Below are 57,244 nucleotides of genomic sequence, written 5' to 3' on the forward strand. Positions count from 1 at the left end.
GGCCGGCGCCCTGTGGGCCACCCGGCGCCGCCGGGCCGCGCACGCCCGCCGGGGCTGAGCCCCGGCCCCTCGCGGTGCGGGAGCGCAACCCCGGGCGCCATCCCGGGTGCCACCCCGGCGCCCCGGGTGCCGCTCCCGCCACCCGGGGCGCCGCCCTGGCACTCCCGCACCGTGACCGTGCCACCACGGAGGGTTGGTTCACATCCGCGTTACACGAGAGGAACAACCGGGAAACGGCGGCTTGCGACGCTACGCGGGCACCCACCACCCAGCAATGCGAGGTACACCGCCGTGGCAATCAAGGCCGAGTACATCTGGATCGACGGCACCAAGCCGACCGCGAAGCTCCGTTCCAAGACTCGGGTCCTGCCCAACGCGGACAAGATCCCGACCTGGGGTTTCGACGGCTCCTCGACCAACCAGGCGGAGGGCCACGCCTCGGACCGCGTGCTGGACCCGGTGAAGGTCGTGCCGGACCCGATCCGCGGCGGTGACAACATCCTCGTCCTGTGCGAGGTGCTGGAGACCGACGGCACCCCGCACAAGTCCAACACCCGCGCCCTGCTGCGCGAGGTCGACGAGAAGTACGCGGCTCAGGAGTCGATCTTCGGCATCGAGCAGGAGTACACCTTCTTCAAGGGCTCCCGCCCGCTCGGCTTCCCGGAGGGCGGCTTCCCGGCCCCGCAGGGCGGTTACTACTGCGGCATCGGCGCCGAGGAGGTCTTCGGCCGCGAGATCGTCGAGCTGCACCTGGACCGCTGCATCGACGCCGGCCTGGCGATCTGCGGCATCAACGCCGAGGTCATGCCCGGCCAGTGGGAGTTCCAGATCGGCCCGGTCTCCTCGCTGACCGTCTCGGACGACCTGTGGATCGCCCGCTACCTGCTGTACCGCACCGCCGAGGAGTTCGGCATCGACGCCACCCTGGACGCCAAGCCGGTCAGGGGCGACTGGAACGGCGCGGGCGCGCACACCAACTTCTCCACCAAGGCGATGCGCGAGGGCTACGACGCCATCATCACCGCCTGCGAGTCGCTCGGCGCCTCCCAGGACAAGGTGCTGGAGCACGTCAACCAGTACGGCGACGACATCCAGTCCCGCCTGACCGGCAAGCACGAGACCGCCCCGTGGAACGTCTACAGCTACGGCGTCTCCAACCGCGGCGCCTCGGTCCGCATCCCGTGGCAGGTCGAGGTGGAGCAGAAGGGCTACATCGAGGACCGTCGCCCGAACGCCAACGTCGACCCCTACGTCGTCACCCGCCTCATGATCAACACCTGCTGCGAGGCCCTGGAGAAGGCCGGCCAGGTCTGATCCGCCCCCGCCGCGCACCGGCCGCCGGTCCTCCCGTACGCGGGAGGGCCGGCGGCCGTCGTCGTCGGGCATAATCGCTCGCATGACCGCTTCCGCCCGCCGTGTCCTCGTGCGACGTCTGCACGTGGACCTGGTGCGGGTGTGTGCGGCCGCGTGTTGCCGGTGAGTGTCTCCGTCCTCATCCCGCAGGCAACCCGGCGTAGGAGTGTGTCCGATCATGTCGCTCGTGTTCCACTGGTTCCTTCCCACCAACGGTGACAGCCGGCAGATCGTCGGGGGTGGGCACGGGTCCACGCCGGGGGCGGCGGGGACGGACCGGCCGCCGAGCCTCGGGTACCTGGGGCAGGTCGCCCGCAGCGCGGAGCAGTTGGGGTTCGAGGGGGTGCTGACGCCGACCGGCGCGTGGTGCGAGGACGCCTGGCTGACGACGGCGATGCTGACGCAGGTGACGGAGCGGCTGAAGTACCTGGTGGCGTTCCGGCCCGGGCAGATCAGCCCGACGCTGGCCGCGCAGATGGCCGCGACGTACCAACGGCAGTCCGGCGGGCGGCTGCTGCTGAACGTGGTGACCGGCGGGGAGTCCGCCGAGCAGCGCGCCTACGGGGACTTCCTGGACAAGGACGCCCGGTACGCGCGGACCGGGGAGTTCCTGGACATCGTCCGGCGGCTGTGGGCGGGCGAGACGGTCGACCACCACGGGCCCCATCTGCGGGTCGAGCGCGCCAGGTTGAACCGGCTGCCGGACCCGGTGCCGGCGGTGTACTTCGGCGGCTCGTCCCCGGCGGCCGGCGCGGTCGCGGCGCAGTCCGCGGACGTCTACCTGACCTGGGGCGAACCGCCCGCCCAGGTGCGGGAGAAGATCCGCTGGATCCGCGAACTCGCCGCCGCCCGCGGGCGGGTGGTGCGGTTCGGGATCCGGCTGCACGTGATCACCCGGGACACCGCCGCGCAGGCCTGGGCGGAGACCGAGCGGCTGCTCGCCGGAATGGACCCGGGGCGCGTGCGCCGGACCCAGCGGGCGCTCGCCGAGAGCGAGTCGGAGGGCCAGCGGCGGATGCTCGCGCTGCACGGCGGCTCGGCCGAGCGGCTGGAGGTGTACCCGGGGCTGTGGGCCGGGATCGGCCTGCTGCGCGGCGGCGCCGGGACGGCCCTGGTGGGCAGCCACCGGGAGGTCGCGGACCTGATCACCGAGTACCACGAGCTGGGGATCGACGAGTTCGTGCTGTCGGGCATGCCGCACCTGGAGGAGGCGTACTGGTTCGGCGAGGGCGTGCTGCCGCTGCTGGCCGCCCGCGACCTGTGGCACCGGCCGTGAACTCGCAAACCGCTGGTCAATCCGCCGGGGCAACCGGAGAATTCACGGCATGACGCTGCCCCTGCTCCTCCTCGACGTGGACGGACCGCTCAACCCCTACGCCGCGCCGAAGACCCGGCGGCCGGAGGGGTACGACACCCACCGCCTGCTCCCGACCTGGTGGGCGGACCGGCAGGCGCGCTACTCCCACGCGCGGGCGAAGCCGCTGCGGGTGTGGCTGAACCCGGCGCACGGGCCGGAACTGCTCGGCCTGCCGTACGAACTGGTGTGGGCCACCGGCTGGATGGGCGAGGCGAACACCCACATCGGCCCGAACCTCGGACTGCCCGAACTCCCCTACATCCAGTGGACGGACCTGTTCGGGGAGGACCCGGACGGCCTGCACTGGAAGACCCGGGACGTGGTCGCCTGGGCGGACGGCCGCCCGTTCGTCTGGGTGGACGACGAACTCGGCCCGCAGGACACCGCCTGGATAGCCGCCCACCACCCCGCCCCGGCCCTCACGTTCCACGTCAACCCCCGACTCGGCCTGCTGGCGGCCGACTTCGCGGCCCTGCGCGAATGGGCGGTCGCGGCATGAGGATCGGAACGGTCGAACGGCTGCGGCGCTACCCGGTGAAGTCGCTGCTGGGGGAGGAACTGGCGGCGGTCGGGGTGGACGGGCGCGGCCTGGAGCGGGACCGCGGACGCGCCCTGCTCGACCTAGACACCGGGAAGGTCGCCAGCGCCAAGAACCCGCGGCTGTGGGCGGGCCTGCTCGGTTACACGGCGGCGACCACGGCGGGCGGCGTGGTGATCACCGACCCGGACGGGCGGTGCGTGGACGAGGAGGAGCTGTCGGCGGCGCTCGGCCGCAAGGTCGCCCTGATCGCCGAGCGCCCGCCCGGGGCGACGATCGAGCGGGCCGTGCCGGAGGAGGTACTGGCGCACGGCATCGAGGTCGAAGTCGACGTCACCGTCAACGAGTTGGGCCGAGCCGCGCCGGACGGCGGCTTCTTCGACTTCGCCCCGCTGCACCTGGTCACCACCTCGACGCTGGCCGCGACCGGCGCCGAGGCGGAGCGCTACCGGCCGAACCTGGTGATCCGCACCGAGGGCGAGGGGTACGTCGAGAACGCCTGGGTGGGGCGGGAATTGGCGATCGGGCCGGCGCTGCGGCTGCGCGTCGTGGTGCCCACGCCGCGCTGCGCCGTCCCGACCCTGCGGCACGGGCCGCTGCCCCGGAGCACGTCTGCCCTGCGCGTCCCGGCCGAGCGGAACCGCCTGGTCCCGCTGGAGGGCATGCCCGCGCTGCCCTGCGCGGGGGTGTACGCGCAGGTGCTGGTGCCCGGCCGGGTCGCGGTGGGGGACGCGATCAGGCTGGGCTGAGGCGAGGGGCAGGGGGCAGGGGCAGAAGAGTCGGAGGCGGGGGTCAGGCTGGGCCGAGGACGGCGGCGAGGGCGTCCAGGAAGCGGTCGGTGGTGGCCTCGTCCCGGACGGCGATCCGCAGCCACTCCTCGCCCAGCCCCGGGAAGGTGTCCCCGCGCCGGACGGCGAAGCCGCGCCCGCGCAGCCGCTCCCGGACGGCCGCCGCCTCCGGCAGCCGTACCAGGACGAAGGACGCGGCCGACTCGCCGTACACCCGAAGAGTCGGGAAGGCGGCCAAGCCCTTCAGCAAGTACGTCCGCCACGAGGCCAGTTCGGCGGCGGCCGCCTCCGCCTCGGCCAGCGCGGCCGGGCTGCTGCACGCCTCGGCGGCGGCCAGCGCGGGGGTGGAGACCGGCCAGAGCGGCTGGGCGGCGCCGAGCGCGGCGATCAGCGGCGCGGGCCCGAGGACGTAGCCGATCCGCAGTCCGGCCAGGCCCCAGGTCTTGGTGAGGCTGCGCAGGACGACCACCTGGCCGGGCAGGTCCCGGACCGGGGCGAGGGACTCGCTTTCGCCGGGCACGGTGTCCATGAACGCCTCGTCGACCACCAGGGTGCGCCCGGGGCGGGCGAGTGCGGCGACGGCGTCGGCGGGGTGCAGGACGGAGGTCGGGTTGGTGGGGTTGCCGAGGACGACCAGGTCGGCCTCCTCCGGGACGGCCCCCAGCCGGAACCCGTCCTCGGGGGACAGCAGCACCCGGTGCACCTGCTGCCCGGCGCCTCGCAGAGCCGCCTCGGGCTCGGTGAACTGCGGATGAACGACGACGATGTGACGTGCCGTCAGGACCCGGGCCAGCAGGACGAAGGCCTCCGCCGCCCCCGAGGTGAGCAGCACCTCGTCGGCCGGCCGCCCGTGCCGGGCGGCCACCGCGGCGCGGGCGGCGCCCTGGTCGGGGTAGGCGGCGAGGTCGCCGAGGGTGGCCGCGAGCCGGTCGCGCAGCCAGGCCGGGGGTGTGCCGGTGCGGACGTTGACGGCGAGGTCGACCAGGCCGGACCCGTCGGCGCGCACCTCGGCGTCGCCGTGGTGGCGCAGGTCGGGTTCGGGGGCGGTCACGCGGGGTCTCCTTGCGGGTGGGCGGGCAAAGCGGGGGCGAGCGGGTGGAGGGGCAGTCCCGGGACGCGGTGGACGTCGTACGCGCCCGGCGGCACGTTCAGCGCCGCGCCGTCGCCGAGGGCGACCAGCGCGACGGCGTGCCCGTGCGCGGCCAGGTCGACGGCCGCGTCGACGGCGGCCCCGGCAGCCCCGGCGCCGTCGTCCGTCGCGATCCGCCTGGTCCCCGGCCGCAGCAGCTCGGCGACCGCCTCGACCGCGCCCGGCGCGCCCACGACCGCCGACGCGCGCCGCAGTTCCGCCAGCGCGCGCGGCACCAGCAGGTCGTGCGCGCCGGGCCCGAGCCCGACGACGGCGAGGCGTCCGCGCACCGCCGCCCGGGCGATCGCGACCGTCGCCGCGGCGGACTTCCGTTTGGTGGCGACGAGTTCGCCGCCGGGGGCGCTCGCCAGGGCGGCCGCCTCGGCGACGCTCGCGGTGCCGACGGCGGCGCCGACCCGGTCCGACGGGTTCGGCACCGCCACCGCGGCCAGGGCCGCCGCCGGGTGCTCGTCCACCGGCACCCCGCCGAGGCAGAACGCGGCCCAGCGCACCTCCGGGTGGTCCGCCTTGCCGGCCACCGTCGCCAGCCGGGCGACCGAGGCGCGGGCCAGGCCGTGTTCGGCCAGGGTGTCCGTGATCAGCCGCATCAGCTCGGAGTCCGTGGCGCCGCCGCCCGCGCCGACCCCGACGACCAGGGTGCGGGGGTGCACGAGGAGCACGTCCTCGTCGGGGTGGGTGCGGTCGGTGACCCGCAGGACGGGGGTGTCGGCGGGCGCGTCGGGGCGGGCGGAGGGCGGCAGCGCGGGCAGCGGGTGCGCCAGGTCGCTCTCCAGCCGGACCGGTCGGCCCTCGGCGAGCGCCCGCACGGCCGCCGAGCCGCGCGGCCCGCGGGTGGACGTCGACGCGTGCCCGGCCAGGTGTGCGAAGGGCGGGTCGGTGGCCGGGGGAGGGTTGCTGGTCAGGACGGCCCGGACGCCGAGCAGGCCGGCGAGTTCCTCGGCCAGTTCGTCGGCGCCGCTGTCGCGGCCGGTGAGCGGGACGGCGTAGCGCAGGTTCAGGTCCAGGCTGACCAGGCCGGGCCCGCCCGGGCGCAGGTGCGAGCCGTCGATCAGCAGCCGCACGGTGGTCGCGACCGGTGCGAGGCAGACCACCAGGTCGTCCCGGCCGAGGGCGTACTCCAGGGCTTCGGGCGGGCCGAAGCAGGCGCTGGCGACAGCGGTGTGGACGCGGGTGGTCCCGGGCCAGGCGGCGTGGATCTCGTCGGCCAGCAGTCGGCCCGTCCCGTTGAGGGCGACCAGTCCGATCACGTCCCGCTCCTTCACCCGAAAAGCCCAGCGGTCCCCGCGCACGAGCATCCGCGATTCCGCCACAAGGGCCCCCGTGATCCCACCACGCCCGGTCGGAACGGGTCAATCGGGGCGGTTGTGACGTGGACCGCCGACGGGCGGCAGCTGTTCGCCTGTTCTTCACTTGTCTTGTGCGGTACACGACACGGCGCGATCCTACTGTTCTCGGCGCTCCAACCAGGCAGCCCCGACGCACGGAGGACCCGATGGCCTTCGCACGACTCCGCACCCCCGGAACCACGTCCCCCCGCCGCCCCTTCCGCCGCCCGCTCCGCCGGCCCCTCACCGCCCTCGCCGCCGGGCTCGGCCTCGTCGGCGGCTCGCTCGGCCTGTGGGCCGCCGGCGGCAGCGCGGCCGCCGACACCGCCGGCGGGCTGCCCTCGCCCGACCACGTGATCGTCGTGATGATGGAGAACCACGCCTACTCGCAGGTCATCGGCAGCAGCTCCAGCGCGCCGTACATCAACAACACGCTGGTCGCCGGCGGTGCCACGCTCACCCAGTCCTTCGCGCTCACCCACCCCAGCCAGCCCAACTACTACATGCTGTTCTCCGGCAGCGCGCAGGGCGTCACCGACGACAGCTGCGTCGACGTCGGCGCCCTCCAGCAGCCCAACCTGGGCTCCGAACTGCTCGCCGCCGGCCAGACCTGGGCCAGCTACAACGAGGGCCTGCCCGCCCAGGGCGCCACCGACTGCCGCGTCGACAACTACGCGCAGAAGCACAACCCGTGGTTCGGCTTCGGCAACGTGCCCGCCTCCAGCGCCTACGGCATGGACGCCTTCCCGACCGACTACACCACCCTGCCCAAGGTCTCCTTCGTCATCCCGGACCTGTGCAACGACATGCACGACTGTTCCGTCGGCACCGGTGACACCTGGCTGCAGACCAACCTGGCCGCCTACGCCACCTGGGCCAAGAGCCACAACAGCCTGCTCGTGGTCACCTTCGACGAGGACAACCGCCTCGCCGGCAACCGCATCCCGACCGTCGTCTACGGCGCCCACGTCACCCCCGGCAGCAGCACCGGCACCACCTACAACCACTACAACGTGCTGCGCACCCTGGAGGACCTCGCCGGGCTGACCACCCACGCGGGCAACGCCGCCAACGCCACCGACATCACCGGCATCTGGAACTGACGCCCGTGTACGTCGCGGACTCCCGCAGCTCCAAGGCCCCCGCCGCCCCGGCCTCCGCAACGGAGCCGCCGGGGCGGCGGGGCGCCGCCCTGCGCGCCGTACCCGGCACGGTGCTCGCCCTCGGCGCCGTCAGCCTGGTCACCGACATCTCCTCCGAGATGGTCACCGCCGTCCTGCCGCTCTACCTGCTCACCGGCCTCGGCCTCTCCCCGCTCGGGTTCGGGCTGCTGGACGGCATCCAGAACGGGTTCAGCGCGCTCGTGCGCCTCGCCGGGGGCCACCTCGCCGACCGCCGCGGCCGTGACGGCGCCGCCCGCCACAAGGCCGTCGCGGCCGTCGGCTACGGCCTGTCCGCGCTCTGCAAACCGCTGCTGCTGCTCGTCCACACCGTGCCGCTGATCGGCGCCGTGATCGCCGTCGACCGCACCGGCAAGGGCCTGCGCACCGCGCCCCGGGACGCGATGATCTCGCTCTCCACCGAACCCGCCCACCGCGGACGGGCGTTCGGCGTGCACCGGGCGATGGACACCGCCGGCGCCCTGCTCGGCCCGCTCACCGCCTTCCTCGTGCTGCGCCTGGCGGGCGGGCCGATGCTCGCCGACGGGGGCGAACGGCACGGCTACGACGCCGTGTTCACGGTCAGCGCGTGCGTCGCCGCCCTCGGCGTGCTGATCCTGCTGCTGTTCGTGCCGAACCGGCCGTCGGCTGACGATCCGTCAACTGTGGTTCCCTCTCTGCGTGACAGTCTCACCCTGCTGCGGCTGCCCGGGCTGCGACGGCTCACGCTCTGCGCCGTCCTGCTCGGACTCACCACCGTCAGCGACTCCTTCCTGTACCTCCTCGTCCAGCGCCGGCTCGGCCTCTCCGTCGACCTGTTCCCGCTGCTGCCGCTGGGCACCGCCGCCGCCTTCCTGCTGCTCGCCGTCCCGCTCGGCGCCCTCGCCGACCGGATCGGCCGCCGCCGGCTCTTCCTCGGCGGACACGTGCTGCTGCTGCTCGCGTACGGGCTGCTGCTCTCGCCGGCCGGCGGCCCGGCGGTGGCCGTCTGCGTCCTCGTGCTGCACGGCGCCTTCTACGCGGCCACCGACGGCGTGCTCGCCGCCGCCGCGGCCGACGCCGTCCCGGCCGGGCAGCGCGGCGCCGGGCTCGCCCTGGTCGGGACCGGGCAGGCGCTCGCCCGGTTCGCCTGCTCGCTGCTGTTCGGCGCGCTGTGGAGCGCGGTCGGCGGCACCGGCGCGCTGGGCTGGTCGGCGGGGGCGCTGGCGCTCTGCGTGCTCGGCGCGGCCGCCGTCCTGCGTGAACCCGCCGCCACCACCACCGTCGAGGAGAGCCCGTGAACCGACTCCAGAACCGGACCAGGGTGGTCATCCTCCTGGTCGCCGTCCTGCTGCTCGGCGCCGTCGGCACCGGGGCCGTCCTCCACGCCGCCGACCGCACCGCCCGGCGCGACCAGGCCCAGCCCGGCGGCCCCGCCGTCACCGAGGGCGCCGTCACCCTGCAGAAGCCCTCCGAGGGGCGGAAGCTGATCTTCCGCAACATGGCCTGGGGCCCGCACCGCGACGAACTCACCGCCGTCCCCGCCGACCGCCCGGACGGTCCGCGCACCGCCTCCGGCGTCCAGTGCCTGCGCTTCTACGCCGCCGCCGGCACCGGCATCTGCCTCCAGGCCCAGCACGGCGCCCTGGAGGACACCTACCGCGCCGTCGTCCTCGACGACCACCTGCGCGAACGGCGCTCCTACCCGGCGGCCGGCATCCCCACCCGCTCCCGGGTCTCCCCGTCCGGGCACCTCGCCGCCTGGACGGTCTTCGTCAGCGGCGACTCCTACGCGGGCACCGACTTCTCCACCCGCACCTCCATCGTCGACGTCCGCGACTGGAACCTCCGGGACAACCTGGAGACCTTCGACGTGATCAAGGACGGCCACCCGTACCAGGCCCACGACATCAACATCTGGGGCGTGACCTTCGCCGACGACAACACCTTCTACGCGACCCTCGCCACCGGCGGCCACACCCACCTCGTCCGCGGCGACCTCGCCGCCCGCACCCTCACCACCCTGCACGAGAACGTCGAGTGCCCCTCGCTCTCCCCGGACGGCACCCGCATCGCGTACAAGAAGCGCGTCCCCGGCCTGTCCCCCGACGCCCCCTGGCGCCTGTACGTCCTCGACCTCGCCACCATGACCGAGACCGCCACCGCCGAACAGCGCAACATCGACGACCAGGCCGTCTGGTCGGACAGCGGTACCCTGCTCTACGCTCTGCCCGGCGACTACGGCGCCGACCTGTGGACCGTCCCCGCCGACGGCGGCGGCGCCCCCCGGCGGGTCACCCAGGCCGCGGTCGCCCCCGCCTACCTGGGCTGAGGAACTCTCGGCTACGGTCCCTCGTCGAGCACAATGACGTCCTGATCGAACGGGGGAACGACAATCGTGGACGGCATCCCGCCCGAGCGCGTGGTCACCGACTCCTGGCCGGCCCTGCACGGCCGACCCGTCCTGCGGCGCACCGTCGCCGTCGGACTGGTCCTCTGCGTGTCCGTCGCGGCCGCCCTCGTGGTGCGCGGCGTCAACTCGCTCACCGCCGGCCGCGTCGGCCGCGAGACCGACCGCGACCGCGCCGAGCTCCTCGCCGGCCTCCACCCCTCCCAGCACCCCGGCGTCGGCCGCTCCTACGTCCCCGTCGGCGCCATCTACACCCACACCCCCGACGGCGCCCCCATCGCCTACCTGCACTACCGCGTCGCGGGCAAGGACGTCGGCCTCGGCGACTTCCTCCGCGCCTACGACCTCCCGGCCCCCGGGCCGGCCGCCCCCCTCCCGGCCGACCTCACCGCGGCCCTCGGCGGCGACGGCCCGGCCGAGGCCCCCGAACTCCTCCCGGACCCCGAGCCCACCTCCACCACCGCCGCATCACCCACTCCCTCCCTCACCCCCACCGCCGACCCGGCACCCCCGGCACCCTCTGGCCTCCAGGCCGCCGACCCCGACGCCGAACCGGACCCCGACGCCGAGGCCGGCCCCGCCCCGGACCTCGACGACGACACCCCCGAACCCGCCCCCTCCGTCACCCTCCCCCCGACCCCGACACCCACCCCGACACCCACCCCCATCCCTCCCTCCCTCACCCCCACCCCGGCCCCGCCCCGCACCCACCCCCAGACCACCCGCCGCATCTACGTCGCCACCATCCCCGGCGCGGCCCCCGGCGCCGCCGACATCTACATCCGCGCCACCGGCTGAACGCGCCCCGGCTGAGCGCGCCGACGGCGTCTGTGGCCGAACCGCCGCGCGGTGCGGCGCTTCGGCGTACGTTGGGTGGCCGGGGCCCGCGGTGACGGTCGGTCCGGGTGTGCGCGGGCGGCGGCGGCAGGCGGCCGTAGTGGTCGGGCAGTTCGCGTGTCCATGGCCTCCCCGGTGGCGTTAACCCGGCGGGAACCGCACCGGAGGAGGAGCCGATGAAGGACAAGACCCCCAGGGACATCGCCGTCGACGACCAGCTGCGGGCGGCCGGGGCGGAAGGCGCGCAGTGGCTCAGCGCCGCCGGGTGGGGGCCGCCGGTGACGGTCCCGGTGCAGAAGGCCGCCAGGTGGCAGCAGGAGACCAGGGCCCGGATGTTGGCGGCGCAGGCGGACGAGTCCTGCACGTGGTGCGTCCACCTGCTCAACGGCGGCCCCCAGCCCGTGGTCGTCCACGCCGAGCACCCGACCCACCTGGTCTGCCGCGCCTGCTCCATCGCGGCCCGCCCCCGCCGCACCTGCCTGGACTGCGGCGGGCCGGCCGCCTCCGCCTCCCCGGCGGACGGCCGGGAGGACGTCTTCATGGGCCCGGTGGCGATCTACACCCGCCTCCGCTGCGCCACCTGCCACCGCGCCGACCGACCCGACCGTCCCGACCCCCTGACCGGCACCTTCGGCAACGGCCCGTCCTGAGACGGGCGGGGCACGAGGGGGGTCACGGTGACGCGGGGTTCCCGGGGGCTGCCTGGTAGGTGGCTGCGGCGGAGGTGAAGGAGGCGGCCAGGGACGGGGCTCCGGCCCAGTGCAGGTGCAGGTAGGAGGCGTGGACGTGGCTGCCCGCGAAGCCCTCGGTGCGGGGGCCGGTGGGCAGGCGCCAGCCCCAGGCGGGGTGTTCGCCCGCGCCCGGTTCGCAGACCGTGCGGTGGAACTCGTGGCCGCGCACCCGGGTGCCGGTCGGGCCGAGCGGGGAGTCGTGCAGGGCGACGGCCTCCCGGTAGCCGAGGGTGAGCCGTTCGGTCATCCGGGCGCCGGTGTCCAGCACGCCGCACATCGGCAGGCCGTCCAACTCGCGCCCCAGGTAGAGCAGTCCGGCGCATTCGGCGGCGATCGGGCCGCCGTCGGCGGCGAACGCCGCGATGGCCCCGCGCAGCGCCGTGTTGCCGCTCAGCTCCCGGACGTACAGTTCGGGGAAGCCGCCGCCGATGACCAGGCCGGCCGTGCCGTGGGGCAGTGCCGAGGCGTGCAGCGGGTCGAAGGGGACGACCTCGGCGCCTGCGGCGGTGAGGAGTTCGGCGTTCTCGGCGTACGAGAAGGAGAACGCGGCGCCGCCCGCCACCGCGATCCGCGGCGTGCCGGCCACCGGGTCGACCTCGGCCGCCGGGTCCCACGGTTCGGCGGTCAACTCCGGTGCCGTCCGGGCGAGTTCGAGCAGGGCGTCCAAGTCGACCGAGGCGGCGACGAGTTCCCCCATGTCGGCGACGGCGCGCAGGGCCTCCGCCGAGCGCTCCACGGCCGGGATCAGCCCGAGGTGGCGGGACGGCGTGGCGACGGCCGTGGAGCGGCGCAGCGCGCCCAGCACGGGCACGCCCGAGCCCTCCTCCAGGGCCTCGCGCAGGAGGTGCTCGTGCCGGTCGGAGGCGACCCGGTTGAGGATCACCCCGGCGAGGCGCACCTCCGGGTCCCAGGAGGCGAAGCCGTGCACCAGCGCGGCCACCGACCGGGACTGCGAGGAGCCGTCCACCACCAGGACCACGGGCGCCCGCAGCAGCTTGGCGACGTGCGCGGTGGAGGCCAGCTCCCCCCGCCCGGAGGCCCCGTCGAACAGGCCCATGACCCCCTCGACCACCGCGACGTCCGCCCCCGCCGCGCCGTGCAGGAAGAGCGGGGCGATCCGCTCCGGGCCGCACAGGAAGGCGTCCAGGTTGCGGCCCGGGCGCCCGGCGGCGAGCGCGTGGTAGCCCGGGTCGATGTAGTCGGGGCCGACCTTGTGCGGGGACACCGCCAGCCCGCGCGCGGCGAGCGCCGCGATCAGGCCGGTGGCGACGGTGGTCTTGCCTGCGCCCGAGGAGGGCGCGGCGATGACGAGGCGGGGGATGGCGGCCAACGGCCTGCCGGCAGTGCTCAACGGTCTACCACTCGATACCGCGCTGGCCCTTGCGGCCGGCGTCCATGGGGTGCTTGACCTTGGTCATCTCGGTGACCAGGTCGGCGAATTCGGTCAGCGGCTCGGGCGCGTACCGGCCGGTGATGACGACGTGCTGGCTGCCCGGGCGGTCCTTGAGCACCGACACGACCTCCTCCGGGTCGATCCAGCCCCAGTGCATCGGGTAGGTGAACTCGTCCAGCACGTAGAAGCGGTAGGTCTCGGCCGCCAGGTCGCGCTTGACCTGCTCCCAGCCCTCCTTGGCGGCCGCCTCGCTGTCCATCTCCATCTCGCTGGAGCGCTGGATCCACGACCAGCCGGAGCCCATCTTGTGCCAGTCGACCGTTCCGCCCTCGCCGGAGGCGCCGAGCACGCGCAGCGCGTTCTCCTCGCCGACCTTCCACTTGGCGGACTTCACGAACTGGAACACCCCGACGGGCCAGCCCTGGTTCCAGGCCCGCAGCGCCATGCCGAACGCGGCCGTGGACTTGCCCTTGCCGGGGCCGGTGTGCACGGCGGTGATCGGCTGCGTGCGGCGCTGACGGGTCGTCAGGCCGTCGTCGGGGACGCTCTCGGGGACACCCTTGGGCATGTCGGCTCAGGCCGCCTTTCGCATGGTGGTGGCACGGTTGTCGCGACGGTTCTCGCGCCGGCTGTCCTGCCGGTTCTCGCGGACGAGCGAGGCGACGCCCTCGGGGCGCAGCTCGTCCAGACTGACGGCGGTGCCGCCGAGCAGCCCGGCCAGGGTGCGGGCGAGGCCGAGCCGGACGGGGCCGGACTCGCAGTCCAGCACCACGCTGGCGGTGCCCTGCGCGGCGAACAGCCCGGCCGCGCGCTGCGACCGGGCGAGCGCGTCCCGCCCGCCGGTGGCCCGGCCGTCGGTCACCACGACCAGCAGCGGGCGGCGGCTCGGGTCGCGCAACCGCTCCACCCGCAGCACCTCGTGCGCGCGCAGCAGACCGGCGGCCAGCGGGGTGCGCCCGCCGGTGGGCAGCGACTCCAGCCGGGCCGCGCCGACCTCCACGGACGACGTCGGCGGCAGCGTCAGTTCGGCGTCCGCGCCCCGGAAGGTGATCATGCCGATCTTGTCGCGCCGCTGGTAGGCGTCCATCAGCAGGGACAGCACGGCGCCCTTGACGGCGGTCATCCGCTGCCGGGCGGCCATCGAGCCGGAGGCGTCGACGACGAACAGCACCAGGTTGGACTCCCGCCCCTGGCGGACCTGTTCGCGGAAGTCGTCCTTGCGCAGCACCAGCGCCCGGCCGGCCCGCCCGCGTGCCGCCTGGTGCGGTGCGGCGGCCTGCAGGGTGGCGGTCAGGTGCAGCCGGCTGAGCGCGCCCTGGGGGCGCCGGGCGCGCACGGTGTGCCCGCCGGTGGTCTCGGCGGGGGAGCGGCGGCCCTGGGCGCCGTGCCCGGTGCCCCGCACGGTGAACAGCTTGGTCCGGTACGGGTCGCCGGCCGCGACCGGCGCCGACTCCCGTGCGGGGGCGGGGTGTTGGGCCGGTACGGGCTGCTGGAGCGGCTCGTCCGGCTCGGCGGCCGACGCCTCCGGGCCGGAGGCGGGCTCGGGGGCCCCGCCGCCGTCCGGGCCGCCGCCGGGGCCGCCGTCCGGGCCCGGACCGTCGTCCTCGGGGCCGTCGCCCTCGCCGTCCCCGTCGCCCTCGGCCTCTCCCGAGCCCCCGAGCCCCTCGGACTCCGACGGCCCCGAAGGCTCCTCGGGCTCCTCCGGCTGCGCGTGCTCCTCCAGCGTCCGGTCGAGCTGCTCCTCGTCCAGCCCCGGCGCGTCGAAGGGGTTGCGGCGGCGCCGGTGCGGCAGCGCCAGCTGGGCGGCCTTGCGGACGTCCTCCTCCAGCACCTCGGTCCGCCCGTCCCAGGCGGCGAGCGCGACGGCGGTGCGGGCCATCACGATGTCGGCGCGCAGCCCGTCCACCTCGAACGCGGCACACACGGCGGTGATCTGACGCAGCGCCACATCCGTCAGCTCCACCTTGGGCAGCAACTCCCGGGCGGCGGTGATGCGTTCGGCGAGCGCCTGCTCGTCCGCGGCGAACCGCGCGGCGAAGCCGGCCGGGTCGGCGTCGTAGCCGAGCCGACGGCGGACCACCTCGGCGCGCTCGGCCGGGTCCCGGGTGGCGGCGATCTCGACGGTCAGGCCGAACCGGTCGAGCAGCTGCGGCCGCAGCTCGCCCTCCTCCGGGTTCATCGTGCCGACCAGCAGGAAGCGGGCGGCGTGCCGCACCGACACGCCCTCGCGCTCGACGTACGAGCGGCCCATCGCGGCGGCGTCCAGCAGCAGGTCCACGACGTGGTCCTGGAGCAGGTTCACCTCGTCGATGTAGAGCACGCCGCGGTGCGCCTTGGCGAGCAGCCCCGGCTCGTACGCCTTGACGCCCTCGGCGAGCGCCCGTTCCAGGTCGAGCGAGCCGACGATCCGGTCCTCGGCCACGCCGACCGGCAACTCGACCAGCTGGGCGGGGCGTTCGGACGCCGAAGGGCGGTCGTGCGGCCCGTCCGGGCACTGCGGGTCCGGTGCGGCCGGGTCGCAGGCGAACCGGCAGCCGTCGACGGCCGCGAGGGTCGGCAGCAGGCCGGCCAGCGCGCGCACCATGGTCGACTTCGCGGTGCCCTTCTCGCCGCGCACCAGTACGCCGCCCACGGCCGGCGAGACCGCGTTGAGCAGCAGTCCGAGCCGCAGGTCGGGCATGCCGACGATCGCGGTGAACGGATAGCGGACGTCACTCATGCATACTCCCCAGGTGCCCCGGGCGCCAGGAACGGCAGCGATCCTGCCGCCGGCACCCCGCCCTCGATCAGCTTCCACAGCGCGTCGGTGTCGGCGTGCTCCTCGATCAGGTCGCCCAGCCGGTCCAGCCGGGCCTCGCGCGCCTCGGCGAACGAGGTGTCCGGCGCCGGCACGAACGCCCGGCCCGACAACGCGGCGACCTCGCGCAGGAGTTCACGGCGGAAGCCGTCGTTCTCCAGCGCGCCGTGCCAGGTCGTGCCCCACACCGGGCCGACCCGGCAGCCGTCCAGGCCGTGCCCGTCGTCATCGGAGAAGAACGGTTCGCCCCCCTCCACGGCCACCACCCCGTGGTGGATCTCGTACCCCTCGACCCGCTGCCCGTACGCCGTGCCGACCGGCCGCGCCAGCACCTTCTCGACGCCGAACCGGACGTGCGTCGGCAGCAGGCCCAGGCCCTCGACCGAGCCGGCCCGGGACTCCACCTCGTCCTCGATCCCGCGCGCCAGCATCTGGTAGCCGCCGCACACCCCGAGGACCGGCAGCCCGGCCGCCGCCCGCGCCTTCAGCGCCGGCTCCAGGCCGCGTTCGCGCAGCCAGGCCAGGTCGGCCACGGTGGCCCGGGTGCCGGGCAGCACCACCAGGTCGGCGTCGGCCAGTTCCTCCGGCCGGGTCACCCAGCGCACCAGCACGCCGGGCTCCTGGGCCAGCGCGTCCAGGTCGGTGAAGTTCGACAGCCGGGGGAAGCGCACCACGGCCACCCGCAGCACGTCCGCCCCGAGCGGGCCGCGGCCGTCGACCCGGTCCACCACCGTGGACAGGTCCAGCGAGTCCTCGGCGTCCAGCCACAGGCCCGGCAGCATCGGCAGGGTGCCCAGCACCGGACGGCCGGTCAGTCCGTGCAGCATGTCCAGGCCGGGCGCCAGCAGCCGCGCGTCGCCGCGGAACTTGTTGACGAACCAGCCGGCCACGTGCCGCTGGTCCTCCGCCGACAGCAGCGCCAGCGTCCCGTACATCGCCGCGAAGACGCCGCCGCGGTCGATGTCCCCGACCACCACCACCGGCAGCCCGGCGGCCGTCGCCAGGCCCATGTTGGCGATGTCCCGGTCCCGCAGGTTGATCTCGGCGGGCGAGCCGGCGCCCTCGCAGACCACCACCTCGTAGCGGCGGCGCAGGTCCGCCAGGCACTCCAGCGACCGTTCCAGCAGGACGGGCTTGCGCTCGCGGTAGTCCAGCGCGCCCACCTCGGCGACCGGCCGGCCCAGCAGCACCACCTGGCTGCGGCCGTCCGCGCCCGGCTTCAGCAGCACCGGGTTCATCGCCGCCTCCGGCTCCACCCGGGCCGCCTGCGCCTGCATCGCCTGCGCCCGGCCGATCTCGGCGCCGTCGGCGGTGACGAAGGAGTTCAGCGACATGTTCTGCGCCTTGAACGGCGCGACCCGCACCCCCTGCCGGGCCAGCCAGCGGCAGATGCCCGCGGTCACCACGCTCTTGCCCGCGTCCGAGGTCGTCCCGGCGACCAGCAGTGCGTTGCTCATGCCCTTCCCCTCCACCGTGTCGTCAGCAAGCGCAGCGCGACGTGCCCCGCGACCGTCGTACCCAGGGCCAGCGCGCCCACCCGCCGGGAGAGCACGCAGGCCCGCTCGATGTCGTCCACCGTCACCGGCCGCAACTCCGCGCCGAGCACCGGCCGGTGCTCCACCCGTTCCCCGTACTGGAGGGTCCCGCCCAGCCGGACGCCCACCGCGCCCGCGAAGGCCGCCTCCGCCTGGCCCGCGTTCGGGCTCGGGTGCGCCGAACCGTCCCGCCGCCAGACCCGCCAGGCCGTTTTCGGCTGCGGCGCGGCGGCCACCGTGAGCAGTGCCGTCAGCCGGGCGCCCGGCCAGCCCGCCACGTCGTCCAGCCGGGCCGAGGCCCAGCCGAACCGGGCGTACCGCGGCGAGCGGTGGCCGACCATCGCGTCCAGCGTGTTCACCGCGCGGAACGCCAGCAGCCCAGGGGTGCCCGCCAGGGTGCCCCAGACCAGCGCGTTCACCACGGCGTCCGCCGTGTTCTCGGCCACCGACTCGACCACCGCGCGGGCGATCTGAGGCCCGTCCAGCGCGCTCGGGTCCCGCCCGCACAGGTGCGGCAGCCGCTCCCGCGCGGCTGTCAGGTCGCCGGTGGCCAGCGACCGGCCGATGGTGCGCGCCTCCCGGGTCAGCGAGGTGCCGCCCAGCACCGTCCAGGTCGCGGCGGCCGCCAGTGCGGCCCGGCCCGGCGGACGCCGGCCCACCGTACGGTCCAGGGCCACCGCGCCGGCCGCGACCGCGCCCACGCACAGTGCCGTGTACCCGGCGCCGGCCACCCGGTCGTCCTGCCACACCCGCCGCTCCAGCCGGGTCGCCGCACTACCGAAGACGGCCACCGGGTGGCCGCGCCGGGGGTCGGCGAAGCGGGCGTCCGCGGCGAAGCCCGCGACGGCGCCGAGCGCGAACGCGGCGGCGCGGGTCAGCGGGCGCACGGCGGGTTCGGCGGAAGGCCGCGTGGGGTCCGGCGGGGCGGGGCAGCCTGCATCGCGTGCGTGTCCTCACTCAGGGTCCGCGCCCTGGATCGACGTACCGGGGGCGAGAGTCTCCTGGCTTCCGGGTCGGACGCACCCCCGGGCCTTCCAGCGGCTTCTGACGGCCCGCCGTGGCGATGTTCCGAGCGTGCTCCCCGGTGACAGTGGCGGGACCGCGCCGGACTCGCACCGGCTTCCTCTGCATGCCTCCGTTTGGCCCCAGGATCCCATCACGCGGCCGAACCGGGAGTCAACCGAGGTCACGGAGGGGTTGGTCACACCTCGGAGCCCCGTCGCCACCTCCGATCCGCCCGCCCCGCCAGAGGACCGCCCGCCTGTCGCCCGCCCCGCCCGGCGCCCCGCCGTGCCCCGGACGGCCCAGCCCGGTGGCCGCCCGCGCGGCCCCCCGGTGAACTGGTGCCCGAACACCGTCCGAACACCGCCCGGACACCGTCCGGTCCAAGACCAGCAGAGCGGGGAGCGATATGCGTTGGGGAACCGCGGCCGTCGTGGCGGCCGCCGTCGTCGGCGCCGGGGCCGCCGTCCTGGTGATCGGCCGTCGGGCCTCCGAACGGCTGGTCCACCCGGCGAGCGCCGCCCGGGAGTCCGGCCCCGTCCTGGTGCGGAGCCTCGCCGCGGGCCGGATCACCTTCAACCGCCGCCCCGAGAGCCTGCGCCCCGGCCGCTGGGCCGTGGAATGGGACGACCACGGCCACGCCGTCGTCGAGGACGTCCTGCACAGCGACGAGCACGGCGTCACCCGCCGCCTCGTCCGCGCCGACCGGGGCACCCTCACCCCCGGCACCGAGGTCCGCTTCACCCCCCGTGTCCACCTCGGCGACCCCACCGAGGCGCTCGGCCTCCCCTTCACCGACACCGCCGCCGACGGCGAACTCGGCGCCCTCCCCGCCTGGCGCCTCGCCGGCAAACGCGGCACCTGGGTGATCCTCGTCCACGGCCCCGGCGCCGACCGGCAGCAGACCCTCCCGGTCCTCCCCGTCCTCGACCGCCTCGCCCTGCCCGCCCTCGTCGTCACCTACCGGGGCGACCAGGGCGCCCCCGCCTCGCCGGACGGGCTCGGCCACTTCGGCGAGACCGAGTGGCGCGACGTCGAGTCGGCGGTCCGGCTCGCCCTCGACAGCGGCGCCGGCCGGGTCATCCTGTACGGCTGGTCCCTCGGCGCCACCATGGCCCTCCAGACGGCCGCCCGTTCGGCCTGGGCCCATGCCGTCAGCGGCCTCGTCCTGGACTCGCCGGTCCTCGACCTGCCCGCCACCGCCCGCCGCGGCGCCGCCCGGGCCGGCTACACCGGCGCCGCCGCCGAGCTCGGCGCCCTCGCCGCCGAGGGCCGCACCGGCGTCGACCTCGCCGACTTCAGCCGCATCGCGGAGGGTGCCGACCTGCGCGTCCCCACCCTCCTCCTGCACAGCCCCGACGATCAGATCGCCCCCTTCCGCGCCGCCGAGCGCCTCGCCGCCGCGCGCCCCGGCATGGTCAGCCTCCGGCCCTTCCCGGGCGCCGACCACGCCACCCTCTGGAACTCCGCCCCCACCCACTACACCGAACTCCTCCGCCGCTGGCTCACCCCCCTTCTCTGAACCCAGCCCCCCCGCGCGGGAAGTCGCACCGACAGGGCCTCTGTACGAAAGCCGGACCTCACCCGTCAGCCACGGAGCGTGATCGTCCGGGCGAGTAGCGCGACCGTCGCCGCAAGGGTTGCGCCGGGATGGCATGACCCCGCCACCTGTTTCCGGCCAGGCGGTTTGCCTCTGTTGCCCGATTGTTGCCCGATCTTGGGGAGGTGCCGTCGACGGCCGCCCGTCCGTACAGCCAACCGGATGTGACAGAAGGCCGGTACAAGGGGAAGACTGCTCGACGTGACGTCTCGGAATCCGCGCGACCGTGATGCCCCGCTCCCTCCGACGATCGGTACTGGTGCGACGGTGACCCGTCTCCCCGGTACGGCCCACCGGCCCGCCGCCGGCAAGCCGGGCGGGGCCGGGGTACCCCGCCGACGAGGGCCCGCTGCGGCGCCCGGTCGGGGGAGGGTTCCCGTACCGGAGGGCTTCCCCGCGCCGGCCGAGCTGGCGCCGCTGGCCCGCCGGATGCTGGTGGACGCCGTCCGGATCGCCCGCTGGGCGGGGGACCTGGAAGAGGTCGACAAGCGGGGCGAGCTGCTGCCCGATGACGCCCGTGCGGCGGGTCGGGCGCTGGCCATGACGGTCGGCGCCGCCGCCAAGGCGTGGGGGCAGGCGCTGCTGGTCGGCCTGGTGGAGGCCAGGGACGGCGGTGCGGTCCCGGGTTGGCGCCTGCACGCCTGGGAGCACGACGACGAGGCGGTGGTCCGCGGCTGGTCGGCGCTGTTCGACGCCTGGACGCTGCTGGCCCCGGTGCCGCCCGCCGCCCTGCGGGGCGTGTTCGCGGTGCTGGCCGGCCAGGCGGTGGACCAGGCGCCGCAGCTGCTGTCGTTCCTGCACCTGGTGGCCGGTCCGGTGTCGGACGGCGAACTGCTGGAGCTGCTGCGCCGGGGGCTGGACGAGCGCCGGGTGGGTGGCGCGGACGGTTCGGGCCTGTCGCCCGTGCCGCACGCCGCCTCGGCGGTCTCGGCGGTGCGCGGCACGTGCCGGGAGCCGCAGATCGACACCCCGCCGTCGCCGGCGGACGTGGCCGCGGTCCTGGACTGGATGCTGGACGGCCTGGCGGCCGTCGGGGCCGTGGTCCGCAGGGACGAGGCCGCCGAACTGTCGCCGCTGGGCCACTGGGCGGTGCGGGCGAAGCTGGAGGAGATCTGCACGGTCGCGCAGACCGCGGCCGGGCACATCGAGCAGAGCGCCTTCGAGCTGCTGAACGCCTGCGCGGACTACTCGCCGGGCCCGGCGCGGGCCGAGTTCCGCGCCTGGGTGGCGGCCCGTCCGGCCGATCGGGCGGTGGCGGAGCTGCTGGACGCGGCGCAGGGGGACGACGCGCTGGTGCGCGGACTGGCCTTCGAGGCGCTGCGGGTGGCCGGCGGCCCGGCCGAGCAGGCGGTGCGGGCCTCGGTGGACGAGCCGGTGCTGCGCCCGTACGCGCTGCTGTGGCTGGCGGAGCGCTCGGACGAGGGCGTTTCGCCGGCGGACGTGCTGGGGGCGGAGGACGCGGCCTGGCTGTGGGTGGACACGGCGGCGGCGGTGCTGGACCACGGCGAGACGGAGCTGCTGGTGGGCCACGTCGAGGGCGCCGCGGCGGGCGATCCGGTGCGGCTGTTCGCCCGGGCCCGGCAGTCGGGGCACCCGCGGGCGGCCTCGGTGCTGACGGCGGTCTCGGGCGTGCACCCGGATCCGGGCGTGGCGCGGGCGGCCCGCCGCTCGGCGTTCAGCGTGCACACCGGCGGCGCCTAGCAGGACCGGCCGAAGAGCGAGCGCCGAAGAACGAGCCCGCCGAAGAGCGAGCACAACGAAGAGGGGCCCGGATCCGACTGGATCCGGGCCCCTCTCGCGTACGGGAACGACTCAGCCGAGGCGGGACTCCGCCCGCCTGGCGCGGACGTCGCCGACCTTCTGTCCGACCTTGCGCCGGATGACCAGCAGCGGGGCCATCGCGGCGAGCGTGATCTGGGCGAAGGCGCCGACGTGCATCAGCGCGTCGCCACCGGGCAGGCCGGTCGCCCAGGCTGCGAGGCAGCCGATCGAGACGACGATCCAGCACAGCGTGGCGGTGGCCAGCAGCCCCTGGGGCTTGGGGTACTCGATCCGGCTGACCATGAGGTACGCGGCGCCGAAGATGGCGAGCAGACCGGGCAGGAACGGCGGGTCGAGCAGCACGATGGCGATCACCGTCATCGCGCCCATCGGGCAGGGCATGCCCTGGAACACCCCGGGCCGCATCTTGACGGCGGAGAAGCGGGCGAGCCGCAGGACGACCGCGAGCAGGACGGTGATCGCGATGAGCGCCGAGAGCTTGCTGTTGGAGCCCTGCGAGACCATGCCCCAGACGGCGACGAAGTAGGCCGGCGCGATGCCGAAGCTGATCAGGTCGGCCAGGTTGTCCAGTTCCGCTCCGAGGGCGGAGGAACGGAGCTTGCGCGCCACCAGCCCGTCGAAGAGGTCGCACATGGAGCCGATGAGCAGCAGCGTGACCGCGGTGGCGGCGCTGTGCCGGTCGGGTGCGGCGTCCGGGTTGGTGATGTGCGGGACGAGGACCCCGGTGGTGATCGAGTAGATCGCCAGGAAGCCGCAGACGGCGTTCCCCAGGGTCAGGAAGTCGGCGGTGGACAGGTGCTGGGGAGAGCGCGGGGCGCGCAGCTCGCGGTCGCGCGCCCAGCGGCGACGGCGCAGGGCCGTCTCCTCGTCGTCCAGGCCGACGATTGTCTCAGGATCAGTCACGGTCAAGGCGCGTCACCCCGGCTGTGGTCTTCTGGCCGACCTCGACGCCGACCTCGACGCCGGCCGGCAGGTAGGTGTCGACCCGGGAGCCGAACCGGATCAGACCGATCCGGTCGCCCTGCTCGACCTTGGTACCGGCGGCGACGTACGGCACGATGCGACGGGCCACGGCCCCCGCGATCTGCACCATCTCGATGTCGCCGAGCTCGGTGTCGAAGTGCCAGACGACCCGCTCGTTCTGGTCGCTGTCCTTGTTGAACGCGGGGACGAAGCCGCCCGCGACGTGCTCGACCGACGTCACCGTGCCGGGCAGGGGCGCGCGGTTGACGTGGACGTTGAGCGGGCTCATGAAGATCGCGACCCGGGTGCGGCCGTCCGGCCAGGCGTCGATGCTCTGCACCACGCCGTCGGCGGGGGAGATCACTCTGCCCGCGCCGATCTCACGCTCGGGGTCGCGGAAGAACCACAGCATGCCCGCGCTGAGCGCACAGGCGGGTACCGCTGCCAGGGCCCACTTGCCGCTGCGCCGGGTGAGGGCGGTGGTCACGGCGGCCGTGGCGAGGGTGGGGACGAACCAGGGGGTGGCTCCGCGCGCGATGGTCACGCGGGGTCGCCGACCGGCCGTCGTGGCTGCGAGGGCATCGCGGTCCGTGACGGAGGTGTGAGGGGACGGGCTGATGGGCATCGAAGACCTTTGTCGCGGGGGATCATGGCCGCTGGACGGGGGCCACCGCGGGATCGGGTAATAGAGGGACGGCTTGCTGTCCCGGTGGATGCTATCGGGAGCACACGGTGGGTGGGCAACCCGCCTGCTCGTTCACGTGTCCGGTGGAAGCGCGTGTGCGCGTCCCACCTCTACGACCGTAGCTCGCCCCGGTCCGGTTCCCAAGGGACCGGACGGGGCTGGTGACACTTGTCTCAACAGGCCCGTCGGCGGAACCCGGTGGGCGCAACGGGCCGTTCGCGGTCCGCCGGGGGTGCGGGACACGGCCTTGTCGAGGGTGTGCGGAAGCGGCCGCGGGGCGTGTCGCCGCAGCTGTACGCCCTGCGGCCGCTTCCGGAGGGCCGTGCCGGACCCAGGCGGACCAGGCCGGGGCCGTGATGGCACGGCGGGTGGCCGGGACGGGCCCGCACGCCCGTCGACCGGCGGTTCGGAAGGGGTCGTCCAGCCGGCCCGGAGCGCCCGTGGGGCCGCTCGTCGAGCCGGGGTGACCCGGTGCTCACTCCGCGATCCGGTACTCCTCCAGGAGCCGGCGTCCGACGATCATCTTCTGGATCTCCGCAGTTCCTTCACCGATGAGCAGCATCGGGGCCTCGCGGTAGAGCCGCTCGATCTCGTACTCCTTGGAGAAGCCGTAGCCGCCGTGGATGCGGAAGGCGTCCTCGACGACCTCCTTGCAGTACTCGGAGGCGAGGTACTTGGCCATGCCGGCCTCAAGGTCGTTGCGCTCGCCGCCGTCCTTCTTGCGGGCGGCCATGACCATCATCTGGTGGGCGGCCTCGACCTTGGTGGCCATCTCGGCGAGCTTGAACTGGATGGCCTGGTGCTCGGCGATCTTCTTGCCGAAGGTGGAGCGCTGCTGGGCGTAGGAGATGCCGAGTTCGAAGGCGCGGCGGGCGACGCCGCAGCCGCGGGCGGCGACGTTGACGCGGCCGACCTCGACGCCGTCCATCATCTGGTAGAAGCCGCGCCCGGGGACGCCGCCGAGGATGCGGTCGGCCGGGATCCGGACGTCCTGGAGGACCAGTTCGGTGGTGTCGACGCCCTTGTAGCCCATCTTCTCGATCTTCCCGGGCACGGTGAGGCCGGGGACGGTCGGGTTCGGGCCGAATCCGGGGGTCTTCTCGACCAGGAAGGTGGTCATGTTCTTGTACGGGGTGCTGCCGCCCTCGTCGGTCTTGCACAGGACCGCGACGAGGGTGGAGGTGCCGCCGTTGGTGAGCCACATCTTCTGGCCGTTGAGGACGTAGAACTCCCCGTCCTTGACGCCCTTGGTGGAGATGGCCGAAACGTCGGAGCCGAGGCCGGGCTCGGACATCGAGAACGCGCCGCGGATTTCCCCGGCGGCCATCTTCGGCAGGAAGTGGTCCTTCTGCTCCTGGGTGCCGTGGGCGTTGATCATGTGCGCCACGATGAAGTGGGTGTTGACGATGCCGGACACGCTCATCCAGCCGCGGGCGATCTCCTCGACCACCAGGGCGTAGGTGAGCAGCGACTCGCCGAGGCCGCCGTACTCCTCGGGGATGGTGAGGCCGAAGAGGCCGAGCTGCTTCATCCCCTCGACGATGGCGGTCGGGTACTCGTCCTTGTGTTCCAGCTCGGTCGCGACCGGAATGATCTCCTTGTCGACGAAATCCCGCACGGTGGCGAGGATGTCCCGCTGGATCTCGGTGAGGCCGTCGGTCTGTGCCAGGCGTCCCATCGTGCGGCTCCGAAAGGTTTAAAGGGGCGGGGGGGGGGGGGATTGCCGGGGGCCCTGCCGGCGTGGCTGCGGCGGCAGGGCCCCCGTTCCGGGTGGGGGCCGGCCGATGACGGCGGCCGGCCCCTCCGGGGTCTCGGGGGATTCGGGGCCCTAGGAAAGGGGAGTCGGGCGGCCGGGCTGCTCGCCGCCGCGCTCCTTGACGTACGTCTCGGTCGGCACCATCACCTTGCGGCGGAAGACGCAGACGACCGTGCCGTCCTGCTTGTACCCCTTGGTCTCGACGTGCACGATGCCGCGGTCGTCCTTGGACTTGGACGGCCACTTGTCGAGGACGGTGGTCTCGCCGTAGAGGGTGTCGCCGTGGAAGGTCGGCGCGACGTGCCGCAGCGACTCGATCTCCAGGTTGGCGATGGCCTTGCCGGAGACGTCCGGGACGGACATGCCCAGCAGCAGCGAGTAGACGTAGTTGCCCACCACGACGTTCCTGCCGAAGTCCGTCGTCCGCTCGGCGTAGTTGGTGTCCAGGTGGAGCGGGTGGTGGTTCATGGTGAGCAGGCAGAAGAGGTGGTCGTCGTACTCGGTGACGGTCTTGCCGGGCCAGTGCTTGTAGACCGCGCCGACCTCGAACTCCTCGTAGGTGCGTCCGAACTGCATCGCGTCGGGCCTCAGCTTTCCGGGATCTCGAACTTGGTGGTGCGCTCCAGGCCGGCGGCCCGGCCCTTGCCGGCGATGACCAGGGCCATCTTGCGGCTGGCCTCGTCGATCATCTCGTCGCCGAGCATCGCGGAGCCCTTGGCGCCGCCCGCCTCGGAGGTGCACCAGTCGTAGGCGTCGAGGATCAGCTCGGCGTGGTCGTAGTCCTCCTGGGAGGGCGAGAAGATCTCGTTCGCGGCGCCGACCTGGTCGGGGTGGAGCACCCACTTGCCGTCGAAGCCGAGGGCGGCGGCGCGCCGGGCGACCTCGCGGTAGCCCTCCTGGTTGCGGATCTGCAGGTACGGGCCGTCGATGGCCTGGAGGTCGTTGGCGCGGGCGGCCATCAGGATGCGCATCAGGATGTAGTGGTAGGCGTCGGCCGGGTAGCCGGCCGGCTGCTCGCCGACCACCAGGGACTTCATGTTGATGGAGGCCATGAAGTCGGCGGGGCCGAAGATGATGGTCTCCAGCCGGGGCGAGGCCTCGGCGATGGCGTCGACGTTGACCAGGCCCTTGGCGTTCTCGATCTGCGCCTCGATGCCGATCCGGCCGACCTCGAAGCCCATGGTCTTCTCGATCTGGGTGAGCAGCAGGTCGAGCGCCTTGACCTGTTCGGCGTCCTGGACCTTGGGCAGCATGATGCAGTCGAGGTTGGGGCCGGCGCCCTCGACGACGGTGATCACGTCGCGGTAGGTCCAGTGGGTGGTCCAGTCGTTGACCCGGACGACGCGGGTCTTGCCGCCCCAGTCGCCGTTGTTGAGCGCGTCGACGATGTGGTGGCGGGCGCTCTCCTTGACGAGGGGGGCGCAGGCGTCCTCCAGGTCGAGGAAGACCTGGTCGGCGGGGAGGCCCTGGGCCTTCTCCAGGAAGCGCGGGTTGCTGCCGGGCACGGCGAGGCAGGAGCGGCGCGGGCGCAGACGGTTGACGGTTGACATGAGGGTGGGTCGGTTCCTTCCCAGTGGTCAGCTGGTGGGCGCGGGTGCGGGCGTCCAGGGCTGGAGCTTGTTGGCGAGCCGGATCTCGTCCACGATCCGGCCGATGATGGTGGTGATGCCGAAGTCCTTCGGGGTGAACACGGCGGCGACGCCGGCGGCCTTGAGGGCCTCGCCGTCCGCTGCCGGGATGATGCCACCCACGATCACCGGGACATCCTGCACCCCGGCCCGGTGCAGCCGGCGCAGGACGTCGGGCACCAGCTCGCAGTGGGCGCCGGAGAGGATCGACAGGCCCACGCAGTGCACGTCCTCCGCGACGGCGGCGGAGACGATCTGCTCGGGGGTCAGCCGGATGCCCTGGTAGACCACCTCGAACCCGGCGTCGCGGGCCCGGACGGCGATCTGCTCGGCGCCGTTGGAGTGCCCGTCCAGGCCGGGCTTGCCGACCAGCAGGCGCAGCTTGCCGGAGCCCAGCTCCTCGGCGGTGGCGGCGACGGCGGCGCGCACCGCGGCCAGTTCCCCGCCGGGTTCGGCGGCCACCGCGACCGGGGCGCCGCCGACGCCGGTGGGCGCGCGGTACTCGCCGAAGACCTCGCGCAGGGCGAAGGCCCACTCGCCGGTGGTGACGCCGGCCCGGGCGCAGGCGAGCGTGGCCGGCACCAGGTTGGCGTCGGTGGCCGCGGTGGACTTGAGCTCGGCCAGCGCGGTCTGGACGGCGGCCTCGTCGCGCTGGCCGCGCCAGGCCTCCAGGGCGGCGAGCACGGACTGCTCGGAGGCCGGGTCGACGACCATGATGGCGGTGTCGAGGTCGGCCGTGAGCGGGCTCTCCTCGGTGGTGTCGAAGCAGTTGACGCCGACGATCTTGTCCTCGCCGGACTCGATCCGGGCCCGCCGGGCGGCGTGCGAGGAGACCAGGTTGGACTTCAGGTAGCCGGACTCGACGGCGGGAATGACCCCGCCCATCGCCAGCACCTTGGCGATCTCCGCCTCGGCGCCGGCCAGCAGGTCGGCGGTCTTGGCCTCGATCACCTCGGAGCCGTTGAAGAGGTCGCCGTACTCCAGCAGGTCCGACTCGTAGGCCAGCACCTGCTGGATCCGCAGCGACCACTGCTGGTCCCAGGGCCGGGGCAGGCCCAGCGCCTCGTTCCAGGCGGGCAGTTGGACGGCGCGGGCGCGGGCGTCCTTGGAGAGGGTGACGGCCAGCATCTCCAGGACGATCCGCTGGACGTTGTTCTCCGGCTGGGCCTCGGTCAGGCCGAGCGAGTTGACCTGGACGCCGTAGCGGAAGCGGCGCTGCTTCGGGTCCTGGACGCCGTAGCGCTCCAGCGTGACCTTCTCCCACAGCTGGGCGAAGGCGCGCATCTTGCACATCTCCTCGACGAAGCGCACGCCGGCGTTGACGAAGAAGGAGATCCGGGCGACCACCTCGCCCATCCGCTCGGCCGGCACCTGGCCGGAGTCGCGGACGGCGTCGAGCACCGAGATGGCGGTGCACATCGCGTAGGCGATCTCCTGGACGGGCGTGGCCCCGGCCTCCTGCAGGTGGTAGCTGCAGATGTTGATCGGGTTCCACTTGGGGATGCGGCCGACGGTGTAGGCGATCATGTCGGTGATCAGGCGCACCGAGGGGCCGGGCGGGAAGACGTGCGTCCCGCGCGAGAGGTACTCCTTGACGATGTCGTTCTGGGTGGTGCCGGTGAGCTTGGCGATGTCGGCGCCCTGCTCCTCGGCGACCACCTGGTAGAGCGCCAGCAGCCACATCGCGGTGGCGTTGATCGTCATGGAGGTGTTGGTCTGTTCGAGCGGGATGCCGTCGAACAGGGTGCGCATGTCGCCGACGTGGCCGACCGGGACGCCGACCCGGCCCACCTCGCCGCGGGCGAGGAGGTGGTCGGAGTCGTAGCCGGTCTGGGTCGGCAGGTCGAAGGCGACGGAGAGGCCCGTCTGGCCCTTCGCCAGGTTCCGCCGGTAGAGCGCGTTGGAGTCGCTCGCGGTGGAGTGCCCGGCGTAGGTGCGCATCAGCCAGGGGCGGTCGCGCTTGTGCTGGTCGGTCATGGGATCGGCCTCAGACGTTCCGGAAGCGGTTGATCGCCGGGAGGTGCTGCTCGCGCAGCGCGTGGTCGCGCACGCCCAGGCCCTCCTCCGGCGCCAGGCAGAGCACGCCGACCTTGCCCTGGTGCTTGTTGTGGTGCACGTCGAGGGCGGCCTGGCCGGTCTCCTCCAGGGAGTAGACCTTGGACAGGGTCGGGTGGATCTTGCCCTTGGCGATCAGGCGGTTGGCCTCGAAGGCCTCGCGGTAGTTGGCGAAGTGCGAGCCGACGATGCGCTTGAGCGACATCCACAGGTAGCGGTTGTCGTACTGGTGCATGAAGCCGGAGGTGGAGGCGCAGGTGACGATGGTGCCGCCCTTGCGGGTGACGTACACCGAGGCGCCGAAGGTCTCCCGGCCCGGGTGCTCGAAGACGATGTCGACGTCCTCGCCGCCGGTGAACTCGCGGATCCTCGCACCCAGGCGCTTCCACTCGCGCGGGTCCTGGGTGTGCTCGTCCTTCCAGAACCGGTAGCCCTCGGCGGAGCGGTCGATGATCGCCTCGGCGCCCATGGCGCGGCAGATCTCGGCCTTCTGGTCGTTGGAGACCACACAGATCGGGGTGGCGCCGCCGGCCAGCGCGTACTGGGTGGCGTACGAGCCGAGTCCGCCGCTGGCGCCCCAGATCAGCACGTTGTCGCCCTGCTTCATGCCGGCGCCGTTGCGCGAGACCAGCTGGCGGTACGCGGTGGAGTTGACCAGGCCGGGGGAGGCGGCCTCCTCCCAGGTGAGGTGCTTGGGCTTGGGCAGCAGCTGGTTGGTCTTCACCAGGGCGATCTGGGCCAGCCCGCCGAAGTTGGTCTCGAAGCCCCAGATGCGCTGCTCCGGGTCCATCATCGTGTCGTTGTGGCCGTCCGGGGACTCCAGCTCGACGGAGAGGCAGTGCGCGACGACCTCGTCGCCGGGCTTCCAGGCGTTGACGCCGGCGCCGGTGCGCAGCACCACGCCCGCGAGGTCGGAGCCGAGGACGTGGTACGGCAGGTCGTGGCGCTTGGTGAGCGGCGACAGCCGGCCGTAGCGCTCCAGGAAGGAGAAGGTGGAGACCGGCTCGAAGATCGAGCTCCAGACGGTGTTGTAGTTCACCGCGCTGGCCATGACGGCGACCAGGGCCTCGCCGGGGCCCAGTTCGGGCAGGGCGACCTCGTCGAGGTGAAGGGACTTGCGGGGGTCCTTGTCGCGGCTGTCGAGGCCCGCGAACAGCTGCTCCTCGTCCTTGTGGAGCGTCACCGCTCGGTAGGACTCGGGAAGCTTGACGGCGGCGAAGTCCTCCGACGTGGCGTCGTTGCTGAGGATCGCGTCGAGGATTTCCTGCATGGCTGCCTCCGAAGGCGTACCTGTGTGAGGGCACAGGGCGTCTGGGGTAGCCGGGAGCGGACACCGGCTTCGCTGAGGTGGGTGGTGGGTGGTCGGGCTGGGCGCCCGGGGTGGACCGGGCCGAACGCGCACTGCTCCCGGGGTGTGGGAACGCCGGACGACGGCGCGCCGAGGTGGGGAGCCGCGGCGCCGCGACTGGTGAGTAACAAGGTAGTGGCACCCTGTGCCACACGTAAAGACACCGGGTGTCACGAATTCCGGCGCGCTGGAGCGGCCCTCGGGCGCGCTGCGGGGGATGCCGAAAGGGCCCGCGTCGACTGTTCGACGCGGGCCCTCGATATCGCTCTGACCTGGCCAGATGGTGGGCTCAGGACTCCCTGGCGCCACTCAGTGCGGCCCGGATGCTGTCCACCACCACGTCCAGCGGAGCATCCGTCCGGGCGACTGTGATGAGCACCTCACCTCCAGGACTGGCACTCAGTGCGCTCTCGGCCAGCACGTCACCGGGAGCCCCATTGGCACCCGGTGCCACCAGGGAGCCGCGGCGTCTGGCACCCGGCGTGCTGGCGGCCCAGAAGGTCCGCCGGATCACCTCGAAGGAGTGGTCCAGCTGCGCCTCCACGTCCCCGCGCCCGCCGGCCCGCAGCCAGCGCCGCAGCACGTGGTTGTGCGCCGCGACGACCGCCGCCGCCGACACCTCGGCCAGCATCGAGTCGTCCTCGCCGCCGCGCTGCCAGCCCGACGGGATGGACTCCCCGGTGTCGAAGCGGCCCAGCAGGTACCGGGTGAACAGCCGCTCGTACCGGGCCACCACGGCGATCTCCCGCTCGCGCAGCGCCGGGACCTGACGGATCAGCTGGTACCGCGCGACCGACACCCCGGGGGTCGAGGCGTACATCCGCAGCACCTCCTTGATGCCGCGGCAGACCACGTCCAGCGGGTGCTCCTCCGGCTCGGCGCTGGCCAGCAGGTCGGCCACCCGGACGAGGGTGTCGTCGTGGTCGGGGAAGATCGCCTCCTCCTTCGACCGGAAGTACCGGAAGAAGGTCCGCCGGGCCACCCCGGCGGCGGCCGCGATCTGGTCGACCGTGGTCTCCTCGTAGCCCTGCGAGGAGAACAGCTCCATCGCGGCCGTGGCCAGGTCCTGACGCATCTGCTGGCGCTGCGCCGCCGCCCGGCGGCTGCCCGGCCCCCCTTCCGGCCCGGTGCCCCCGGTCGAGGAGGCCGTCCGGTCGGCGCCGCGCGGTCCGGCGGAGTGCTGCGGGGTGGCTGACTGAACCCGATCCATGTCCGGAACGCTACACGGCCCCGGCGGTTCGGCCGCGGCCCTTCCCCGACGGACCGGTGCGACCGGGCCGGTGACGGCCGGTCTGGGCCAGCGCGCGGACACCGTCCCCGGGCTCCAGCCCGGTCTGACCGGGCCCGACCCGGCCGCGGACGGCCCGGCCCCGGGCGGCGCCGCCTCGCGCGCGGCGGCGCCCCCGGCGGCTGGCGTGGTCACCGGCGCGCGTGGTCGCGGAAGCCGCGGCCGGTCTTGCGGCCCAGGCAGCCGGCGGCGACCAGGTGCTCCAGCAGCGGCGCGGCCGCCAGTCCCGGCTCGCGGAACTCCTGGTGCAGCACCTGCTCGATGGTCAGCGAGACGTCCAGGCCGACCACGTCCAGCAGCTCGAACGGGCCCATCGGGTAGCCGCAGCCCAGCTTCATCGCGGTGTCGATGTCGTCCACCGTCGCGTAGTGCTCCTGGAGCATCCGCACCGCGTCGTTCAGGTAGGGGAAGAGCAGCGCGTTGACGATGAAGCCGGCCCGGTCGCCGCACTCCACCGGGTGCTTGCGGACCTCGGCGGTCAGCTCCAGCACGGTCGCGGTGACGTCCGGCGCGGTCAGCACGGTGGAGACCACCTCGACCAGCTTCATGGCCGGCGCCGGGTTGAAGAAGTGCATGCCGATCACGTCCTGCGGCCGCGAGGTGGCGGTCGCGCAGCTGATCACCGGCAGCGAGGAGGTGGTGGTGGCGAGCACCGCGCCCGGCCTGACGATCTTGTCCAGGGTGGCGAACAGCTCGCGCTTGACCGCCAGGTCCTCGGCCACCGCCTCGATCACCAGGTCCACGTCGGCCAGTTCGGCGTACTGGCCGACCGGGGTGACCAGCGCCAGCGCGGCGTCCCGCGCCTGCGCGCTCAGCCGGCCCCGGTCGACCGCGCGCGCCAGCGACTTCGCCAGCTGCGCCTTGGCCCGGTCGGCCTTCTCCTGGCTGCGGGCGGCCAGCAGCACCGGGCGGCCGGCCTTGGCGAAGACCTCGGCGATGCCGGTCGCCATGGTGCCCGAGCCGCAGACGCCGACCGTGCGGACCTCCCGTCCCGCCACCGCGGCCCGCGCCGGGCCGGCCGCCGCGTCCACGGCCCTGGACGAGCCGGGCGCCTCGTAGGTGTAGAAGCCGCGGCCGGACTTGCGGCCCAGCAGCCCGGCCGCGACCAGCTGGCCGAGGATCGGGGCGGGCGCGTGCAGGCGGTCCCGGGACTGTTCGTACATCGCCTCCAGGACGGTCCGCGCGGTGTCCACGCCGATCAGGTCGAGCAGCGCCAGCGGGCCCATCGGCAGGCCGCAGCCGAGCCGCATCGCGGCGTCGATGTCCTCCCGGGAGGCGTACTTGGACTCGTACATCGCGGCGGCCTGGTTCAGGTACGCGAACAGCAGGCCGTTGACCACGAAGCCGGCCCGGTCGCCGGCCGCCACCGGCTCCTTGCCGAGGTCCCGGGCGAACGCGGCGGCGTCCTCGGCGACCTGCGGGGAGGTCAGCACCGTGCGGACCACCTCGACCAGCTTCATGCTGTGCACCGGGTTGAAGAAGTGCAGGCCCAGCACCCGCTCCGGGCGGGCGGTCGCGGCGGCGATCCGGGTCACCGAGAGCGCGGTGGTGCCGGTGGCCAGCACCGTCTCCGGCGGGCAGATCCGGTCCAGCTCGGCGAAGAGCTCCCGCTTCAGCTCCAGCCGCTCGGGCACCTCCTCGATCACCAGCCCGGCCCCGGCGGCGGCCGACAGCTCGTGGCCGACCGAGATCAGCGCCAGCAGCGCGGTGCGCTCCCCGGCGGTGATCCGCTCCCGGTCGACCGCGTGCGCGGTCGCCTCCTCGATCCGGGCCAGTGCCCGGGCGGCCGAGTCCTCGGTGGCCTCGATGCCGATCACCCGGCGGCCGCTCCTGGCGACGGCCACCGCGACACCGGCACCCATCGTGCCGAGGCCGACGACGGCGACCGTGGAAAAGGGACGCTCCATCTGTCCTGACTCCTAGTCCTGAAGGGCCCGCGCGACGCCCCGGCGGCAGGGCCGCCGCGCCCGCGCGTGCGACGGGGGCGGCCGCCGCCGGGGGAGGGTCCGCGCGCGGGGCTGGGGAGATGACGGGTTCCGGCACACCGCCGCGGCGGCCGGTCCGCTCCGGCCGAACTGAGGGGTGTGCCGTGGTGCTCAGGCGCTCAAGGGTGAAAGGAAGCGGCTCTGATACGAGGAAGGAGACCCGGCCCGCCGCGGTTCGCGGCGCCGGCCGGTGAATGACGCACCGCGCGCCCGCCGTGGACACGGCGGCCGCAGGCCCCCGCCGGTGCGGCTCCCGTAGCCCGGCGGTGGTGCGTCCGGCCACTGTAGCGAAGCTACCCGCGAGTAGGAAGGGGTGCGGGCGTCACAAAAGGCATCCGGGCGGCGGGGCGGGGCCCGGCGGCGGCCCGAACGGGTGAACGGGCGGACGGGCGTCCACGGGGACCACCCGATAGGGGAGTTACCCGGCCGCGACGGGCGGGGCAGCATGGGGGCATGACCCTCGGAACCGCCGCCGGCCCCGCCGCGTCCGCCACCGGCTCCACCGGCCCGGCCGGAGGCCTCGGCGGGCACCACGCCGCCGTCACGCTGCCCCCGTGCGCCGCCCGCGTCGAACAGGCCGAGGCCGCGGTCCACCGGCTGCGCACCGCCGCCGTCGACGCGGTGGCCGTCACCTGGGTGGACAACGCGGGCATCACCCGGGTCAAGGCCGTCCCGCTGGGCGCCCTGGTGCACGCCGCGCAGTGGGGCGTCGGCGCCGCGCCCTGCTTCGACGTCTTCCTCGCCGACGACGGCATCACCACCAGCCCGAGCACCGGCGGCCCCACCGGGGACCTGCGGCTCTACCCCGACCTCGACCGGGTCGTCCCGCTGGCCGCCCAGCCCGGCTGGGCCTGGGCCCCGGGGGACCGGCACACCCAGGACGGCACCCCGCACCCCGGCTGCCAGCGGCTGTTCGCCCGCCGGATGGAGGCCGCCGCCGCCGAGCGCGGGCTGACCCTGCGGGCCGGCATCGAGGTCGAGTGGGTGGTCGCCCTCGCCGGCGGCCCGCAGGACGAGCCGCAGTACCCGACGCACGGCCCCGCGTACGGGATGCACCGGCTCACCGACCTCACCGACTACCTGCGGGACGTCCTGCGCGCCCTCGGCGAGCAGGGGCTGAGCGTCCTGCAGATCCACCCCGAGTACGCCCCGGGCCAGTTCGAGGTCTCGGTGGCCCCCGAGGGCCCGGTCGGTGCGGCCGACACCTCCGTCCTGGTCCGGCACACCGTGCGGGCCGTCTCCGCCCGGCACGGCCTGCGGGTCTCCTTCGCCCCCGTGGTCGAGCCCGGCACGGTCGGCAACGGCGGGCACCTGCACCTGAGCCTCTGGCGGGACGGCCACAACCTCGGCAACGGCGGCCCCGGCCCGCACGGCCTGACCGCCGAGGCCGAGGGCTTCCTCGCCGGGGTGCTCGGCGCGCTGCCCGAACTCCTGGTGCTGGGCTGCTCCAGCCCGGCCGGCTACCTGCGGCTGGTGCCCTCGCACTGGGCCGGCGCCTACCAGTGCTGGGGCCTGGAGAACCGCGAGGCCGCGCTGCGCCTGGTGACGGGCTCCACGGGGGAGCGGGCCGCCGCCGCCAACGCCGAGGTCAAGTGCTTCGACGCCAGCGCCAATCCGTACCTGGCGGTCGGTGCGGTGCTCGCCGCCGGTCTCGCCGGTCTCGACCAACACCTCTCGCTGCCACCGGAGTTCACCGGGGACCCGGCCGCCGCCGAGCCCGGCGCGGTGCCCCGGCTGCCGACCGGCCCGGCGGAGGCGCTGGCCGCGTACGAGCGATCGGCGGTGCTGCGCGAGGCGCTCGGCGGGCCGCTGTACGAGGCGGTGCTGGCGGTGCGCCGGGCGGAGGGCGAGCAGTACGCCGTCGCCACCCCCGAGCAGCTGGTCGCCGCCACCCGCTGGCGGTACTGACCGGTGCCCGCCGGGGCCCTGGCGGTGCCCGCGCTGGTCGACCACCACTGCCACAGCGTGGTGGCGGCCGACCTCGCCGACGACGCCCTGGCCGGGCTGCTCACCGAGTCCGACCGGCCGCCCGCGCCCGGCTGTTCGCCCTTCGACAGCGCGCTCGGCCTGGCCGTCCGGCGCTGGTGCCCGCCCGTCCTCGGCCTGCCCGCGCACGCCCCGGCCGCCGACTACCTGGCCCGGCGGCGCGAGCTGGGCGGCGCCGAGGCCACCCGCCGGCTGCTGGCCGCCGCCGGGCTGGACACCTGCCTGGTGGACACCGGGCTGACCACCGCCGCGGGCCTTCCGCTGCTGTCGCTCGGCGAACTGGCCGCGGCCGCCGGGGCGGTGGTGCACGAGGTGGTCCGGCTGGAGTCGGTGGCCGAGGCGGTGGCGGGCCCGGCCGAGTCCTGGCCGCGGGCCGTCGGGGAGGCGCTGGCGGCGGCCGCCGCAGGTGCGGTCGCGGTCAAGTCGGTGCTCGCCTACCGGCACGGCCTGGCCGCCCCCGCCGAACGGCCCGCGCGGGCGGCCGTGGTGGCCGCGGCCGGCGCCTGGCTGCGCGGCGGGCGGGGCCGCCTGGCCGATCCGGTGCTGCTGCACCACCTGCTCTGGACGGCCGTGGACGTCTGTGCCGGGCTGGGCCTGCCGCTCCAACTCCACACCGGCTTCGGCGATCCCGACCTCACCCTGCACCGGGCCGATCCGTCGCTGCTGACCGGTTTCGTGCGCGCCGCCGAGCCGAGCGGCGTCCCGCTGGTGCTGCTGCACTGCTACCCGTACCACCGCCAGGCCGGGTGGCTGGCCCAGGCCTTCCCGACGGTGTACATCGACCTCGGGCTGACCGCCTCCTACACCGGCCCGCGGGTGGCCGAAGTGCTGGGCGAGATGCTGGAACTGGCGCCGTTCGGCAAGCTGTTGTTCTCCACCGACGCGTACGGGCTGCCCGAGTTGTACCTGGTGGGCGCCGCCCAGTTCCGGTACGGACTGGGGGCGGTGCTGGCCGACTGGCAGGCGGGTGGCGCCTGTTCGGCGGCGGACGCGCAGCGGCTGGCCCGGCTGGTCGCCGCCGACAACGCCCGTGCGCTGTACTCACTGCCCGGCGCACCGTAGCACGTCGGCGAACCGTCACTTTTTAACACTCTTCAACTCTGTTGACGTGTTGGGCCTCCGGACTCCTCGGTTCCGATGTTGGCCAACATGTGACGATTAGATGACTACCTCTTGCGCTTATCAGCGAATATTCATTAGCGTCCCGATCATTCCAGGCGCACCTGCCACACCGCAGCTGCCGCATGACGACTCGGGAGGGCCAACCCCTATGAGAGTTCCTCGGATCAGCCGGACCCGGTTCGCGGCCGTGGGCCTCGTGCTCGCCACCGCCGGCGCCCTCGCGCTCCCGGCCGGCACCGCCGTCGCAGCCCCCTCGGCGGGCTCGACGACCGGTCCGCTGCTCAGCTACGTCGTCAACACCAAGGCCAACCACGGCCAGGTGCAGAAGGTCGAGAAGGCGATCACCGCCCTCGGCGGCTCGGTGGTGTACTCGTACGAGCAGATCGGCGTCGTCATCGCCCGCTCGGACGACACCGCGTTCGCGCAGAAGCTGCGTCAGGCCAAGGGCGTCGACTCCGTCGGTGCCAGCCGTACCAAGGGCATCACCGCCGCCGACCAGGCCAAGGCCGAGGTCGCCGCCGAGCCCGCCGGCGCGCCCGCCGCCGGTCAGGAGCCGTACGAGGCCAACCAGTGGGACATGCGCCAGATCGGTGTCGACAAGGCGCACAAGCTCTCGCTCGGCAGCCGCAACGTCACCGTCGGCGTGCTGGACTCCGGCATCGACGCGACGCACGAGGACCTGGCCGCCAACGTGGACGCCTCGCAGTCGGTCTCCTGCATCGACGGCGGCAAGCCGAACACCGACTGGAAGTCCTGGCAGCCCACCACCAGCGACCACGGCACCCACGTGGCCGGCACGATCGGCGCCGCCAAGAACGGCAAGGGCGTCGTCGGCATCGCCCCGAACGTGAAGCTGGCCGCGGTCAAGGTCGTCGACGACGGCGGGTTCATCTACCCCGAGTACGCGATCTGCGGCTTCGTGTGGGCCGGTGAGCACCAGTTCAAGGTGACCAACAACAGCTACTACGTCGACCCGTGGATGTTCAACTGCCCGAACGACAAGGACCAGGCCGCGATCAGCGCCGCCGTCCGCAAGGCGGTCTCGTTCTCGCAGCGCAAGGGCGTCCTCAACGTCGCCGCGGCGGGCAACGAGAACATCGACCTGGCGCACAAGACCGTTGACGTCGCCAGCCCGGACGACACCACCAAGGTGACCCGCCCGGTCACCAACGACTGCCTGTCGCTGCCGACCGAGCTGCCCGGCGTCATCGCCGTCTCCTCGGTGGGCGTCAAGGGCGACAAGGCGTACTACTCCAGCTACGGCAAGGGCGTCGTGACCGTCGCCGCGCCGGGTGGCGACGCCCGCTACCAGATCCCGGACACCCCGGACAAGAACGGCCGGATCCTCTCCACGATCCCGGGCAACAAGTACGGCTACATGCAGGGCACCTCGATGGCCACCCCGCACGTCGTCGGCGTGGTCGCGCTGCTCGCCAGCACCTTCCCGTGGGCCAACCCGGACGAGCTGACCGAGCTGCTCACCAACCAGGCGGAGTCGCACCCCTGCCCGACCGGCGAGTACAACCCGGGCGGCACCGGCGCGTACAAGGCCACCTGCGAGGGCGGCGCGGACGACAACGGCTTCTACGGCGCGGGCATCATCAACGCCGAGAAGGCGGTCCAGTGGTGGCGCTGACGCGCTGACCACGGCGACACCTGAACACTGAGCCGGGGAGCGGGCCCACCAGGGTCCGCTCCCCGGTCGTTTCCCGGCCGCGGTGCCCGGGCCCCGCCCGGCTGACCGCTCCGGGCGGGCCCCGCCCCGCTCATTCGACGTGCTGGTCCCAGACGGTCTCCACCGACGGCTTGCCGTGCAGGTCCGGGACCTCCTGGAGCCAGGCGGGCCGGCCGGCCCGGGTCCGGGCCTCCCGGCGGCGGTCGGCCTCGCGCAGCTGCTCGGGGGTGGCGAAGCCCTCCGGGAGCCACTGCGCGGAGAGCACCACCCGGGCGGCCAGGTGGGTCACGTAGGCGTGCCGGACGGCGGCCACCGAGTCGAAGCCGGGCTCGTCGGCCAGCCACTCGTCCGGGACGAGCGCCAGCACCTCCTCCAGCAGGCCGACGGTGACCAGCGGGCCGAGCTCCTCGTCGGCCAGCCGGACGTCCGGGGCCGAGCCGCCCAGCGCGTGCGCGCTGAGGTCGTAGCGCTTGCCGACCGCCGCCTCGGCGGTGGCCCAGCGGTGGTGGAAGATCAGCGCGGCGCCGTTGTCGATCAGCCAGAGCCGTCCGTGCCAGACCACCAGGTTGGGGTTGTGCACGGTGCGGTCGACGTTGCCGGTGAGGGCGTCCAGCCAGACCACCCGCCCGGCCTCGGCGGAGTCCACCGGGATCATGCCCGGCCGGTAGTCCCGCGCGCCGGGCAGCAGGTCCATCCCGAGGTTGAGGCCGCCGCTGGCCTTGAGCATGTCCTGGATCTCGGCGTCGGGCTCGTCCGCGGCGACGGCCGGATCGAAGTCCACCAGCCGCAGCTCGGGGACGCGCAGGCCGAGCCGCCGGGCCAGCTCGCCGACGATCACCTCCGCCACCAGCGCCTTGCGGCCCTGCGCGGCGCCGGTGAACTTGACCACGTAGGTTCCCAGGTCGTCGGTCTCCACCACGCCGGGGACGGAGCCGCCGGACCGCAGCGGGTCGACGTAGCGCACTGCTGTCACCAGATCGAGCACACCGGCCACCCTATCCCGCCGCCCCGCGACCGCGGCGGGCCGTCCGGTCGGCCTCCGCCCCCGGCGCTGTGATTGGCTTGCCGGTGACAATCGGAAGACCACCGGACGAGGAGAGCAAGGCCATGGGACAGGTGCAGGCCACCACCGAGCGGGACTACGACGCCGCCCCCGAGCGGGTGTACGAGGCGCTGGCCGACTACCAGGTGACCCGCCCGAAGCTGCTGCCCCCGCAGTACAGCGAGTACGAGGTCCGGGTCGGCGGCACCGGCGCGGGCACCCAGGTGCACTGGAAGCTCCAGGCCACCGAGAAGCGCGTGCGGGACTGCCTGTTCACCGTCTCGGCGCCCTCGCCCGACCAGCTGGTGGAGAAGGACGCCAACTCCAGCATGGTGATCACCTGGACGGTCTCGGCGGCCGGCGAGGGCCGGTCGAAGGTCACCGTCTCGGCCACCTGGCAGGGCGCGAGCGGCATCGGCGGCTTCTTCGAGCGCACCTTCGCCCCGAAGGGCCTGAACCGGATCCACGACCAGGTGCTGGCCAACCTGGCCGCCGAGGTCCGCTGACTCCGCGGAGTTCACCGGGTTCACCGAGTTCACGGGGCCGTCTTTCCCACGGGAATTCGCCCGGGAATTCGAGCGGCCCGCCCACCCGTACGAGCGGAAAGCCGTACGGGTGGACGGCCCGCCACCTCCGGGTGACGAGGGCCGCCCGGCGCGGGGGAGCCACCCTAGGCTCGCCGCCGTGCATATGACGATCCTTCACATTTCACAGCCCGTGGACGGCGGAGTCGCCCGCGTCGTCGCCGATCTGGTCCGGGGGCAGCGCGAGGCCGGCCACCGGGTGCTGGTCGCCTGCCCGGGCGGCGGCCGGCTGGCCGAGGAGGCCGCCGCCGTGGGCGCGCTGGTCCATGACTGGCCCGCCGGGCGCTCGCCGGGCCCGGGCACCGCCGCCGAGGCGTGGCGGCTGCGCCGGATCGTCCGGGCGGCCGCGCCCGACGTGGTCCACCTGCACAGCGCCAAGGCCGGACTGGCCGGCCGGCTGGCGGTGCGCGGCGCGGTGCCGACCGTCTTCCAGCCGCACGCCTGGTCCTTCGCCGCCGTCGAGGGCCCGCTGGCCACCGCCACCCTGCACTGGGAGCGCTTCGCCAGCCGCTGGGCGCACCGGCTGCTCTGCGTCAGCGTCCAGGAGCGGGCCGACGGCGTCGCCGCCGGGGTGAGCGCGGACTGGGCGGTGGTGCCCAACGGCGTGGACGTGCGCCACTACGCACCCGCCGACCGCCGGGCGGCCCGGATCGCGCTGGGCCTGGACCTGGACGCCCCGCTCGCGGTCTGCGTCGGCCGGCTGTGCCGCCAGAAGGGCCAGGACGTGCTGCTGTCGGCCTGGCCGGAGGTGCTGCGGGCGGTGCCGCAGGCCCGGCTGGCGCTGGTCGGCGGCGGCCCCGAGGAGAACCGGTTGGCGGATCTGGTCCGGGAGTCGGCCGAGCCGTCCCGGGTCCGGCTGGTCGGGGACGTGCCGGACCCGAGGCCGTGGCTGGCGGCGGCCGACCTGGTGGTGCTGCCCTCGCGCTGGGAGGGCATGGCGCTGGCCCCGCTGGAGGCGATGGCGGTGGCCCGTCCGGTGCTGCTGACCGACGTGCCGGGCGCCCGGGAGTGCCTGCCCCAGGCCGAGCGGGGGCGGGCGGTGGTGCCGCCCGAGGACGTGACCGCGCTCGCCACCCGAATGGCGGAAGCGCTGTCCGATTCGATCGAGTGTGAGCGGCGCGGGGCGAGGCTGCGCGATCACGTGGTCGCCCGGCACGACGTCCGCACGGTGGTCGAACAGGTGGACGCGCTGTACCGCCATCTGCTGGGTGCCGGTCCGGCGGCCGGGCGGCGCCGGGCCCGTGTCCCAGAGCGGATCTGATCGTTTCACATGCCGTGAATGCCCGCCGATCCGGCGCCGTCGTATTCGCACCCTCAACCGGATAGGGACGAGGCGTCAAATCCGAAATACCTATTAATGGGCGGCTGGAATGAAACGGCAAGTCAACTTCCAGTCTGCGCAGCCAGGTTATGTATTGTCGGATTTCGCCTGCTTCGTTTCGATTTCACGCCGGGAATTCGCGACTGAGCCCTTCATGGTCGCGCCCCGCGCGGCCGGGCCCGGTGCGAGAGGACCGAAAGCCGCCAGCGGCAGCAGGTGCTGTCAGGACCGCGCCCACCGGGCCGGGACGGCGGCTCCGCGCCATCCGGTGTCGGGGCGCCGTCACCCCGGGCACACAGCAGGGGAGTTCGTGCGCTGATGACTATTGACCACGACAGCGTGCCGCGATCCGGTCGGTCCCTGTCCGGTCCGCGGCGGCCCGGCACCGGGCTGCTCGACCGCCCGGCCGGATCCGCCCAGACCCGGACGGTGCCGCCGCCCCGCCGGCACCGCGGGGCGGTCCGGTCCCGGCTCGCCCTGCCGCTCGCGCTCGTCCAGGTCGACGCGATCGCGCTGTGCACCGCCACCGGCCTCGCCAACCGGGCCGTCGACCCGGCCGTCCCGCTCGCGCCGCTGCTCGGTGCCGCCGCCGTCCTGCCCCTGCTGCTCGTGCTCAACCTGGTCGGCGGCCTCTACCGCACCCGGCTCACCCTCTCCGTCCTGGACGAACTGCCCGCGCTGGCCGTCCGGGCCGTCGTCGCCACCGCCTTCGCCGTCACCCTGGCCGGCTGCCTGGACGGCCGCTGGCCCGACTGCGGCCCGGCCACCCCGGCCCGGCTCACCGTCCTGCTCGGCGTCCAACTGCTGATCGCCGCCGTCGGCCGCGCCGTGCTCTACCACCTGGTCCGGCGGATCCGCCGCAGCCGCCCCAACCCCGTCCTGGTGCTCGGCGCCGGCCGGCTCGGCCGCCGGGTCGCCGCCGCCCTCAGCGAGCGCGGCGAGTACGGGATGCGCCCGGTCGGCTTCCTCGACGCCGACCCGCCGCTGCTCGCCGGCGACACCGACCTGCCCGTCCTCGGCGGCCGCGAGGTGCTGGAGCGCGAGGTCCGCCGGCACCGGATCCACCACGTGGTCGCCACCGCCGGCGCCGCCGACGAGGCCGAGACCGCCGCCGCCCTGCGCGACGCCGCCCGGCTCGGCTGCCAGGTCTGGCTGGTGCCCGCGCTGCGCGAACACGGCTCGCTGCCCGCCGGCCCGCTGGCCGGAGCCGACCACCTGTGGGGCTTCCCCTGCCTGCGGGTCGGCAGCCCGGCGATGCGCCGCCCCGGCTGGGCCGCCAAGCGCGCCCTGGACGTCGTCGCCGCCGGCCTCGGCCTGCTGCTGCTCGCCCCCGTCCTGGTGCTCTGCGCGCTGGCCGTCCGCTTCGACACCGGCCCCGGCGTGCTCTTCCGCCAGCAGCGCACCGGGCTCGACGGCAAGGTCTTCACCGTCCTCAAGTTCCGCACCCTGCGCCCGAGCAACGAACACGAGTCGGCGACCCGCTGGAACATCTCCCAGGACCACCGGATGGGCGCCGTCGGCCGGCTGCTGCGCCGCAGCTCGCTGGACGAGCTGCCGCAGCTGTGGAACGTGCTGTGCGGCGACATGAGCCTGGTCGGCCCGCGCCCGGAGCGCCCCTACTTCGTCATGCGGTTCGGCCAGGCCTACCCCGAGTACGCCGACCGCCACCGCGTCCCGGTCGGCCTGACCGGCCTCGCCCAGGTCAACGGCCTGCGCGGGGACACCTCGATCGAGGACCGGGCCCGGTTCGACAACCGCTACATCGAGAGCTGGAGCCTCTGGCAGGACGTCAAGATCCTGTGCCGCACCGCGGTCCTGATGCTCCACCCGGACGGGAGCTGACCCGCGTGGCCCTGACCCTTCCCGCCGTCCCGCGGCTCGCGTTACGCAAGGCGCTGCCCGCGCTCGCGGACCGGCCCAGCCTGCTCGCCGCGGCGACCGTCCTGCTGGTCTGCGTGCCCACCGGCGAGAAGGACGTCGCGGCTGCCGTCCACGTCACCGCCGCCGACGTGGCCTCGCTGGCCCTGGTCGCCCTCACCGTGCTCAACCTGCTGCGCGGGCGGCTGCCCGCCGTCAGCCGCGCCACCTGCGTGCTGTTCGGCGGCATCGTGGTCGCCGCCGCCGTCGCCACCGTCGGCTCGATCGACCCGGCCACCAGCCTCACCGGCTTCGTCCGGCTCACCCAGGTGTTCGTCCTGGTGCCGGCCGGGGTGCTCTGCTCGCTGCGCGACCGCGTCGACCAGCGGCTGGTCCTCGGCTCCTTCGTGCTCGCCGCGCTGGTCCAGGGCGTGGTCGGCGCGCACCAGTACCTCACCCGGACCGGCGCCTCCTACACCGGCCAGCCGATCCGGGCCGTCGGCACCTTCGGCGCCCTCGACATCATGGCGATGTCCACGGTCGTCAGTTACGGCCTGCTCGCCGCCCTCGCCCTGGCGCTCGCCGAGCGCCGCCCCGGCGGAGACGTCCGGCTGCGCCGCGCCATGTTCGCCACCGCCGCCTTCCTGGCCTTCCCGCTCGCCGTCTCGTTCAGCCGCGGCAGCTGGATCGCCACCGCCGCCGCGGCCACCGTCCTGCTGCTGCGGGCCGACGCCCGGCTCGCCGTCCGCGGCGCCGTCCTCGGCCTGGCCACCGCGGTCGTCCTGGTCGGCGGCCTCGGCCTCGGCGCCTCCGGCGTCACCGAGCGGCTCAGCTCGATCGGCTCCGTCTCCGCCGCCCCCGACCAGTCCGTCTCCGACCGCTACGACCTGTGGTCCACCGCCGGGCGGATCTGGCAGGACCACCCCGTCCACGGCGCCGGCCCCAAGGCCTTCCAGCAACTGCGCGACAGCCACGCCCCGCTGCGGCTCTCCTCCGGCAGCGACGCCGCCGACCCCACCATCGGCTTCCAGCGCGAACCGCTGCTCTCCCCGCACAACATGTACTTCCTGGTGCTCAGCGAGCAGGGCCTGATCGGCATCGTCGCCTACGCCGCGCTCTTCCTCGGTCTGCTGCTCGGCTGCCTGCGCCACTCCCGCGGCCCGGCGCTCGCCGCCCTGGCCCTGCTCACCTGGGTGCTGGTCGACTTCCTGTACGCGGACATCGGCGGCACCACCACCGTGCTGACCTCCGTCGTCCTCGGCCTCGCGGCCCGGGCCTGCGTCGCGGAGGCCGACCCGCGATGACCACCGACCAGCCGGCCCTCGCCTCCGCCGTGCCCGCGCCGCGCGGCGCCGCCGCCGACGGCCCGCCGTCCGGGCCCGGCCCGGCCCCCCGGCGCGGCTTCCTTGCCAAGGCCTTCGGCATCACCGCCGTCCTCAGCGCCGCCGGCTCCGGCCTGGGCCTGCTGCGCGACCTCCTGCTGGCCCGCTACTTCGGCGCCAACCAGGGCACCGACGCCTTCCTGGTCGCCTGGACCGTCCCGGAGACGGCCGCGCCGCTGCTGATCGAGGACGCCATGTCCTTCCTCATGGTGCCCGCCTTCGCGCTCGCCCTGGTGCTGCGCGAGGAGGACCCGGACGCCCCCGACCCGGTCCGCCAACTGGTCCGCGCCACCCTGCCCTGGCTGCTGCTCGCGCTCAGCGGGCTCGCGCTGGCCGCCGCCCTCGGCGCCCCGCAGCTGGTCGAGCTGCTCGCCCCCGGCCTGGCCAACCCCGGCCTCGCCGTCACCTGCACCCGGATCACCGCGATCACCGTGCTGCCGTTCGGCGTGGTCGGCTACCTCGCCGCCGCGCTGCGCGCCCACCACTGCTTCACCGCGCCGGCCGGCATCTACGTCGCCTACAACGTCGGCATCCTCGCCGTGCTGCTCGGCTGCCAGTCCTTCCTGGGCGTGCGCTCCGCCGCCCTCGGCGTCGCCCTCGGCAGCCTGCTGATGGCCGGCCTGCTGGTCGCCCCGTTCCTGCGCCGGCTGCGCCAGGGCGCGGGCCCGGGATCGCCCCCCGGCGCGGGCCGCGTCCGCCGTTCCCGCCAGGCGCTGGTGCTGATGCCGTTCGCCCTGCTGCCGGTGGCCGCGTTCACCCTGACCCGCCAGTCGCAGGTCTTCGTCGAGCGCTACCTCGGCTCGGCGCTGCCGGCCGGCACCATCTCGCACCTCAACTACGCCGCCAAGGTCTCCCAACTGGCCATGACGGCCGGCATCCTGATCTGCACCGTCACCTTCCCGCTGGTCGCCCGGGCGCTGGCGGCCGGGGACCTCGCCGCCGCCCGGGACCGGGTCGAGAAGGACCTCGGCCAGGCCGCGGCGGTCGTCCTGGGCGGCACCGCCTTCCTGATGGCCTGCGCCCCCTCGGTGGTCTCGCTGCTCTTCCAGCGCGGCGCCTTCGGCCCGCAGGACACCGCCGCCACCGCCGCCGTCATCCGGGTCTACAGCTTCGGCCTGCCCGCCCAGGCGCTGATCGGCGTGATGATCCGCCCGTACTTCTCGCTGCGCCCGGTGGTCCGCCGGGCCGACGATCCGGGCACCGAGGACGGCGGCCGCCGGCTGCTGGACTGGTTCCCGGTCGCCGCGATGCTGCTCGGCCTCGGCGTCACCGTCGTGGTCAGCCTGCTCGCCACCCCCCGCTTCGGTGCCCTCGGGCTCGCCGCCGGGAACGCGGCCGGCATCACCGCCACCGCCGCGCTGCTGCTGCACGGCCTGGTGCTGCGCGGCATCCCGCTGCGGCTGCGCCGGGTGCTCGGCGGCCACGCCCGGCTGGTGGCCGCCGCCGGCGGCGCCACCGCCCTCGGCGCCGCCGTCGCCGGGCTGGCCACCGGCCCCCTGCTCTCCACCCTCCTCGGGGGCCTCACCGTGGCGCTGGCCTTCGCCGTCCTCGGCACCGGCCTCGGCGCGCGTGAGGTGCGCGGTCCGGTCCTCGCCGTGGCCCGGGCCCTGAACCCGCCAACCGTCGCCGATGAAGGGAAGCTTCCCCATGGACAATGAACGGGGAACCGTCCGTTCGGCCCAGGCGGGCGTCCGCCGCCAGGCCGTACCGGCCGCAGCCGCACCACGCGGCGACCTCCCGTGCACCGACCCCGCCGGGCCGCAGGCGCAACTGCCCAGGAGCCGCCGCCCGCTCGGCGAACCGTCGGGCCCCGGTTCCTCCTCGCCGTGGATCCTGATGTACCACTCGGTGGCGGTCGAGAAGGAGGACCCGTACCAGCTGACCGTCAGCCCCGAGCGGTTCGCCGAGCAGGTCGCCTGGCTGCACCGGCGCGGGTGGCGCGGCGTCTCCGTGGGCGAGCTGATGCGGGCCCGGGCCGCCGGCCGGGACGACGGACTGGTCGGGCTGAGCTTCGACGACGGCTACGCGGACTTCGCGCGCCACGCCGTGCCGATCCTCCAGGCGTACGGCTTCACCGCCACCGCGTACGTGGTCGCCGACCTGCTCGGCCGGGACAACGGCTGGGACGTCGAGGGGCCGCGCAAGCAGCTGCTCACCGTCCAGGAGGTCACCGAACTCGCCGCCGCCGGCTGGGAGATCGGCTCGCACGGCCTCGGCCACCAGGCGCTGCCCGGCCTGCCGGCCGACGTCCTGGCGGTGCAGACCCGGGAGAGCCGGCGCCTCCTGGAGGAGGTGGTCGGCGGCCCGGTCACCGGCTTCTGCTACCCGTACGGCGCCGTGGACCTGCCCGCCACCGAGGCCGTGCGCGACGCCGGCTACGACTACGCCTGCGCCATCGCGCACTCCCCGCTCACCGGCCGCTTCGCACTGCCCCGCTGCTACGTCGGCGACCGCGACGGCGCCTGGCGGCTGCGCGCCAAACGCGGCCGGCAGCGGCTGCGCGACGCCGTCACCGAGCTGCGCCGAAGCCCCCTGGTCGCCCGGCGGGGGGCCCGGCCGTGAGGGTCCTGCACATCGTCACCGGCCTCGCCTCGGGCGGCGCCGAGCGCCAACTCCACCTGCTGCTGAGGCACTTGCCCGCACACCAGCAGTGCGAGGTGGTCGCACTGACCAGCCCCGGCACGGTCGCCGCCGCGCTGCGCGCCGACGGGGTGACCGTCCACCACCTCGGCATGCGCGGCAACCGCGACCTGGGCGCGCTGCCCCGGCTCGTCCGACTGGTCCGCTCCGGCCGCTACGACCTGGTGCACACCCACCTGTACCGGGCGCAGCTGTACGGCCGGCTGGCGGCCCGGCTCGCCGGGGTCCGCGCGGTGGTCTCCACCGAGCACTCGCTGCACGCCGGGGTGATCGAGGGCCGCCCGGTCACCCGCGGCGTCAAGGGCCTCTACCTGGCGGCCGAGCGGCTCGGCAGCACCACCGTCGCGGTCTCCCGGCAGGTCGCCCAGACGCTGCACTCCTGGGGCGTCCCACCGACCCGGGTCGAGCTGATCCCCAACGGCATCGACACCGCCCGCTACCGCCGCCCGGCCGCCGACCGGACCGCCACCCGCCGCCGGTTGCGGGCCGAACTCGGCCTGCCGGAGGGGAGCTGGGTGGTCGGCGGAGTCGGCCGGCTGGTCCCCGGCAAGCGCTTCGAGGTGCTGCTGGAGGCCCTCGCCGTACTCGACCCGGCCGCCCGGCTGGTGCTGGTCGGCGCGGGCCCGGAACGCGCCGCGCTGGAGCACCGGGCCGCCGAACTCGGCGTCCGGGAACGGCTGGTGCTCACCGGCGAGCGCGACGACGTGCCCGACCTGCTGACCGCCCTGGACGTGCTGGCCGCCCCCTCCACCGCGGAGACCTTCGGCCTCGGCATCCTGGAGGGCCTGGCGGCCGGCCTGCCGGTGCGGCACAGCGCCTGCCCGGCGCTCGACGAACTGCCGCCCAGCGCCGCCCCGCAGGCCCGCCGGATCCCGTCCGAGGGCGCCGCGTACGCCGCCGCGCTGCGCGACCTGCGGCACCTGAACGACCACAACTCCGACCCGCTGCCGCACCCCCCGGCGGTCGGCCACTACGACATCGCCCGGGTCGCCGCAGACCTGGGCGCCCTCTACGACCGGCTGGCCCGCGCTTGACGGCCCGCCGCCGGAACCGCCGTCACATACCCAAGGAGTCACACCCATGACCACACCGCGCCGAAGGGCCCGCCACCTGGTCCGCCGCTGGTGGCCGGTGGCGCTCGCGGTGCCGCTGGGCGCCGCGGCCGGCGCCGGGTACGCCGTCGTCTCGCACCCCTCGTACGCCGCCAGCGCCTACGTCCTCGTGGTGCCGCAGAACCCGGGGGAGGCCGCCACCGCGACCAACTTCGCCCAGGCGTACGGGCGGCTGGCGGGCCAGCCGCAGGTGCTCGCGGTGGCGGCCGCCGAGACCGGCCACACCCGCGCCGAGCTGGAGTCCCTGGTGCACGGGACCACCTCCCCGGACGCCCCGATGATCGAGATCACCGGCACCGGGAGGCACCCCCAGGAGGCGGCCCAGACCGCCGACGCGGTGGCCCGCTCCCTGGTCTCCTTCGCCAACACCAGCAGCAGGGACACCAGCGTCCGGCTGGTGACGCTGGCCCCGGCCGCCGAGCCGGACCGGCCGACCACCCCGTCCGCCACGCTGGACGTCGCGGTCGGCGGCGCGGCCGGGCTGCTGGTGGGGGCCCTGGTGATGATGACCCGCCGCCGGGGCGAGGCCGCCCTGCCGGAGGGCGCCGAACCCGCCGAGACCGCCGGGGCCCCGGTCGAGCCGACGACGCCGGCCACCCCCCGCCCGCGCGGCGAGGAGCCGCCCGCCGCAGACCGGGTGGAGGAGACCGGCCAGGTGGAGGAGACCGAGGAGGCCGAGAAGGCGGAAGGGGAGCCCGGGAAGACCGAGGCCGATGGGAAGACCGAGGCCGAGAAGAAGAGCGCCGAGGAGCCCCCGGCCAAGGAGAAGGCCGCGGCCGGGAGCGGGCGATGAGCACTGAGACCCGGCACGCCGGCCTCCCTGCCCAGCCGGCAGCGCCGGGCTGGACCACCGAGCTGCGCCGCGAGGACGACGCCCTGGACACCCTCGCCGAGGAGTGGGACGACCTGGCCGCCCGCTGCCGGACCGCCACCTTCTTCCAGGCCGCCGACTGGCAGCGCTCCTGGTGGCGCCACTACGGCAGCCCGGGCGGCCTGCTGGTGCTGCTCGTCCGCCGGGACGGCCTGCTGGTCGGCGCGGGTGCCTTCAGACGCCGCGGCGGCCCGCTCGGCGGGCTGACCGCCCTGGGCGCCGGGCTGGTCGACTACTCCGACGTGCTGCTCGACGACGACTGCGCCGACCGGGCCGCCGCCGAGTTCGCCGCCGCCCTCCCGCTCACCCGCCCGTGGCACTCCCTGGAACTGCGCGAGGTGCACCCCGAGGCGGCGGTGCAGCGGGTGTACGAGCACTGGCACGGCCGGCGCCGCCGCTACCAGGACTCGCTCTGCCAGTACCTGCCGGCCGTCCCGATGGACCGGCTGCTCAAGCGGGTGCCCGGCAAGACCGCGCAGCGCAGCCGGGTGAAGCTGCGCAAGATCGCCGAGGCCGGGGTGCAGGTCAGCTCGACGCCGGCGGCCGAGGTGCCGGCGGCGCTGGAGGGCCTGCTGCGGCTGCACTTCCTGCAGTGGCAGGACCGCGGCGTCACCCCGGAGCACCGCACCGACCGCTTCGCCCGGCACCTGACCGAGTCCACCGTCGGCCTGGTCGCCACCGGCAGGGCGGCCGTCCACCAGTTCCGGCTGAACGGCGAACTGGTCGCGGTGAACCTGCTGCTGCTCTGCCCCTCCTTCGGCGGCCTGTACATGTACGGCGCGCACCCGGTGCTGCGCGAGCGGCTGGACATCGCCGGGCTGCTGTTCAGCGCCGCCCTGGACGAGACGGTCGGCGCGGGCGTCCCGCTGCTCGGCCTGCTGCGCGGCCAGGAGCCGTACAAGCAGCGCTGGCGGCCGGACCAGCTGTCCAACCAGCGCCTGCTGTTCGGTCCGCCCGGGCCGGCGCCGGCGGCCGTCGCCCGGTCCGGCGCGGTGCGCGTCCGCCAGCAGGCGGCGCACGTGCTGCGGACCCGCTTCCCGCGGCTCAAGGAGGCCCTGCTGGCCCGCCGCCGCAGCTGACCGCCCCCGCCCCCGGCCCGGGCTCAGCGCCGGGCGGGCGTCCGGGCGGGCGTCCGGGCCGCCGAGGGGCTCGCGGACGGGCTCTTCGAGGGGCTCGCCGACGTGGTGGCCGAGGGGGCCGGCGACGGGCTCGCGGACGGGCCGGGCGCCGCGCTCGGGGCCCCGGGCGTGGCCGACGGCGTGGGCGGGCGCGGCGGGACGATCGGCTGGACGGGGGCCTGGGGCGCCGTCGGCACCACCGCCGGCGCCCCCTTCGACCCGGACATCAGCTGCTTGAACCGGGCGGCGGAGCGCGGGTTGCGGTCGCACTCGAAGAAGCCGTGCGGGCAGTAGTCGGTGACGGTCTGGTAGGCGGTGTCGTGGGTGCGCATCCACTCGACCATCCGCTGCACGAACTCCGGGTTGTCGCCGTTGCGGAACAGCCCCCACTCCGGGTAGGAGACCGGCTTGCCGCGCTTGGCGGCGAACTCCACCTGGTCCTGAAGCCCGTACGGCTCGCGCACGTAGTCGTCGAAGGTGCCCCCGGCGGGCTGGTCGTAGTTGTCCATGCCGATGATGTCGACCACGTCGTCGCCGGGGTAGCACTTGGTCCACGGGATGGCGTCCAGGCCCCGGTTCGGGGTGAAGTCGAAGCGGAACCGCTGCCCGGGCACCGAGCGCATCACGTCGACGATCCGCCGCCAGTACGCCTTCCACGCGGACGGGTCGGGCTTGCAGCGGTGCGTGTAGGTGACGCCGTTCATCTCCCAGCCGAGGGTGAGCACGGTGTCCGCGCCGCCGAGGGACACCAGCCGGTGGGCGAGCCGCAGGAAGTGCCGGTCGAAGTCCCCGCGCGCGCCCTGGGCGAGCAGCTTGGCGACCTCGCCGTCCGGCACGTTCGCCTCGTTGGGCACCAGCATCGGCACGCCGAGGACGAGCGTCCGGGACGGGTCGGCCAACCGCCACTGCGACCACATGCCGAGCACCATCAGCTCGCCCTCGACGTCGGCCCAGCTGTTGCCCGCCAGGTAGGTGTGGCCGACCTGCAGGTTGGCGTTGCCCAGCCACTGCGCGTACCGGCCGATCTGCGGGATGTAGTCGTCCCAGGAGCCGACGAAGGCGCCGAACGGCGGCTCGTGCTTGGGCCGCTGGACGGGCGGGCGGGGGGCGGCGCCGCGCGGCTCGAAGGCGTCCGAGGAGAGGGAGTGCCGTTCGGTCTGGCTGAGTGGCGACCCGGCCGGGACGCTGGCCGTGGCCATCAGCAGCAGGGCGGCGGCGGCCAGCGTCAGGCGGCCGATTCGCATGGTCTCTCCTCCGGGCGTCGCGGGGCGGGGGCGCACTGGACGGACCGTGGCGCTCCGCTCGCCGACAGTAGGCCCGGCGCGCGTCGGAAAAGCCGAATGTCACCCTAAAGTGGGCGATATTCGAACGCCGTCTGCCGCAACGCCCGGCCGGGACCCGCCGCGTGTATCAGCTCTGTAACGGTCCGGCCGGGCCCCGGCGCCCGGCCCCGGAGCGGGCGGCGGCCCGGCCCCGGCACCGACGGCGCAGGTGGGCGGGCGGGTGCGCGGGGAGGGCGCGCGCGGCCGGACGCGCGGTCCGAGGGGTGGGGCGGGGGCGATTCCAGGCTGACTCGCGTGCCCGGTGAAAGGTACGCTCCGGCCGTGTCCTGGAAGCCGCTGCGTGTACTGACCCCCCGCTCGATCCTGCCTGCCCTGGCGGTGATGCTGGTCCTTGCGGCCGGTGCGGCGGCGCACGCCAACAAGCCGGTGCCGTTCGGCGACCGGGTGGCGGGGCCGGGCGAGGCGGAGGCCACGCCGGTCAGCACGCAGTCGCTGAGCACGGCCGACCTGGACCTGAAGGTCGGCCCCGGACTGGAGGCCTTCCACCGGCAGAGCGGCGAGCAGGCCTGGTCCTACCGCCGCGAGGGCGCCACCGCGCTGTACCTGTCGATGGCGGGGGACAACGCCATCGTGGTCTGGGACGACGGCCTGGTCACCTCGGTGCGCCCGGGCGACCACGAGGTGCGCTGGCACCGGGCGGTGCCCGGCCTGGCGGACTGGCTGCGCGGCGACGGCGAGCCCGGCGCCGACAAGCGCACCGACGCGCAGCGCAAGGAACTGGCCCAGGAGCGGGCCGCGGCGGCCCTGCACACCGTCCCGCAGGGCGGCTCCGCCTGGGTGGCCGTGGTGACCCCGAACCTGACCATGGGCCTGCGCGACGCCGACGGCGACCTGCGCTACAACTCCAAGCCGCCCAGCGGCTGCGTCTACGACCCGCTGCGCACGGTCGGCACCGAGTACGCCGTGCTCGTCCCGCGCAGCTGCACCAACAGCGCGGGGCAGGCCGTCTCCGGCGGCATCAACGGGTACCGGCTGGACAGCACCGGCTGGCAGCTGAACACCGGCCCGAGCGCCTCGGTCAAGGCGCTGGACGGCAGCCGGGTGCTGATCACCGACGGCCCGATCGTTCCGGCCCGGGTGTTCGACACCAAGGCGGCCGCCCCCGAGGCGGCCTGCGGCAGCCCGTCCGCGCCGTTCGCGGCGGTCCGTCCGCAGGGCGGCTGCACCGACCCGGCGGCGAGCCCGGCCCAGGACGCCCCGGTGGGGCAGGACGCTCCGGCGGGTCAGGACGCCCCGGTGGGCGACCAGCCGCTCATGCAGCCCCAGGCGCAGCAGCCCCAGCAGTCTCAGCAGCCCCAGCAGTGACGCCGGACCGCCGGTACCCCTGGGCGGTAGCCCCGGGGGTTCCCGCGCGGCCCGGTAGACTTGCCGTCATGGCTGACTTCTCCGGGCAATAGCGGGCGCGCGGCACCGCCCCGTGCGCTGTGCCGACCACCGACGACGCCCCTTCCCGCTGCCCGGCCCCGGGCCCCGTCCGGCCGCCCGCCCACGTCCCAGGAGTAGTTTCCGCCATGATTTCCGCCAACGCCCTCGAGCTGCGCGCCGGTGCCCGAATCCTGATCGAGTCCGCGAACTTCAAGGTCGCCGCCGGCGACCGGATCGGCCTGGTCGGGCGCAACGGCGCCGGCAAGACCACGCTGACCAAGGTGCTGGCCGGCGAGGGCATGCCGGCCTCGGGCACGGTGACCCGCTCCGGCGAGGTCGGCTACCTCCCGCAGGACCCGCGCACCGGTGACCTGGACGTCCTCGCCAAGGACCGCATCCTCTCCGCCCGCGGCCTCGACACCGTGCTCAGGAAGATGCGCGAGAACGAGGACCGGATGGCCAACGGCCAGGGCGCCACCCGGGACAACGCGATGAAGAAGTACGCGCGCCTGGAGACCGAGTTCCTCACCAAGGGCGGGTACGCCGCCGAGGCCGAGGCCGCCACCATCGCGGCCGCCCTGGGCCTGCCGGACCGCATCCTGAACCAGGAGCTGCACACCCTCTCCGGTGGTCAGCGCCGCCGTGTCGAGCTGGCCCGGATCCTGTTCTCGGACTCCGACGTGCTGCTGCTCGACGAGCCCACCAACCACCTCGACGCCGACTCGATCGTCTGGCTGCGGGACTTCCTGAAGACCTACAAGGGTGGCTTCATCGTCATCTCGCACGACGTCGAACTGGTCGAGACGGTCGTCAACAAGGTCTTCTACCTGGACGCCAACCGCGCCGCCATCGACGTCTACAACATGGGCTGGAAGCAGTACCAGCAGCAGCGCGAGGACGACGAGAAGCGCCGCAAGCGCGAGCGGGCCAACGCCGAGAAGAAGGCCGCGACCCTCAACTCCCAGGCCGACAAGATGCGGGCCAAGGCGACCAAGACGGTGGCCGCGCAGAACATGGCCCGCCGTGCCGAGAAGCTGCTCTCCGGCCTGGAGCAGGTGCGCCAGAACGACAAGGTCGCCAAGCTGCGCTTCCCGGACCCGGCGCCCTGCGGCAAGACCCCGCTGATGGCCAGCGGGCTCTCCAAGTCCTACGGTTCGCTGGAGATCTTCACCGACGTCGGCCTGGCCATCGACCGCGGTTCGCGGGTCGTCATCCTCGGCTTCAACGGCGCGGGCAAGACCACCCTGCTGCGGATGCTCGCCGGGGTGGAGCAGCCGGACACCGGTGAGGTGACCCCGGGTCACGGCCTGAAGATCGGCTACTACGCCCAGGAGCACGAGACCCTGGACCCGGACCGCACGGTGCTGGAGAACATGCGTTCCTCCGCGCCGGACACCGACCTGGTGCAGATCCGCAAGATCCTCGGTTCCTTCCTGTTCTCCGGCGACGACGTCGACAAGCCGGCCGGGGTGCTCTCCGGCGGTGAGAAGACCCGGCTCGCGCTGGCCTCGCTGGTCGTCTCCAGCGCCAACGTGCTGCTGCTCGACGAGCCCACCAACAACCTCGACCCGGCCAGCCGCGAGGAGATCCTCGGCGCGCTGCGCGAGTTCTCCGGCGCGGTCGTGCTGGTCACCCACGACGAGGGCGCCGTCGAGGCGCTCCAGCCGGAGCGGATCATCCTGCTGCCGGACGGGGTCGAGGACCTCTGGAGCCCGGCGTACGCCGATCTGGTCTCGCTGGCCTGACCGGGTGTAGACGCGATCTCCGCTTTTAGGACCAGAAAAACTAGTACTTACGGCGTGTCCGGGAATGAAGAAAGCCTGGATTCCGTTTAAGGACTTCCTGTCGGCCCGCCACTCGATCGTGGTCGGGCCGACACTGCTGATCAGCCCTTTCTCGGCGGATGGCGGAATCCGCCCGGGGGCGCGCACTCTACGTGAGCGCCCCGACGCGCTCGGATCACCACCGCAGGACCACGCATTCCCGACATCGACCTTGCCGAATGGGTGGCCAGGACGCGGTGGATGGGTGATCATGGGAATCTGACCGAGCAACGCTACGAGGAGGCACGGGTGGCCGAGACTCTGAAAAAGGGCAGCCGGGTGACCGGTGCCGCGCGTGAGAAGCTCGCGGCCGATCTCAAGAAGAAGTACGACTCCGGGGCGAGCATTCGCGCTCTCGCGGAGGAGACCGGTCGTTCGTACGGCTTTGTGCACCGGATGCTGAGCGAGTCCGGAGTCATTCTCCGGGGCCGCGGTGGTGCCACGCGTGGCAAGAACAAGGCGACCGCAGGGGCCGGTTCCTGACGGTCCATCAGCTTATCGCTGGATGGCGCGGCGGCAGGGCGCCGACTGAGGAGACGAGAATCGATCGTCCGCCCTCGGGTCGAGTGGACCGGCCGCCGATCGTCATGTCCGGGGTGTCGTCCGCCCCCGGTGCCCCCCTTCCGCTGATCTTTCCGGGCCGGCGCCCTGCCGCCGCGCGCCCAGGTTTGTTACTCTCCGGTAGCCAAGCCCCTCGCCACCGGAGGTCCCCGCATGACCGCCCCCGTCACCGACCCGCAGGCCCCGAGCTGGGGGCAGGACGGCGTCCGCCTGGAGATCGACGGCGAGCTCGCCGTCGTCACCCTGTGTCAGCCCAAGCGGCGCAACGCCCAGTCGCCCGCCCTGTGGCGCGCCCTCGCCGCCGCGGGCCGTGACCTGCCCGGTGGCGTCCGGGTGGTCCTGCTGCGTGCGGAGGGCGTCTCCTTCTCGGCGGGCCTGGACCGGGCCATGTTCACCCCCGAGGGCATCCCCGGCGAGCCCACCTTCCTCCAGCTCGCCGGCGCTCCCGACCAGGAGCTCGACGACACCATCGCCTCCTACCAGCAGGCCTTCACCTGGTGGCGCCGCCCCGACCTGGTCTCCATCGCCGCCGTCCAGGGCCATGCCGTCGGCGCCGGCTTCCAGCTCGCCCTCGGCTGCGACCTGCGCGTCGTCGCCGACGACGTCCAGTTCGCCATGAAGGAGACCTCGCTCGGCCTCGTCCCCGACCTGGCCGGCACCAAGCCGCTCACCGAACTCGTCGGCTACGCCCGGGCGCTGGAGATCTGCGCCACCGGCCGCTGGGTCGGCGCCGAGGAGGCCGCCGCCATCGGGCTGGCCAACCTGGCCGTCCCCGGTGCGGAACTGGACGCCGCCGCCCGCGACCTCGCCGCCGCCCTGCTGGCCGCGCCGCGCAATGCCGTCATCGAGACCAAGGCCCTGCTCCAGGGCGCCGCCGGCCGCTCCTTCGACGAGCAGCGCTCGGCCGAACGGGCGGCGCAGGCCCGCCGCCTGCGGGACCTCGCCGGGATCGGCGACTAGGACCGGCCAGGCTGCGTCGTGTGGACGGGCCCGGCCCGGGGGGTGCTCCCCGGGCCGGGCCCTCGGCGTTCCCGGCGGCGTCCCGGTGGCCCTCCCCGGCGGGCGCGGAACGTGGCGAAATGCCAGAGTTATGGGGATTTGCGATATAGCTGGAGCCGTACGACGGGAGATGCGCCCCCATGCCTGACACTCCGACCCCCGCCACCATGCACAAGAACCCCGGCCACGCCGCGGCCGCCGGCTCCGCCGCCGCCCACACGCCGTCCTCGGCCTCGGGCGCGACCGATGCCGGCAAGCCGTCCGGCGAGCGCGGCCGTACGGCGCTGGCCGTCGGCGTGGTCGAGAAGATCGCCGGGATGGCCGCCCGCGAGGTCAACGGCATCCACGCCCTCGGCTCAGGCCTCGCCCGCACCTTCGGTGCGATGCGCGACCGGGTGCCGGGCGGCAAGTCCGGCGTCGGGCGCGGCATCAAGGCCGAGGTCGGCGAGAAGCAGACCGCCATCGACATCGCCCTGGTCGTCGAGTACGGCGTGGTCATCCCCGAACTCGCCCGCCAGGTAAGGGAGAACATCATCGACGCGGTCGAGCGGATGACCGGCCTGGAAGTCGTCGAGGTCAACATCGCGGTCAACGACGTCCACCTCCCCGACGAGCCGGACGTCGAGGAGGAGGAAGAGGAGACGGTCGTCGCGGGGCAGCGGCCCAAGCTCAAGTAACGAGCCCACGAAGCGCCCGGCGGCGGGCGGCAGCGAGGACGAGGAGTAGCGGATGAACCTGGCCATCGTCGGCCTGGTGGTGGGCATGGCCCTCGGCTTCGCCGGGTACTTCGGCGGCTTCGCGGCGTTCCTGCTGGTCGCCGCGCTCGGGCTGGTCGGCTTCGTGGCCGGCCGCCTGCTGGAGGGCGACATCGAGCTGGGCGACCTCGGCGACCTGCTCCGCGGCCGCGACCGGCGCCGTTGATGGCGGCTCCCACCACCGGTGCCCGCCGCGAACCCGCCGCCCGCGGTCGGCTCCGGATCGCCGACCGCGTCTACGCC

At 74.3% G+C, this 57,244-nt stretch carries 48 protein-coding genes and 1 riboswitch (1 of these 49 cut by a window edge); of the genes, 30 read left to right on the forward strand and 18 right to left on the reverse strand.

Annotated features, from left to right (window positions below; all coding sequences use genetic code 11):
* Positions 1–291 precede the first annotated feature (291 nt).
* The 4 genes from glnII (at position 292) to ACFVTF_RS32475 (ending at position 3,997) form a co-directional block, all read left to right on the forward strand.
* Positions 292–1,314 (forward strand): glutamine synthetase, encoded by a 1,023-nt coding sequence (gene glnII / locus ACFVTF_RS32460; protein WP_387817726.1) that lies wholly within the window; start codon positions 292–294, stop codon positions 1,312–1,314.
* A 217-nt stretch (positions 1,315–1,531) separates the two neighbouring features.
* Entirely contained in the window at positions 1,532–2,629 is a 1,098-nt protein-coding gene (locus ACFVTF_RS32465; RefSeq protein WP_387817727.1) for an LLM class flavin-dependent oxidoreductase, read from the forward strand.
* Positions 2,630–2,678: 49 nt separating this feature from the next.
* The gene (locus tag ACFVTF_RS32470) at positions 2,679–3,209 is read left to right on the forward strand and encodes a hypothetical protein (protein WP_387817728.1); all 531 of its coding nucleotides are present in this window, start codon (positions 2,679–2,681) and stop codon (positions 3,207–3,209) included.
* Positions 3,206–3,997 carry an MOSC domain-containing protein gene (locus ACFVTF_RS32475; RefSeq protein ID WP_387817729.1) on the forward strand — a complete coding sequence of 264 codons (792 nt, stop codon included), beginning with the start codon at positions 3,206–3,208 and terminating at the stop codon, positions 3,995–3,997. The genes ACFVTF_RS32470 and ACFVTF_RS32475 overlap by 4 nt, the downstream gene beginning before the upstream one ends.
* 43 nt (positions 3,998–4,040) lie before the next feature.
* Here ACFVTF_RS32475 and cobC read toward each other — a convergent pair whose 3' ends face one another.
* Positions 4,041–5,087 (reverse strand): Rv2231c family pyridoxal phosphate-dependent protein CobC, encoded by a 1,047-nt coding sequence (gene cobC, locus ACFVTF_RS32480; RefSeq protein ID WP_387817730.1) that lies wholly within the window; start codon positions 5,085–5,087, stop codon positions 4,041–4,043.
* Positions 5,084–6,433, reverse strand: a complete 1,350-nt coding sequence (locus ACFVTF_RS32485; protein WP_387817731.1) for a cobalamin biosynthesis protein — start codon at positions 6,431–6,433, stop codon at positions 5,084–5,086. The genes cobC and ACFVTF_RS32485 overlap by 4 nt, the downstream gene beginning before the upstream one ends.
* A 245-nt stretch (positions 6,434–6,678) precedes the next feature.
* Here ACFVTF_RS32485 and ACFVTF_RS32490 point away from each other — a divergent pair, with 245 nt between their 5' ends.
* From ACFVTF_RS32490 to ACFVTF_RS32510, 5 genes are all read left to right on the forward strand, one after another.
* Positions 6,679–7,614 (forward strand): alkaline phosphatase family protein, encoded by a 936-nt coding sequence (locus ACFVTF_RS32490; RefSeq protein WP_387817732.1) that lies wholly within the window; start codon positions 6,679–6,681, stop codon positions 7,612–7,614.
* 5 nt (positions 7,615–7,619) lie between these two features.
* A complete protein-coding gene (locus tag ACFVTF_RS32495) occupies positions 7,620–8,951 on the forward strand; it encodes an MFS transporter (RefSeq protein ID WP_387817733.1) in 1,332 nt (443 codons plus the stop codon).
* Positions 8,948–9,982, forward strand: a complete 1,035-nt coding sequence (locus ACFVTF_RS32500) for a TolB family protein (protein WP_387817734.1) — start codon at positions 8,948–8,950, stop codon at positions 9,980–9,982. The genes ACFVTF_RS32495 and ACFVTF_RS32500 overlap by 4 nt, the downstream gene beginning before the upstream one ends.
* A gap of 66 nt (positions 9,983–10,048) precedes the next feature.
* Entirely contained in the window at positions 10,049–10,858 is an 810-nt protein-coding gene (locus ACFVTF_RS32505) for a hypothetical protein (protein ID WP_387817735.1), read from the forward strand.
* Between the two features lie 215 nt (positions 10,859–11,073).
* The gene (locus ACFVTF_RS32510; RefSeq protein WP_371519394.1) at positions 11,074–11,547 is read left to right on the forward strand and encodes a hypothetical protein; all 474 of its coding nucleotides are present in this window, start codon (positions 11,074–11,076) and stop codon (positions 11,545–11,547) included.
* 22 nt (positions 11,548–11,569) lie between these two features.
* Here the strand turns inward: ACFVTF_RS32510 and ACFVTF_RS32515 are convergent, their stop codons facing one another.
* Genes ACFVTF_RS32515 through ACFVTF_RS32535 form a run of 5 tightly spaced genes read right to left on the reverse strand, consistent with a single transcriptional unit; the run spans position 11,570 to position 18,240 of the window.
* A complete protein-coding gene (locus ACFVTF_RS32515; protein ID WP_387817769.1) occupies positions 11,570–12,958 on the reverse strand; it encodes a cobyrinate a,c-diamide synthase in 1,389 nt (462 codons plus the stop codon).
* Positions 12,959–12,983: 25 nt separating this feature from the next.
* Entirely contained in the window at positions 12,984–13,589 is a 606-nt protein-coding gene (cobO, locus tag ACFVTF_RS32520; RefSeq protein ID WP_387817736.1) for a cob(I)yrinic acid a,c-diamide adenosyltransferase, read from the reverse strand.
* A 6-nt stretch (positions 13,590–13,595) separates the two neighbouring features.
* A complete protein-coding gene (locus ACFVTF_RS32525; RefSeq protein ID WP_387817737.1) occupies positions 13,596–15,740 on the reverse strand; it encodes a putative cobaltochelatase in 2,145 nt (714 codons plus the stop codon).
* Positions 15,737–17,275: a cobyric acid synthase gene (locus ACFVTF_RS32530; RefSeq protein ID WP_387817738.1), complete on the reverse strand. Its 1,539-nt coding sequence runs from the start codon at positions 17,273–17,275 to the stop codon at positions 15,737–15,739. Before ACFVTF_RS32530 ends, ACFVTF_RS32525 begins: the two co-directional genes overlap by 4 nt.
* The gene (locus tag ACFVTF_RS32535) at positions 17,272–18,240 is read right to left on the reverse strand and encodes a cobalamin biosynthesis protein (protein WP_387817739.1); all 969 of its coding nucleotides are present in this window, start codon (positions 18,238–18,240) and stop codon (positions 17,272–17,274) included. The genes ACFVTF_RS32530 and ACFVTF_RS32535 overlap by 4 nt, the downstream gene beginning before the upstream one ends.
* A gap of 107 nt (positions 18,241–18,347) precedes the next feature.
* A riboswitch (cobalamin riboswitch) is annotated at positions 18,348–18,480 on the reverse strand.
* 284 nt (positions 18,481–18,764) lie between these two features.
* Between ACFVTF_RS32535 and ACFVTF_RS32540 the strand changes: the two genes are divergently transcribed.
* On the forward strand, positions 18,765–19,877 hold the full coding sequence (locus ACFVTF_RS32540) for an alpha/beta hydrolase family protein (RefSeq protein ID WP_387817740.1): 1,113 nt from the start codon (positions 18,765–18,767) through the stop codon (positions 19,875–19,877).
* 345 nt (positions 19,878–20,222) lie between these two features.
* On the forward strand, positions 20,223–21,656 hold the full coding sequence (locus ACFVTF_RS32545) for a hypothetical protein (RefSeq protein ID WP_350880317.1): 1,434 nt from the start codon (positions 20,223–20,225) through the stop codon (positions 21,654–21,656).
* Between the two features lie 111 nt (positions 21,657–21,767).
* On the opposite strand, the gene ACFVTF_RS32550 is transcribed toward ACFVTF_RS32545, so the two are convergent.
* The 9 genes from ACFVTF_RS32550 to ACFVTF_RS32590 form a co-directional block, all read right to left on the reverse strand.
* Complete coding sequence (locus tag ACFVTF_RS32550) at positions 21,768–22,646, reverse strand: CDP-alcohol phosphatidyltransferase family protein (RefSeq protein ID WP_030059975.1); 879 nt, start codon at positions 22,644–22,646, stop codon at positions 21,768–21,770.
* The gene (locus ACFVTF_RS32555) at positions 22,633–23,325 is read right to left on the reverse strand and encodes a phosphatidylserine decarboxylase (RefSeq protein ID WP_371519410.1); all 693 of its coding nucleotides are present in this window, start codon (positions 23,323–23,325) and stop codon (positions 22,633–22,635) included. Before ACFVTF_RS32555 ends, ACFVTF_RS32550 begins: the two co-directional genes overlap by 14 nt.
* A gap of 535 nt (positions 23,326–23,860) precedes the next feature.
* Positions 23,861–25,063 (reverse strand): acyl-CoA dehydrogenase family protein, encoded by a 1,203-nt coding sequence (locus tag ACFVTF_RS32560; protein ID WP_371519413.1) that lies wholly within the window; start codon positions 25,061–25,063, stop codon positions 23,861–23,863.
* A 150-nt stretch (positions 25,064–25,213) separates the two neighbouring features.
* Complete coding sequence (locus ACFVTF_RS32565) at positions 25,214–25,717, reverse strand: MaoC family dehydratase (RefSeq protein WP_371519416.1); 504 nt, start codon at positions 25,715–25,717, stop codon at positions 25,214–25,216.
* Between the two features lie 11 nt (positions 25,718–25,728).
* A complete protein-coding gene (locus tag ACFVTF_RS32570; protein ID WP_371519419.1) occupies positions 25,729–26,691 on the reverse strand; it encodes a CoA ester lyase in 963 nt (320 codons plus the stop codon).
* Between the two features lie 27 nt (positions 26,692–26,718).
* Positions 26,719–28,746: a protein meaA gene (locus ACFVTF_RS32575; RefSeq protein ID WP_371519421.1), complete on the reverse strand. Its 2,028-nt coding sequence runs from the start codon at positions 28,744–28,746 to the stop codon at positions 26,719–26,721.
* Positions 28,747–28,756: 10 nt separating this feature from the next.
* The gene (ccrA, locus tag ACFVTF_RS32580) at positions 28,757–30,094 is read right to left on the reverse strand and encodes a crotonyl-CoA carboxylase/reductase (protein ID WP_371519423.1); all 1,338 of its coding nucleotides are present in this window, start codon (positions 30,092–30,094) and stop codon (positions 28,757–28,759) included.
* 367 nt (positions 30,095–30,461) lie between these two features.
* Positions 30,462–31,382, reverse strand: a complete 921-nt coding sequence (locus ACFVTF_RS32585) for a TetR family transcriptional regulator (RefSeq protein WP_371519426.1) — start codon at positions 31,380–31,382, stop codon at positions 30,462–30,464.
* A 209-nt stretch (positions 31,383–31,591) separates the two neighbouring features.
* Positions 31,592–33,367, reverse strand: a complete 1,776-nt coding sequence (locus ACFVTF_RS32590) for a 3-hydroxyacyl-CoA dehydrogenase family protein (RefSeq protein WP_387817741.1) — start codon at positions 33,365–33,367, stop codon at positions 31,592–31,594.
* 531 nt (positions 33,368–33,898) lie between these two features.
* Here ACFVTF_RS32590 and ACFVTF_RS32595 point away from each other — a divergent pair.
* The 3 genes from ACFVTF_RS32595 to ACFVTF_RS32605 all read left to right on the forward strand — a co-directional run bounded on the left by ACFVTF_RS32595 (position 33,899) and on the right by ACFVTF_RS32605 (position 38,189).
* Entirely contained in the window at positions 33,899–35,353 is a 1,455-nt protein-coding gene (locus ACFVTF_RS32595; protein WP_387817742.1) for a glutamine synthetase, read from the forward strand.
* A gap of 3 nt (positions 35,354–35,356) precedes the next feature.
* The gene (locus tag ACFVTF_RS32600) at positions 35,357–36,493 is read left to right on the forward strand and encodes an amidohydrolase family protein (protein ID WP_387817743.1); all 1,137 of its coding nucleotides are present in this window, start codon (positions 35,357–35,359) and stop codon (positions 36,491–36,493) included.
* Between the two features lie 208 nt (positions 36,494–36,701).
* Positions 36,702–38,189, forward strand: coding sequence for a S8 family serine peptidase (locus ACFVTF_RS32605; RefSeq protein ID WP_371519437.1), 1,488 nt, complete (start codon positions 36,702–36,704; stop codon positions 38,187–38,189).
* Positions 38,190–38,319: 130 nt separating this feature from the next.
* Here the strand turns inward: ACFVTF_RS32605 and ACFVTF_RS32610 are convergent, their stop codons facing one another.
* Complete coding sequence (locus ACFVTF_RS32610) at positions 38,320–39,213, reverse strand: HipA family kinase (protein ID WP_387817744.1); 894 nt, start codon at positions 39,211–39,213, stop codon at positions 38,320–38,322.
* A 122-nt stretch (positions 39,214–39,335) separates the two neighbouring features.
* Here ACFVTF_RS32610 and ACFVTF_RS32615 point away from each other — a divergent pair, with 122 nt between their 5' ends.
* The 9 genes from ACFVTF_RS32615 to ACFVTF_RS32655 all read left to right on the forward strand — a co-directional run bounded on the left by ACFVTF_RS32615 (position 39,336) and on the right by ACFVTF_RS32655 (position 50,116).
* Positions 39,336–39,776: an SRPBCC family protein gene (locus tag ACFVTF_RS32615; RefSeq protein WP_063349600.1), complete on the forward strand. Its 441-nt coding sequence runs from the start codon at positions 39,336–39,338 to the stop codon at positions 39,774–39,776.
* 184 nt (positions 39,777–39,960) lie between these two features.
* Complete coding sequence (locus ACFVTF_RS32620) at positions 39,961–41,115, forward strand: glycosyltransferase (protein ID WP_371519442.1); 1,155 nt, start codon at positions 39,961–39,963, stop codon at positions 41,113–41,115.
* Positions 41,116–41,493: 378 nt separating this feature from the next.
* Complete coding sequence (locus tag ACFVTF_RS32625; protein ID WP_371519444.1) at positions 41,494–43,017, forward strand: sugar transferase; 1,524 nt, start codon at positions 41,494–41,496, stop codon at positions 43,015–43,017.
* Positions 43,018–43,022: 5 nt separating this feature from the next.
* The gene (locus ACFVTF_RS32630; RefSeq protein ID WP_371519447.1) at positions 43,023–44,336 is read left to right on the forward strand and encodes an O-antigen ligase family protein; all 1,314 of its coding nucleotides are present in this window, start codon (positions 43,023–43,025) and stop codon (positions 44,334–44,336) included.
* On the forward strand, positions 44,333–46,072 hold the full coding sequence (locus ACFVTF_RS32635) for a lipid II flippase MurJ (protein WP_387817745.1): 1,740 nt from the start codon (positions 44,333–44,335) through the stop codon (positions 46,070–46,072). The genes ACFVTF_RS32630 and ACFVTF_RS32635 overlap by 4 nt, the downstream gene beginning before the upstream one ends.
* Entirely contained in the window at positions 46,062–46,976 is a 915-nt protein-coding gene (locus tag ACFVTF_RS32640) for a polysaccharide deacetylase family protein (RefSeq protein ID WP_387817746.1), read from the forward strand. Before ACFVTF_RS32635 ends, ACFVTF_RS32640 begins: the two co-directional genes overlap by 11 nt.
* Positions 46,973–48,088, forward strand: a complete 1,116-nt coding sequence (locus tag ACFVTF_RS32645; RefSeq protein ID WP_387817747.1) for a glycosyltransferase — start codon at positions 46,973–46,975, stop codon at positions 48,086–48,088. Before ACFVTF_RS32640 ends, ACFVTF_RS32645 begins: the two co-directional genes overlap by 4 nt.
* 46 nt (positions 48,089–48,134) lie before the next feature.
* Positions 48,135–48,959 carry a Wzz/FepE/Etk N-terminal domain-containing protein gene (locus ACFVTF_RS32650; protein WP_387817748.1) on the forward strand — a complete coding sequence of 275 codons (825 nt, stop codon included), beginning with the start codon at positions 48,135–48,137 and terminating at the stop codon, positions 48,957–48,959.
* A complete protein-coding gene (locus tag ACFVTF_RS32655) occupies positions 48,956–50,116 on the forward strand; it encodes a GNAT family N-acetyltransferase (protein ID WP_387817749.1) in 1,161 nt (386 codons plus the stop codon). The genes ACFVTF_RS32650 and ACFVTF_RS32655 overlap by 4 nt, the downstream gene beginning before the upstream one ends.
* A 23-nt stretch (positions 50,117–50,139) precedes the next feature.
* Here ACFVTF_RS32655 and ACFVTF_RS32660 read toward each other — a convergent pair whose 3' ends face one another.
* A complete protein-coding gene (locus ACFVTF_RS32660) occupies positions 50,140–51,399 on the reverse strand; it encodes a glycoside hydrolase family 26 protein (RefSeq protein WP_387817750.1) in 1,260 nt (419 codons plus the stop codon).
* Between the two features lie 360 nt (positions 51,400–51,759).
* On the opposite strand from ACFVTF_RS32660, the gene ACFVTF_RS32665 reads away from it, so the two are divergent.
* The 7 genes from ACFVTF_RS32665 to ACFVTF_RS32695 form a co-directional block, all read left to right on the forward strand.
* Positions 51,760–52,803 (forward strand): hypothetical protein, encoded by a 1,044-nt coding sequence (locus tag ACFVTF_RS32665; protein WP_371519465.1) that lies wholly within the window; start codon positions 51,760–51,762, stop codon positions 52,801–52,803.
* 206 nt (positions 52,804–53,009) lie between these two features.
* Complete coding sequence (gene abc-f, locus ACFVTF_RS32670) at positions 53,010–54,608, forward strand: ribosomal protection-like ABC-F family protein (protein ID WP_387817751.1); 1,599 nt, start codon at positions 53,010–53,012, stop codon at positions 54,606–54,608.
* A gap of 327 nt (positions 54,609–54,935) precedes the next feature.
* Positions 54,936–55,169, forward strand: a complete 234-nt coding sequence (locus ACFVTF_RS32675) for a helix-turn-helix domain-containing protein (RefSeq protein WP_030059940.1) — start codon at positions 54,936–54,938, stop codon at positions 55,167–55,169.
* Between the two features lie 231 nt (positions 55,170–55,400).
* Positions 55,401–56,207: an enoyl-CoA hydratase/isomerase family protein gene (locus tag ACFVTF_RS32680; protein ID WP_387817752.1), complete on the forward strand. Its 807-nt coding sequence runs from the start codon at positions 55,401–55,403 to the stop codon at positions 56,205–56,207.
* A gap of 206 nt (positions 56,208–56,413) precedes the next feature.
* Positions 56,414–56,923: an Asp23/Gls24 family envelope stress response protein gene (locus ACFVTF_RS32685; protein ID WP_387817770.1), complete on the forward strand. Its 510-nt coding sequence runs from the start codon at positions 56,414–56,416 to the stop codon at positions 56,921–56,923.
* Positions 56,924–56,975: 52 nt separating this feature from the next.
* Entirely contained in the window at positions 56,976–57,167 is a 192-nt protein-coding gene (locus tag ACFVTF_RS32690) for a hypothetical protein (RefSeq protein WP_063349611.1), read from the forward strand.
* A protein-coding gene (locus ACFVTF_RS32695; RefSeq protein ID WP_387817753.1) for an Asp23/Gls24 family envelope stress response protein crosses the window boundary here: on the forward strand, positions 57,167–57,244 show its beginning. The gene runs 270 nt beyond the window's last position; 78 of the gene's 348 nt are visible here — the first part of the coding sequence; the start codon lies at positions 57,167–57,169; its stop codon lies off the right edge, out of view. The genes ACFVTF_RS32690 and ACFVTF_RS32695 overlap by 1 nt, the downstream gene beginning before the upstream one ends.

This window comes from Kitasatospora sp. NPDC057940 (assembly GCF_042887425.1).
Classification (GTDB): domain Bacteria; phylum Actinomycetota; class Actinomycetes; order Streptomycetales; family Streptomycetaceae; genus Kitasatospora.

Bases quoted from the DNA above. Each gene is read 5' to 3' on its own strand.
- ACFVTF_RS32465 (WP_387817727.1), top strand. From the start codon at position 1,532: ATGTCGCTCGTGTTCCACTGGTTCCTTCCCACCAACGGTGACAGCCGG.
- ACFVTF_RS32470 (WP_387817728.1), top strand. From the start codon at position 2,679: ATGACGCTGCCCCTGCTCCTCCTCGACGTGGACGGACCGCTCAACCCC.
- ACFVTF_RS32475 (WP_387817729.1), top strand. From the start codon at position 3,206: ATGAGGATCGGAACGGTCGAACGGCTGCGGCGCTACCCGGTGAAGTCG.
- ACFVTF_RS32490 (WP_387817732.1), top strand. From the start codon at position 6,679: ATGGCCTTCGCACGACTCCGCACCCCCGGAACCACGTCCCCCCGCCGC.
- ACFVTF_RS32510 (WP_371519394.1), top strand. From the start codon at position 11,074: ATGAAGGACAAGACCCCCAGGGACATCGCCGTCGACGACCAGCTGCGG.
- cobO (WP_387817736.1), bottom strand. From the start codon at position 13,589: ATGCCCAAGGGTGTCCCCGAGAGCGTCCCCGACGACGGCCTGACGACC.
- ACFVTF_RS32525 (WP_387817737.1), bottom strand. From the start codon at position 15,740: ATGAGTGACGTCCGCTATCCGTTCACCGCGATCGTCGGCATGCCCGAC.
- ACFVTF_RS32530 (WP_387817738.1), bottom strand. From the start codon at position 17,275: ATGAGCAACGCACTGCTGGTCGCCGGGACGACCTCGGACGCGGGCAAG.
- ACFVTF_RS32540 (WP_387817740.1), top strand. From the start codon at position 18,765: ATGCGTTGGGGAACCGCGGCCGTCGTGGCGGCCGCCGTCGTCGGCGCC.
- ACFVTF_RS32555 (WP_371519410.1), bottom strand. From the start codon at position 23,325: ATGCCCATCAGCCCGTCCCCTCACACCTCCGTCACGGACCGCGATGCC.
- ACFVTF_RS32560 (WP_371519413.1), bottom strand. From the start codon at position 25,063: ATGGGACGCCTGGCACAGACCGACGGCCTCACCGAGATCCAGCGGGAC.
- ACFVTF_RS32565 (WP_371519416.1), bottom strand. From the start codon at position 25,717: ATGCAGTTCGGACGCACCTACGAGGAGTTCGAGGTCGGCGCGGTCTAC.
- ACFVTF_RS32570 (WP_371519419.1), bottom strand. From the start codon at position 26,691: ATGTCAACCGTCAACCGTCTGCGCCCGCGCCGCTCCTGCCTCGCCGTG.
- ACFVTF_RS32575 (WP_371519421.1), bottom strand. From the start codon at position 28,746: ATGACCGACCAGCACAAGCGCGACCGCCCCTGGCTGATGCGCACCTAC.
- ccrA (WP_371519423.1), bottom strand. From the start codon at position 30,094: ATGCAGGAAATCCTCGACGCGATCCTCAGCAACGACGCCACGTCGGAG.
- ACFVTF_RS32585 (WP_371519426.1), bottom strand. From the start codon at position 31,382: ATGGATCGGGTTCAGTCAGCCACCCCGCAGCACTCCGCCGGACCGCGC.
- ACFVTF_RS32590 (WP_387817741.1), bottom strand. From the start codon at position 33,367: ATGGAGCGTCCCTTTTCCACGGTCGCCGTCGTCGGCCTCGGCACGATG.
- ACFVTF_RS32595 (WP_387817742.1), top strand. From the start codon at position 33,899: ATGACCCTCGGAACCGCCGCCGGCCCCGCCGCGTCCGCCACCGGCTCC.
- ACFVTF_RS32605 (WP_371519437.1), top strand. From the start codon at position 36,702: ATGAGAGTTCCTCGGATCAGCCGGACCCGGTTCGCGGCCGTGGGCCTC.
- ACFVTF_RS32615 (WP_063349600.1), top strand. From the start codon at position 39,336: ATGGGACAGGTGCAGGCCACCACCGAGCGGGACTACGACGCCGCCCCC.
- ACFVTF_RS32620 (WP_371519442.1), top strand. From the start codon at position 39,961: ATGACGATCCTTCACATTTCACAGCCCGTGGACGGCGGAGTCGCCCGC.
- ACFVTF_RS32625 (WP_371519444.1), top strand. From the start codon at position 41,494: ATGACTATTGACCACGACAGCGTGCCGCGATCCGGTCGGTCCCTGTCC.
- ACFVTF_RS32635 (WP_387817745.1), top strand. From the start codon at position 44,333: ATGACCACCGACCAGCCGGCCCTCGCCTCCGCCGTGCCCGCGCCGCGC.
- ACFVTF_RS32640 (WP_387817746.1), top strand. From the start codon at position 46,062: ATGGACAATGAACGGGGAACCGTCCGTTCGGCCCAGGCGGGCGTCCGC.
- ACFVTF_RS32650 (WP_387817748.1), top strand. From the start codon at position 48,135: ATGACCACACCGCGCCGAAGGGCCCGCCACCTGGTCCGCCGCTGGTGG.
- ACFVTF_RS32655 (WP_387817749.1), top strand. From the start codon at position 48,956: ATGAGCACTGAGACCCGGCACGCCGGCCTCCCTGCCCAGCCGGCAGCG.
- ACFVTF_RS32660 (WP_387817750.1), bottom strand. From the start codon at position 51,399: ATGCGAATCGGCCGCCTGACGCTGGCCGCCGCCGCCCTGCTGCTGATG.
- abc-f (WP_387817751.1), top strand. From the start codon at position 53,010: ATGATTTCCGCCAACGCCCTCGAGCTGCGCGCCGGTGCCCGAATCCTG.
- ACFVTF_RS32680 (WP_387817752.1), top strand. From the start codon at position 55,401: ATGACCGCCCCCGTCACCGACCCGCAGGCCCCGAGCTGGGGGCAGGAC.
- ACFVTF_RS32685 (WP_387817770.1), top strand. From the start codon at position 56,414: ATGCACAAGAACCCCGGCCACGCCGCGGCCGCCGGCTCCGCCGCCGCC.
- ACFVTF_RS32690 (WP_063349611.1), top strand. From the start codon at position 56,976: ATGAACCTGGCCATCGTCGGCCTGGTGGTGGGCATGGCCCTCGGCTTC.